The 56234-nt window shown below is 72.5% G+C and carries 50 protein-coding genes and 1 riboswitch (1 of these 51 only partly in view); of the genes, 30 read left to right on the forward strand and 20 right to left on the reverse strand.

The window, feature by feature from the left end; all coding sequences use genetic code 11:
* The first annotated feature begins 168 nt into the window (after positions 1 to 168).
* From ACZ4XX_RS12355 to ACZ4XX_RS12405, 11 genes are all read left to right on the forward strand, one after another.
* A complete protein-coding gene (locus tag ACZ4XX_RS12355; protein ID WP_468507865.1) occupies positions 169 to 1254 on the forward strand; it encodes an LLM class flavin-dependent oxidoreductase in 1086 nt (361 codons plus the stop codon).
* Positions 1251 to 1865, forward strand: coding sequence for an FMN reductase (locus ACZ4XX_RS12360; RefSeq protein WP_468507866.1), 615 nt, complete (start codon positions 1251 to 1253; stop codon positions 1863 to 1865). The genes ACZ4XX_RS12355 and ACZ4XX_RS12360 overlap by 4 nt, the downstream gene beginning before the upstream one ends.
* A 60-nt stretch (positions 1866 to 1925) precedes the next feature.
* Positions 1926 to 4790 carry a helix-turn-helix transcriptional regulator gene (locus tag ACZ4XX_RS12365; protein ID WP_468507867.1) on the forward strand — a complete coding sequence of 955 codons (2865 nt, stop codon included), beginning with the start codon at positions 1926 to 1928 and terminating at the stop codon, positions 4788 to 4790.
* 137 nt (positions 4791 to 4927) lie between these two features.
* Entirely contained in the window at positions 4928 to 6175 is a 1248-nt protein-coding gene (locus ACZ4XX_RS12370) for a PucR family transcriptional regulator (protein WP_468507868.1), read from the forward strand.
* A gap of 138 nt (positions 6176 to 6313) precedes the next feature.
* The gene (locus tag ACZ4XX_RS12375) at positions 6314 to 7165 is read left to right on the forward strand and encodes an alpha/beta fold hydrolase (protein WP_468507869.1); all 852 of its coding nucleotides are present in this window, start codon (positions 6314 to 6316) and stop codon (positions 7163 to 7165) included.
* 149 nt (positions 7166 to 7314) lie between these two features.
* Positions 7315 to 8115 (forward strand): helix-turn-helix domain-containing protein, encoded by an 801-nt coding sequence (locus ACZ4XX_RS12380; protein WP_468507870.1) that lies wholly within the window; start codon positions 7315 to 7317, stop codon positions 8113 to 8115.
* Between the two features lie 168 nt (positions 8116 to 8283).
* The gene (locus ACZ4XX_RS12385) at positions 8284 to 8997 is read left to right on the forward strand and encodes an alpha/beta fold hydrolase (protein ID WP_468507871.1); all 714 of its coding nucleotides are present in this window, start codon (positions 8284 to 8286) and stop codon (positions 8995 to 8997) included.
* A gap of 834 nt (positions 8998 to 9831) precedes the next feature.
* Positions 9832 to 10587 (forward strand): (5-formylfuran-3-yl)methyl phosphate synthase, encoded by a 756-nt coding sequence (locus ACZ4XX_RS12390; protein ID WP_468507872.1) that lies wholly within the window; start codon positions 9832 to 9834, stop codon positions 10585 to 10587.
* A gap of 8 nt (positions 10588 to 10595) precedes the next feature.
* Entirely contained in the window at positions 10596 to 11999 is a 1404-nt protein-coding gene (locus ACZ4XX_RS12395; protein WP_468507873.1) for an aldehyde dehydrogenase family protein, read from the forward strand.
* Positions 12000 to 12001: 2 nt separating this feature from the next.
* Complete coding sequence (locus ACZ4XX_RS12400; protein WP_468507958.1) at positions 12002 to 13108, forward strand: NAD(P)-dependent alcohol dehydrogenase; 1107 nt, start codon at positions 12002 to 12004, stop codon at positions 13106 to 13108.
* A gap of 80 nt (positions 13109 to 13188) precedes the next feature.
* Positions 13189 to 14094 (forward strand): class I SAM-dependent methyltransferase, encoded by a 906-nt coding sequence (locus tag ACZ4XX_RS12405; protein ID WP_468507874.1) that lies wholly within the window; start codon positions 13189 to 13191, stop codon positions 14092 to 14094.
* Positions 14095 to 14355: 261 nt separating this feature from the next.
* On the opposite strand, the gene ACZ4XX_RS12410 is transcribed toward ACZ4XX_RS12405, so the two are convergent.
* The 3 genes from ACZ4XX_RS12410 to ACZ4XX_RS12420 all read right to left on the reverse strand — a co-directional run bounded on the left by ACZ4XX_RS12410 (position 14356) and on the right by ACZ4XX_RS12420 (position 18350).
* The gene (locus ACZ4XX_RS12410) at positions 14356 to 14889 is read right to left on the reverse strand and encodes an EF-hand domain-containing protein (protein WP_468507875.1); all 534 of its coding nucleotides are present in this window, start codon (positions 14887 to 14889) and stop codon (positions 14356 to 14358) included.
* A gap of 552 nt (positions 14890 to 15441) precedes the next feature.
* On the reverse strand, positions 15442 to 16965 hold the full coding sequence (gene exaC, locus ACZ4XX_RS12415) for an acetaldehyde dehydrogenase ExaC (RefSeq protein ID WP_468507876.1): 1524 nt from the start codon (positions 16963 to 16965) through the stop codon (positions 15442 to 15444).
* A 44-nt stretch (positions 16966 to 17009) separates the two neighbouring features.
* Positions 17010 to 18350: a GAF domain-containing protein gene (locus ACZ4XX_RS12420; RefSeq protein WP_468507959.1), complete on the reverse strand. Its 1341-nt coding sequence runs from the start codon at positions 18348 to 18350 to the stop codon at positions 17010 to 17012.
* A 91-nt stretch (positions 18351 to 18441) separates the two neighbouring features.
* Positions 18442 to 18550, forward strand: a riboswitch (ZMP/ZTP riboswitch).
* Positions 18551 to 18578: 28 nt separating this feature from the next.
* Between ACZ4XX_RS12420 and ACZ4XX_RS12425 the strand changes: the two genes are divergently transcribed.
* Positions 18579 to 19433 (forward strand): bifunctional 5,10-methylenetetrahydrofolate dehydrogenase/5,10-methenyltetrahydrofolate cyclohydrolase, encoded by an 855-nt coding sequence (locus ACZ4XX_RS12425; protein ID WP_468507877.1) that lies wholly within the window; start codon positions 18579 to 18581, stop codon positions 19431 to 19433.
* A gap of 522 nt (positions 19434 to 19955) precedes the next feature.
* On the forward strand, positions 19956 to 20720 hold the full coding sequence (locus ACZ4XX_RS12430; RefSeq protein WP_468507878.1) for a hypothetical protein: 765 nt from the start codon (positions 19956 to 19958) through the stop codon (positions 20718 to 20720).
* On the opposite strand, the gene ACZ4XX_RS12435 is transcribed toward ACZ4XX_RS12430, so the two are convergent.
* Both ACZ4XX_RS12435 and ACZ4XX_RS12440 read right to left on the reverse strand, forming a co-directional pair.
* Positions 20701 to 22089 (reverse strand): SWIM zinc finger family protein, encoded by a 1389-nt coding sequence (locus ACZ4XX_RS12435; RefSeq protein ID WP_468507879.1) that lies wholly within the window; start codon positions 22087 to 22089, stop codon positions 20701 to 20703. The two genes, ACZ4XX_RS12430 and ACZ4XX_RS12435, sit on opposite strands and share 20 nt — an antisense overlap.
* The gene (locus ACZ4XX_RS12440; protein WP_468507880.1) at positions 22086 to 25202 is read right to left on the reverse strand and encodes an SNF2-related protein; all 3117 of its coding nucleotides are present in this window, start codon (positions 25200 to 25202) and stop codon (positions 22086 to 22088) included. The genes ACZ4XX_RS12435 and ACZ4XX_RS12440 overlap by 4 nt, the downstream gene beginning before the upstream one ends.
* 563 nt (positions 25203 to 25765) lie before the next feature.
* Here ACZ4XX_RS12440 and ACZ4XX_RS12445 point away from each other — a divergent pair.
* Positions 25766 to 26881: a fatty acid desaturase family protein gene (locus ACZ4XX_RS12445; protein ID WP_468507881.1), complete on the forward strand. Its 1116-nt coding sequence runs from the start codon at positions 25766 to 25768 to the stop codon at positions 26879 to 26881.
* A gap of 87 nt (positions 26882 to 26968) precedes the next feature.
* Positions 26969 to 27514 (forward strand): MOSC domain-containing protein, encoded by a 546-nt coding sequence (locus tag ACZ4XX_RS12450; RefSeq protein WP_468507882.1) that lies wholly within the window; start codon positions 26969 to 26971, stop codon positions 27512 to 27514.
* A 51-nt stretch (positions 27515 to 27565) separates the two neighbouring features.
* Here the strand turns inward: ACZ4XX_RS12450 and ACZ4XX_RS12455 are convergent, their stop codons facing one another.
* From ACZ4XX_RS12455 to ACZ4XX_RS12475, 5 genes are all read right to left on the reverse strand, one after another.
* Positions 27566 to 28960, reverse strand: a complete 1395-nt coding sequence (locus ACZ4XX_RS12455) for a tannase/feruloyl esterase family alpha/beta hydrolase (RefSeq protein ID WP_468507883.1) — start codon at positions 28958 to 28960, stop codon at positions 27566 to 27568.
* 320 nt (positions 28961 to 29280) lie between these two features.
* The gene (locus ACZ4XX_RS12460; protein ID WP_468507884.1) at positions 29281 to 30330 is read right to left on the reverse strand and encodes a hypothetical protein; all 1050 of its coding nucleotides are present in this window, start codon (positions 30328 to 30330) and stop codon (positions 29281 to 29283) included.
* Between the two features lie 218 nt (positions 30331 to 30548).
* Entirely contained in the window at positions 30549 to 30884 is a 336-nt protein-coding gene (locus ACZ4XX_RS12465) for a hypothetical protein (RefSeq protein ID WP_468507885.1), read from the reverse strand.
* A gap of 93 nt (positions 30885 to 30977) precedes the next feature.
* The gene (locus tag ACZ4XX_RS12470) at positions 30978 to 32918 is read right to left on the reverse strand and encodes a bifunctional serine/threonine-protein kinase/glutamate ABC transporter substrate-binding protein (RefSeq protein WP_468507886.1); all 1941 of its coding nucleotides are present in this window, start codon (positions 32916 to 32918) and stop codon (positions 30978 to 30980) included.
* Positions 32919 to 33199: 281 nt separating this feature from the next.
* Positions 33200 to 33808: a class I SAM-dependent methyltransferase gene (locus ACZ4XX_RS12475; protein ID WP_468507887.1), complete on the reverse strand. Its 609-nt coding sequence runs from the start codon at positions 33806 to 33808 to the stop codon at positions 33200 to 33202.
* 177 nt (positions 33809 to 33985) lie between these two features.
* Here ACZ4XX_RS12475 and ACZ4XX_RS12480 point away from each other — a divergent pair, with 177 nt between their 5' ends.
* Genes ACZ4XX_RS12480 through ACZ4XX_RS12500 form a run of 5 tightly spaced genes read left to right on the forward strand, consistent with a single transcriptional unit; the run spans position 33986 to position 39503 of the window.
* Positions 33986 to 34813, forward strand: coding sequence for an MHYT domain-containing protein (locus ACZ4XX_RS12480; RefSeq protein ID WP_468507888.1), 828 nt, complete (start codon positions 33986 to 33988; stop codon positions 34811 to 34813).
* A 59-nt stretch (positions 34814 to 34872) separates the two neighbouring features.
* Entirely contained in the window at positions 34873 to 38031 is a 3159-nt protein-coding gene (locus ACZ4XX_RS12485) for a sensor histidine kinase (RefSeq protein WP_468507889.1), read from the forward strand.
* The gene (locus ACZ4XX_RS12490) at positions 38028 to 38462 is read left to right on the forward strand and encodes a roadblock/LC7 domain-containing protein (RefSeq protein ID WP_468507890.1); all 435 of its coding nucleotides are present in this window, start codon (positions 38028 to 38030) and stop codon (positions 38460 to 38462) included. Before ACZ4XX_RS12485 ends, ACZ4XX_RS12490 begins: the two co-directional genes overlap by 4 nt.
* A gap of 14 nt (positions 38463 to 38476) precedes the next feature.
* On the forward strand, positions 38477 to 38893 hold the full coding sequence (locus ACZ4XX_RS12495; RefSeq protein ID WP_030316908.1) for a DUF742 domain-containing protein: 417 nt from the start codon (positions 38477 to 38479) through the stop codon (positions 38891 to 38893).
* Positions 38874 to 39503, forward strand: a complete 630-nt coding sequence (locus ACZ4XX_RS12500; protein WP_468507891.1) for a GTP-binding protein — start codon at positions 38874 to 38876, stop codon at positions 39501 to 39503. The genes ACZ4XX_RS12495 and ACZ4XX_RS12500 overlap by 20 nt, the downstream gene beginning before the upstream one ends.
* Before the next feature lie 26 nt (positions 39504 to 39529).
* Here ACZ4XX_RS12500 and ACZ4XX_RS12505 read toward each other — a convergent pair whose 3' ends face one another.
* On the reverse strand, positions 39530 to 39955 hold the full coding sequence (locus tag ACZ4XX_RS12505; RefSeq protein ID WP_468507892.1) for a PPOX class F420-dependent oxidoreductase: 426 nt from the start codon (positions 39953 to 39955) through the stop codon (positions 39530 to 39532).
* 152 nt (positions 39956 to 40107) lie between these two features.
* On the opposite strand from ACZ4XX_RS12505, the gene ACZ4XX_RS12510 reads away from it, so the two are divergent.
* The 7 genes from ACZ4XX_RS12510 (at position 40108) to ACZ4XX_RS12540 (ending at position 46357) form a co-directional block, all read left to right on the forward strand.
* On the forward strand, positions 40108 to 40521 hold the full coding sequence (locus ACZ4XX_RS12510) for a roadblock/LC7 domain-containing protein (protein ID WP_468507893.1): 414 nt from the start codon (positions 40108 to 40110) through the stop codon (positions 40519 to 40521).
* A gap of 147 nt (positions 40522 to 40668) precedes the next feature.
* Complete coding sequence (locus tag ACZ4XX_RS12515; protein ID WP_468507894.1) at positions 40669 to 41814, forward strand: DUF6397 family protein; 1146 nt, start codon at positions 40669 to 40671, stop codon at positions 41812 to 41814.
* Positions 41815 to 41863: 49 nt separating this feature from the next.
* On the forward strand, positions 41864 to 43411 hold the full coding sequence (locus ACZ4XX_RS12520; RefSeq protein WP_468507895.1) for an ATP-dependent DNA ligase: 1548 nt from the start codon (positions 41864 to 41866) through the stop codon (positions 43409 to 43411).
* Between the two features lie 118 nt (positions 43412 to 43529).
* On the forward strand, positions 43530 to 43907 hold the full coding sequence (locus tag ACZ4XX_RS12525) for a hypothetical protein (protein ID WP_468507896.1): 378 nt from the start codon (positions 43530 to 43532) through the stop codon (positions 43905 to 43907).
* 193 nt (positions 43908 to 44100) lie between these two features.
* On the forward strand, positions 44101 to 44886 hold the full coding sequence (locus tag ACZ4XX_RS12530; protein ID WP_468507897.1) for a polysaccharide deacetylase family protein: 786 nt from the start codon (positions 44101 to 44103) through the stop codon (positions 44884 to 44886).
* 389 nt (positions 44887 to 45275) lie between these two features.
* On the forward strand, positions 45276 to 45989 hold the full coding sequence (locus ACZ4XX_RS12535) for a hypothetical protein (protein WP_468507898.1): 714 nt from the start codon (positions 45276 to 45278) through the stop codon (positions 45987 to 45989).
* Positions 45986 to 46357, forward strand: coding sequence for a peptidase inhibitor family I36 protein (locus tag ACZ4XX_RS12540; RefSeq protein WP_468507899.1), 372 nt, complete (start codon positions 45986 to 45988; stop codon positions 46355 to 46357). The genes ACZ4XX_RS12535 and ACZ4XX_RS12540 overlap by 4 nt, the downstream gene beginning before the upstream one ends.
* Positions 46358 to 46446: 89 nt before the next feature.
* Here the strand turns inward: ACZ4XX_RS12540 and ACZ4XX_RS12545 are convergent, their stop codons facing one another.
* The 6 genes from ACZ4XX_RS12545 to ACZ4XX_RS12570 all read right to left on the reverse strand — a co-directional run bounded on the left by ACZ4XX_RS12545 (position 46447) and on the right by ACZ4XX_RS12570 (position 50987).
* Entirely contained in the window at positions 46447 to 47634 is a 1188-nt protein-coding gene (locus ACZ4XX_RS12545; RefSeq protein WP_468507900.1) for a globin domain-containing protein, read from the reverse strand.
* 70 nt (positions 47635 to 47704) lie between these two features.
* Positions 47705 to 48148 carry an RrF2 family transcriptional regulator gene (locus ACZ4XX_RS12550; RefSeq protein ID WP_468507901.1) on the reverse strand — a complete coding sequence of 148 codons (444 nt, stop codon included), beginning with the start codon at positions 48146 to 48148 and terminating at the stop codon, positions 47705 to 47707.
* 56 nt (positions 48149 to 48204) lie between these two features.
* Entirely contained in the window at positions 48205 to 49131 is a 927-nt protein-coding gene (locus ACZ4XX_RS12555; protein ID WP_468507902.1) for a hypothetical protein, read from the reverse strand.
* Between the two features lie 36 nt (positions 49132 to 49167).
* Positions 49168 to 49566 (reverse strand): SHOCT domain-containing protein, encoded by a 399-nt coding sequence (locus tag ACZ4XX_RS12560; RefSeq protein ID WP_468507903.1) that lies wholly within the window; start codon positions 49564 to 49566, stop codon positions 49168 to 49170.
* A gap of 212 nt (positions 49567 to 49778) precedes the next feature.
* The gene (locus tag ACZ4XX_RS12565; RefSeq protein WP_389040464.1) at positions 49779 to 50228 is read right to left on the reverse strand and encodes a peroxiredoxin; all 450 of its coding nucleotides are present in this window, start codon (positions 50226 to 50228) and stop codon (positions 49779 to 49781) included.
* A gap of 126 nt (positions 50229 to 50354) precedes the next feature.
* Positions 50355 to 50987 carry a PadR family transcriptional regulator gene (locus ACZ4XX_RS12570; protein ID WP_468507904.1) on the reverse strand — a complete coding sequence of 211 codons (633 nt, stop codon included), beginning with the start codon at positions 50985 to 50987 and terminating at the stop codon, positions 50355 to 50357.
* Between the two features lie 147 nt (positions 50988 to 51134).
* Here ACZ4XX_RS12570 and ACZ4XX_RS12575 point away from each other — a divergent pair, with 147 nt between their 5' ends.
* Positions 51135 to 51620 (forward strand): SRPBCC family protein, encoded by a 486-nt coding sequence (locus tag ACZ4XX_RS12575; protein ID WP_468507905.1) that lies wholly within the window; start codon positions 51135 to 51137, stop codon positions 51618 to 51620.
* Between the two features lie 192 nt (positions 51621 to 51812).
* The gene (locus tag ACZ4XX_RS12580; RefSeq protein WP_468507960.1) at positions 51813 to 53120 is read left to right on the forward strand and encodes a L,D-transpeptidase; all 1308 of its coding nucleotides are present in this window, start codon (positions 51813 to 51815) and stop codon (positions 53118 to 53120) included.
* A 105-nt stretch (positions 53121 to 53225) separates the two neighbouring features.
* Here the strand turns inward: ACZ4XX_RS12580 and ACZ4XX_RS12585 are convergent, their stop codons facing one another.
* On the reverse strand, positions 53226 to 54038 hold the full coding sequence (locus ACZ4XX_RS12585; RefSeq protein ID WP_468507906.1) for a hypothetical protein: 813 nt from the start codon (positions 54036 to 54038) through the stop codon (positions 53226 to 53228).
* Positions 54039 to 55018: 980 nt separating this feature from the next.
* Here ACZ4XX_RS12585 and ACZ4XX_RS12590 point away from each other — a divergent pair.
* The gene (locus ACZ4XX_RS12590; RefSeq protein WP_468507907.1) at positions 55019 to 55537 is read left to right on the forward strand and encodes a tetratricopeptide repeat protein; all 519 of its coding nucleotides are present in this window, start codon (positions 55019 to 55021) and stop codon (positions 55535 to 55537) included.
* A 31-nt stretch (positions 55538 to 55568) separates the two neighbouring features.
* Here the strand turns inward: ACZ4XX_RS12590 and ACZ4XX_RS12595 are convergent, their stop codons facing one another.
* Entirely contained in the window at positions 55569 to 55886 is a 318-nt protein-coding gene (locus tag ACZ4XX_RS12595; protein ID WP_468507908.1) for a cupin domain-containing protein, read from the reverse strand.
* Positions 55883 to 56234 carry the 3' portion of an MFS transporter gene (locus ACZ4XX_RS12600; protein ID WP_468507909.1) on the reverse strand. The gene runs 941 nt beyond the window's last position, so 352 of the gene's 1293 nt are visible here — the last part of the coding sequence; its start codon lies beyond the right edge, outside the window — the gene reads right to left on this strand; it ends in the stop codon at positions 55883 to 55885. The genes ACZ4XX_RS12595 and ACZ4XX_RS12600 overlap by 4 nt, the downstream gene beginning before the upstream one ends.

Consider the following 56234-nt stretch of genomic DNA (forward strand, 5'->3'; position numbering starts at 1 on the left):
GGGGTTTGTGGGGACCCAAAACGGAGGGGGCAACACCCCCCTTTCTCTCCTCTCGGGGGGGTTCCCCCCCCCCCTTCCCCCCCCCGGTCACCCCCCCCCCCCCCCCCCCCCCCCCGGCCCCCGGTTCCCGGCGCGGGAACCGGACGAGCTCAGGAGAGCAGACACCCCATGCAGTTCGGCATATTCACCGTCGGGGACGTGACCCCCGACCCCACCAACGGCCGTACTCCGTCGGAACACGAGCGCATCAAGGCGATGGTCGCCATCGCCCTCAAGGCCGAGGAAGTCGGCCTGGACGTCTTCGCGACAGGCGAGCACCACAACCCGCCGTTCGTCCCGTCGTCGCCGACGACCATGCTCGGCTACATCGCCGCCCGCACCGAGAAGCTGATCCTCTCCACGTCCACGACGCTGATCACCACCAACGACCCGGTGAAGATCGCCGAGGACTACGCGATGCTCCAGCACCTGGCCGACGGCCGGGTCGACCTCATGCTGGGGCGCGGCAACACCGGCCCGGTCTACCCGTGGTTCGGACAGGACATCCGCCAGGGCATCAACCTCGCCAAGGAGAACTACACGCTGCTGCGCCGACTGTGGCGCGAGGACGTCGTGGACTGGGAGGGCACGTTCCGTACGCCGCTCCAGGCCTTCACCTCGACACCCCGGCCCCTGGACGGCGTCCCGCCCTTCGTCTGGCACGGATCCATCAGATCCCCCGAGATCGCGGAGCAGGCCGCCTTCTACGGCGACGGCTTCTTCCACAACAACATCTTCTGGCCGGCCGACCACACCAGGCGCATGGTCCAGCTCTACCGGCGCCGGTACGCCCACCACGGCCACGGCCGGCCGGAGGACGCCGTCGTGGGCCTCGGCGGGCAGGTCTTCATGCGGAAGAACTCCCAGGACGCCGTGCGGGAGTTCCGTCCCTACTTCGACAACGCGCCGGTGTACGGCCACGGCCCGTCGCTCGAGGACTTCACCGAGCAGACCCCGCTGACGGTGGGCTCTCCCCAGCAGGTCATCGACCGGACCCTGTCGTTCCGGGAGACCGTCGGCGACTACCAGCGCCAGCTGTTCCTGATGGACCACGCGGGCCTCCCCCTGAAGACCGTCCTTGAACAACTGGACATCCTCGGGGAAGAGGTCGTGCCCGTCCTGCGGAGGGAGTTCGCGAAGGGACGTCCGGCCGACGTGCCGGAGGCCCCCACGCACGCGTCCCCTCGAGCCGTCCGGGAGGTGTCCGCCGCATGAGACTGATCGTCGTCTCCGCCGGGCTGAGCACCCCCTCCTCCACCCGCCTGCTCGCGGACCGGCTGGCCGAGGCGGCCCGCGACGAACTCGCCGCCCGGGGACAGGCGCCGTCGACCGAGGTCGTGGAGCTGCGGGAACTGGCCGGCGACATCGCCAACCATCTCGTGACAGGCTTTCCGCCGCCGCGACTGAGCGCCGCGATCGACGCAGTCACGGCGGCTGACGGCCTGATCGTGGTGACTCCCGTGTTCGCGGCTTCCTACAGCGGTCTCTTCAAGTCCTTCTTCGACGTGATCGATCCGGACGCCCTCTCCGGGAAGCCGGTCCTGATCGCGGCCACGGGCGGTACCGCCCGCCACTCCCTGGTCCTGGAGCACGCCGTGCGCCCGCTCTTCGCCTACCTTCGCGCCGTCGTCGTCCCCACCGCCCTGTTCGCGGCCTCCGAGGACTGGGGCTCGGGGGGAGACGAGTACACCGACGGCCTTCCCGGCCGCGTCCGCCGGGCGGGCGTCGAGCTCGCCGCGCTCATGGCGGCGCGCCCGGTCGGTGAAGAGCCCGAGGACGACATCACCGTCCTCGAACGGCAACTCGCCGACCTGCGCTTCGACTGAGACGGGCCCCCGGACCGGGCGACGGCGGGGTGGTTCGTATGGTTCATACTGTTCCGCCGTATGAGCATGAACCGAGTGACGACAAGGACCGTGCCCGAGGAACCCGAGGGTGTACGGACGCCCCTCCGCGGCAGGGACGCCGAACTGGCGTTCATCGAGGCGCGGCTCGACGCGCTCGACCGGGGCGAAGGCGGGATCATCCGCGTCGAAGGCCCCGTCGGCATCGGTAGGTCCAGGATCCTCGCGGAGGCCGCGGCAGCCGCGAGGCTGCGCGGGACGAGGGTGTTCGAGGGAGCGGCGGACCCCGACGAACAGTTCGTGCCGCTCGGCCCGCTCCTCGACGGTCTGCTCTCCGGCGAGGAACCGCTGTCGGGCGCCGTCCGCCTCAGGGACCTTGCCACGACACCCGGCCAGCGCTTCTGGCTGCTCCAGGAACTGGGGGACCGCCTGCGGGAGACGGCTCGAAACGGACCGCTGCTCGTCGTCCTCGACGATCTCCAGTGGTGCGACGACCTGACCCTTCTCACCTTCAACACCCTCGCGGCCGGACTCTCGTCGCACGCCATCCTGTGGCTGGTCGCCGTGCGCGGCGGCAGCGTGCCGTCGGGAGTGCGAACGACCCTGGACAGGATCCGGCAGGCAGGCGCACACGAGCTGGTGCTGGGAGCGCTGGACGACCAGGCCACCACACGGATCACCGAGGACGTCCTCGGCGCCGCTCCCGACCCGGACGTCCTCCGCGTCGCCCGCCGCGCCGACGGAGTCCCGCAGCTGCTGGTCGCGCTGCTCGGCTCGCTGCGGGAGGCAGTGACGATCGAGAACGGCACGGCCGGACTGCCGGCCGGACCCCCCGCCCCACGGGAACTCCCCTCTGTCGTGCGCCGCCTCGACCAGCTGTCCGACGAGGCACGGGCGCTGGTGCAGACGGCGGCCGCCGTGGGCGGCCCGGTCACCGTCGCGCTGCTGGCCGAACTGCTCGGCAGGTCCTCGGCGGCGCTCATCGCAGCGGTACGGGAATCCCTCGACGCTGATCTGCTCATCGAAAGCGGCGATCACCTCGCCTTCCGCCACGACCTGGTCCGTGAGGCGGTGGAAGCCGGCCTCCCCCTGCCCCTGCGTCAGGCACTGCGTGGTCAAGCCGCCGAGCTGCTGCCGGGGAGCGCGGCCTCCGCTGTCGAGCATCCCGGGCCGTGGGCCGGTAGAGCGCCGGCAGATGCGGCGGAGGCCGGGAGGGGAGACGCGGCGGAGGCCGACCGGCTGCGCACTACTGCGGCGGAACTCGCGGCCACGGCTCCCGGACCCGCTGCGGAACGCAGCCTCAAGGCCCTGGAACTCACCTCGGCGGACGCTCCGGAGCGGCCGCGGGTCCTCGCCGAGACGATCCCGCTGCTCTGGCAGACGGGCCGGGCCGCCCAGGCGCGTGAACTGGGAGCCACCGCCCTGGCGGCCGGCGGTCTCGGACCCGAGGACGAGGCGCTCATACGCCTGGCCCTGGCACGCCTCGCCGTACAGTTCGACTTCTCCGAGGCGGTCCGGCAGGCCCGAGCCGGGGCGGCACTGCCCGGGATCTCCCTGACCACGAAGGGGCGACTGCTCGCCATGCTCGCCGTCGGCCTGTCGATGTCGGGCGAACACGCGGCGGCCGAGCAGGTCGCCGCGCAGGCGTGGGACACCGCGGCGGCTGCGGGGGACCGCACCGCCGAGGCCACGCTGACGACGGTCCGCTCGGCCGTGAGTTTCCACCGCATGGACCTGACCGAGGCGTTCCGGCAGGCCGAGAGGGCTGCCGCGCTGGCCGACGCACTGGGCGTCAGCACCTCGCTGTGGGTTCCGGAGGCCTTGTGGCACGCTCTCCTGTCGAACACCACCGGACGCGCCGCGGAGGCGCTCGCCGTCGCGGAGGAGGGCATCCGGATCACCAGGGAGCAGGGCCGGACGGCCGCCACCCGCATGTGGCTCATGACCCGCACCCGCATCTATCTGGAGACCGGACGGCTGTCGGACGCCCGGTCCGACGCGGAAGCCGCGTCCCAGGCGACCGACGAACCCGGCCCGGGCAACCTCGCCGATGTCACGCTCCGGTACGTGATGCTGCGCGTCGCCCTCCACACCGGCGACCGGCAGACCGCGGAGGCGTACGCGGCGCAGGCGAGGCGCATGCGGAGCGACGACGCACCCGTCGTCCGGCACTTCGGCACCTGGATGCTGGCGCTGATGGCCGACTTCGAAGGCCGGCCCGATCGTGCCATGGCCGAACTCGACGAGGTGATGACATCGCCCGCCGCGGACCGGCCGGCCTATGCCGGCTTGGTCGACCCCGCCGACGCCCCGGTCCTCGTCCGCCTGGCGCTGCGTGCCGGCGCGCACGAACGAGCCGCGCAGGCAGTGGCCCTGGCCGAGCGACTGGCCGTGCTCAACCCCGACCTCACGTTCCTGGCCGCCGCCGCCGCGCACGCCCGGGGGCTCCTCGACAACGACCTCGCCCCTCTCGTACACGCCGTCCGGCTGTACGAGGACTGCCCTCGGCCGTTGGCCCGGGCGTCGGCACTGGAGGACGCCGGACGCAAGCTTGCGGCCACTCGCACGTCCGAAGCGGTGCCGTACTTCGACACGGCCCTGGCGCTTTACGCGCGAGCGGGCGCCGAGCGGGACGTCGCACGCGTCCGCCGGCGCCTGCGGGCCGCCGGTGTCCGCCGGCGGCCCTCGACGGCCGGACTCTCCGGGGCATGGCCCGAGCTGACGGCCGCGGAGATACGGGTGGTACGGCTCGTGGCCCAGGGGCTGACCAACCAGCAGGTGGCCGAGCACCTCTCCCTCTCGCCGCACACGGTGAGTTCGCACCTGCGCCGGGCCTTCACCAAGCTGGACATCACCTCGCGCGTGGAGCTGACCCGGCTGGTGAAGCATCGTGACAGCAGAGAGTAGTCACTTCGTATCCCCTGCGGGTGTCATGGCAATGGACGATTCGCGTGATGTGCCGACGTCGTCGCTTCCTCAGAATGATCAAGAGCCGCGGAATGGAGAAGTCCGCGGGGAACCGTTGGTCGAGAGAGGAACAGCGCATGACCGTAAGGCTCCAGCGAGCCCGCCCAGGCAGCCCCGAGCTTCAGGCGCTCGTCGACGAGCTCGCGGAGCGGCTCGGCCGGTCCGTCGCCGTCGACGACCCGCTGGTCCGCATGGTCTGTACGAGCCGGCACTTCGGCGACGAGGACCCGGTCCGCATCGGCACCCTGTTGCAGGGCCGCGCCGACAACGCGACCATCCGCTACGTCCTCGCCCAGGGCGTGACCCAGTGGTCCCGAGCCGGATTCATCGACGGCCGTGACGATCTCGGACTGCTGCCCCGTTATGTCGTGCCCCTGCGCGAGCGCGGGCATCTCCTCGGACTGCTCCTGGTGGTCGTGCCCGAGAAGACGCTCGCAGAGCACGAGACGCGTGCCATCGCCCGGGCCGCGGACGCCATGGCCGCCCAGATGCACGGAGAGCACATCGCCACCGACACCCGGAAGGCCGACGAGCGGGACCTCGTCCTCGAACTCGTCGGCACCGACGTCGCCGCCCGTACCACCGCACGGCGGCGAGGCAAGGAACTCGGACTGCTCGGAGCAGCCGAGCACGTCCTGGTCACCATCGTCCAGCTGAGCTGCGCGACCGAGCTCGTGCGGCAGTCCGAGGCGGCCCTGTGGGGGGCGCTGGAGGGGTTCCGGCAGACGCGTTCGGCCCAGGGCCTCATCGCGATCGGCAAGGAGCGGGCGACACTGCTCCAGCTGCGCGACCGCCCACCCGGCCAGGACGAGGTCACCGCACAGTCCGCTCGCATCCTGGACGAACTCCACACCTTTCTGGGCCCGTCGGCGGACGCCGTGATCGGCGTCGGCGGCCGGCACCCCGGCCTGGACGGCGCACGGACGTCGTACGAGCAGGCGCTCGTGGCGGCACGCGCGGCACGCCGACTGCCCACCCTGAAGAGCGCCGGTGACTGGGAGCTGCTCGGGGAGCTCGCAGTGCTGCTCCAGCTCCCCGAGCACGCCCTGAACGCGTCCTTGGTCCCTAAGCCGCTCCGTACCCTGAGCGACACTCATGGCGGCGACCGCCTGCGGGACACCCTGCGCTGCTTCCTCGAACACGCGGGATCGATTCCCCGGACCGCGGACGCGCTGGGAATCCACCGCACCTCGCTCTACTACCGCCTGCGCCAGATTCAGGAGATCACCGGACTGGACCTCGACGACGGCGCCCACCGGCTCACTCTGCACCTCGGCCTCAGGATCGAGGAACTCCTCGCCCCGGGCGGCGACGGGGCCGTCTGACCACGGACTCGCTTCGACAAAGCGAGGAGGATTCACAGCCCGATTCCTACAGCTCGCGGTGGTGCGGGCGGCGGGCTCCATTCGATGATGTTCGTGACGGGCGGGGACGATGTACCGCCTCTGACCAGGGGAGAGGTCATGAAGGAACTGACTACGACGGACGGCGCACGGCTCGCGTACCAGGACACCGGCGGCGAGGGCGTCCCGCTGGTGATGCTGCACGGCTGGGGGCAGACGCAGGCGATGTTCCGCCACCAGATCGAGGGGTTGGCGCCCGGCCGTCGCGTCGTCACCGTCGACCTCCGCGGTCATGGGAAGTCCGGCAAGCCGCGTCACGGCTACCGCATCGCCCGGCTCTCCCGCGATGTGCTCGAACTCGTCGACCATCTCGGTCTCGACCGTTTCGACGCACTGGGCTGGTCCATGGGTGTCTCGGTGTGGTGGAGCTTCATCGACCAGTACGGGACCGGACGGATCCGGCGCTTCGTCGCCGTCGACCAGCCCGCGGCGGTCGCCGCCGTGCCCTGGATGACCGAGCGGGAACAGCGGGACTCCGGTGCCATCTTCGATGTGTCGGGGCTGTTGTACCTGGGCGCGGCTCTCGCGGGTCCGGAGGGCGACACGGTCCGCGCCGACTTCGTGCGCGGCATGTTCTCCGGCGAGCCCGACCCCGAAGTGCTGGCCTTCGTCGGCGAGGAGATCCGGTCGACACCCGCCTACGCCGGCGTACCGCTGCTGTTCGACCACTGCGCGCAGGACTGGCGCGACGTGCTTCCCCGGATCGATGTGCCGACCCTGGTGATCGGCTGCGAGGGAAGCCATGTGCACCCCGATTCGCAGCGCTTCGTCGCCGAGCGGATTCCCGGCGCACGCCTGCACGTCTTCGCCTCCGACGTGGCGAGCTCGCACTTCCCCTTCCTGGAGAACCCGCCGGCCTTCAATGCCGTGGTGGAGAAGTTCCTGGCCGAGGAGCCGGCGAACGGGGCGTGAATCCGCCCTCCGCCCGCACGCACCTATGGCTAGGAATCCCCATGCCCCTCACACTGATGTCGCGTGCGCCCGAACGGGTGCCCCGGCAAGCGCCCGATCCGACCTCGCCCTCCTCCCGCTCGGGGTGGCTGGTCCAGATGCTTTCCGAGATGCCGGAGACGAACGACCGGACCCACGTCTACCTCGGCGTCCACGTCCGTGGGTCCGTCACCGTCGTCCACGAGCGTGCCAAGACCCAGTTGGAGCCGAACGACTTGGTCTTCTGCGACCCGGCCCGACAGCACCTGCTGCAGTTCGGCGAGGACTGTCAGATGATCTTCTTCCGGGTGCCCCGCTGCTATCTGGGCGTCACGGAGTCGGAACTGAACCAGGTGCTCGGCGTACCCGTACGTGGCGGGGAGGGGATCGGGGCGCTGGCGTCCGACTTCCTGACCGCGCTCGCCGCCAAGGAGGAGTTCCGCCGGTCCACGATCGGGGACCGGCGTGCCCGGACGGCCGTACACCTCCTCTCCGTCCTGGTCATGGAGCTCCTCGAAGCGGACACGACGGACGAGGCCGACAACGCGTCCGGCACCGTCAACGAGATGCTGTCCCGTATCCACGGCTACATCGAGGAACATCTGATGGACCCGGACCTCTCACCGGAGTCGATCGCACGTGCCCACCACATCTCCGTCCGGTACCTGCAGAAGCTCTTCCAGAACGACGGCAGCACGGTGAGCCAATGGGTGCGGCAGCGCCGGCTCGAGTTCTGCCGGCTAGAGCTCGGCCGCTCCCACCGGAGGATCACCATGGCCGCGGTGGCACACCGCTGGGGCTTCAGCAGCCCCTCGCACTTCAGCCGCACGTTCCGCGGGGCCTACGGCATGAGCCCCAGCGAATGGCAGGCGCTGGCGACGTCGGCCTTCGCGCCGACGACTGCCGACGCCCAGGACGAGCGAAGGCGCTGAGCCGCGTGTGCGCCGTCATGACAGCGCGGAGGCGCGCACGTACAAGAGGTGCCACTTCCACGGCTCTACCGTGAGCAAGAGTCGCACGGACCTCCTGCCGGGTCCGGGCCGCCCCCAGACCGTCGTGACGACGCCCCCACGTGGCCCGACACCGAGAAGAGAACTCGCATGACCAACCCCACCGTCGTCCTCGTGCACGGTGCCTTCGCAGACGCGACAGGCTGGATAGGCGTCATCTCGGAACTGCGGAGCAGCGGTATCCCGGTGATCGCTCCGCCGAACCCGCTGCGGGGGCTGACATCGGACGCCGCCTACCTCACCTCCGTCCTCGCGCAGGTCGACGGCCCGGCCGTGCTCGTCGGCCATGCCTATGGCGGTGCGCTGATCACTGTGGCCGGCACCGCGGAGAACGTCGTCGCGCTGGTCTACGTCGCCGCCTACGCGCCCAACGAGGGCGAGAGCCTAGGCCGGCTCCAGGCGAGCTTTCCCGAACCCCCCCTGACGGGCAACCTGAAGGAGTGGACGTACCCGCTCCTCGACGGTGACTCGGCGGTCGAGGTCACCATCGAGGAGACGGCCTTTCCCTCCGTCTTTGCGGCGGACCTGCCCGAGGACGTCGCCGGCGTCCTGGCGACGGCCCAACGCCCGCTCGCCACGGCCGCCTTCACCGAGACCGCGTCCGCGGCGGCGTGGCGGACCAAACCGTCCTGGGCCCTGGTGGCCGGGGCGGACCGCACGATCAGCCCCGAGGTCCAGCGCTTCGGCGCCGCACGGGCCGGAGCCGTCGTCGTCGAACTTCCGGACGCCTCCCACGCCGTCGTCCTCTCCGAGCCCACACAGGTCGCCGACCTGATCAGGGACGCGGTACGGGCGGCGAGCTGACCGGCCGACCTCCGCGACGACAGGAGCGGGACCGGCCGACTCCACCGCCGTCCAGGACCAGCCATGGCCGGCTACGACGCCTGCTGTCGGCACGAAGCTGCGGTGGGATCTCGCTGCGGACGAGGCTGGGCAGGAGGCTCTGCTGGGTCTGGCCCCTGGCAGATTGAGCATGACGGCCTGATCGCCTTCTTCTCGGAAGTCTTCGAAGATCAGTGGAAGCGCGCCGAACCGTGGTTGGGGGGTGCCGACAGCACTCCGCCGGTAGGGACTACCACCCCGATGACTGCCTTCGGGCCCGCACATCGGGACTAGCGGGCGGCCCGTCGTTCGGGTCACGACGTGACCGATCTCCAGCGGCTCGCTGCCGTTGTGGCGGCACCGCGACCGTGGAGTCCTCCCGCAGCTGGTGTGCAACCGTGTCAAGGGGCGAGCCGTCCGTGCGAGCAGCACCAGGCCGCACCCGCGCTTCGCCAGGGCGCGGGCGAAGTGCCGCCCGAGCTCGCGGCCGGCCCCGATGATCACGGCGGCCGCCACGGTCATGTTGCCTGGCGGTAGTGGGGGAGGAGGTCCTCGCGCAGCGAGGCGAAGACGCCGATCGCCGCCCTGGCCCTCCTGGGGCACCAGGAACTGGAGCCCCGAGTTCCCGCGCCCGCAGCGTCACGTTTGTCCCCGGTATGTACGGCGCACTGCACGCCGGCGTGAGCGCCCTATGAATACTCTGCGCGCCCTACCGGTGACCGCAGGTGGTGGAAATGATGAGCGCACCGTACATGAACCAGGTGATCCGCACCCCTGTCCCTCGGCCAGGTGGACATGCGACAGAAGGAGCTCAGGGTGTTGCTTCTCATCTCCCCGGACGGCGTCGAGGAAGCCCTCGACTGCGCGAAGGCGGCGGAGCACCTCGACATCGTCGACGTCAAGAAGCCCGACGAGGGCTCGCTCGGCGCCAACTTCCCCTGGGTCATCAGGGAGATCCGCGACGCGGTACCGGCGGACAAGCCCGTGTCCGCCACCGTGGGTGATGTCCCGTACAAGCCCGGCACGGTGGCGCAGGCCGCACTCGGCGCTGTCGTCTCCGGCGCCACGTACATCAAGGTCGGCCTCTACGGATGCACGACGCCCGATCAGGGCATCGAGGTCATGCGCGCGGTCGTCCGAGCGGTGAAGGATCACCGCCCCGACGCGCTCGTCGTCGCCTCCGGCTACGCCGACGCCCACCGCATCGGCTGCGTCAACCCGCTCGCCGTGCCCGACATCGCCGCCCGCTCCGGTGCCGACGCGGCCATGCTCGACACCGCCATCAAGGACGGGACGCGGCTGTTCGACCACGTTCCTCCAGAGGTCTGTGCCGAGTTCGTACGGCTGGCCCACACCTCCGGTCTGCTCGCGGCTCTCGCGGGCAGTGTCACGCAGGCCGACCTCGGTCCGCTGACCCACATGGGTACGGACATCGTGGGCGTGCGGGGAGCGGTCTGCGAGGGCGGCGACCGCAACGCCGGGCGGATTCAGCCGCATCTGGTGGCCGCCTTCCGGGCGGAGATGGACCGGCATGCCCGGGAGCACACCGTCGGCGTTCCCGCCGTGAACTGACGGCCGGCATGCCGACGCCTGAGGCAGGCATCGTCTCCGGACGCAAGGCCGTACGTTTCCCAGTCGTCGACCCGGCCACCGGGGAGACCTTCGACGAGGCCCCCGACCAGCAGCCGGGCGAGCTGGACGACGTGGTCGCCCGCGCCCAGCGAGCCTGGCACGGCTGGCGCGCCGACCCCGCCGCCCGCACCGCCGCGTTGCGCGGCGCGGCCGACGCCGTGGAGACGGCCGGCGACGACCTCGCCCGGTTGCTCACCCGGGAACAGGGCAAGCCCCTGGCCGAGTCGTACGCGGAGGTCGCCCGTGCCGCGGCACGGCTGCGCTACTTCGCCGGCCTGGCCCCCCGGACCCGCCGGATCGACGACGGCCGGCCCGTACACAGCGAGGTCCGCTGGCGCCCACTCGGACCCGTCGCCGCGATCGTGCCGTGGAACTTTCCCCTCCAGCTCGCGGCGGCGAAGCTGGCGCCCGCGCTCGCGGCGGGCAACACCATGGTCCTCAAACCGTCGCCTTTCACTCCGCTCGCCACCCGGATGCTCGGCTCCGTCCTCGCCGCCGCCCTGCCCGAGGACGTGCTGACCGTCGTCACAGGCCGTGAACCCCTCGGTGCCCGCCTCGCGTCCCACCCGGGCATCCGCCACGTCACCTTCACCGGTTCGGTGCCCACCGGGCGGGCCGTCGCCGGAGCGGCGGCGGCCTCGCTCGCCCGGGTCACCCTGGAGCTGGGCGGCAACGACGCCGCAGTCCTGCTGGACGACGTCGACGTGGACCGGATCGCGGACCGGCTGTTCTGGGCGGCGTTCCGCAACTGCGGGCAGGTCTGCATGGCGGTCAAACGCGTCTACGTCCCGGCCCGGCTCCACGCCGAGGTCGTCGAAGCCCTGGCCCAGCGCGCGAAGACCGTCGCCGTCGGGCCCGGCCTCGACCCCGAAACCCGGCTGGGACCGGTCAACAACGCCCCGCAGCTGGCCCGGGTGGAACAGGTCACGGAGCAGGCCCTGGCGGACGGCGCCCGGGCGGCGTGGGGCGGCCACCGGCTGGACGGGCCGGGATACTTCTTCGCTCCCACGATCCTCACCGACGTCCCGCCCGGCAGTCCGGTGGTGACCGAGGAACAGTTCGGACCGGTTCTGCCAGTGCTGCCGTACCGGAACCTCGACGAAGCCGTCGACGCGGCCAACAGCACCGGCTTCGGTCTTGGCGGCTCCGTATGGGGCACCGATCTCGACCAGGCCGAGGCGGTGGCCGACCGACTCGAATGCGGCACGGCCTGGATCAACCACCATGCCGAACTGTCCCTCGCCCAGCCCTTCGCAGGGGTCAAGGACAGCGGAGTCGGCGTCGCGGGCGGACCGTGGGGGCTCTACGGCAACCTCCGGCCGTTCGTCGTCCACCGCCCGCGGGAGGCGTGACGATGAGGTTCCAGGCGGCCGTACTGCACTCGTACGAGGACCCGTTCACGGTCGAGGAGGTGACCCTGCGGACGGAACCCGCCGCCGGCGAGATCCTGGTCGAGATCGCAGGCACCGGGATGTGCGGGACCGATCTCGCGGTCCGGCGATCCGCCGGCCGCAGCCCCCTGCCGGCCGTCCTGGGCCACGAGGGCGCCGGGGTCGTGGTGCGGACGGGCAGCGGCCCTGACAGCACGATCAACGTGGGTGACCACGTGGTGCTGAGCTTCGACTCCTGCGGACACTGCCGGAACTGCCGCGGCGCTGCCCCCGCCTACTGCGACTCCTTCGCCTCCCTCAACCTCTTCGGAGGACGCGAGGAGGAACCGCCGCGGCTCATGGACACGACCGGGAAAGCGCTGGCCCCCCGTTGGTTCGGCCAGTCCTCGTTCGCCGAGTACGCGCTCGTCCCGGCCCGCAACGCCGTCCGGGTCGACCCCGCACTCCCGATCGAACTGCTCGGGCCCCTCGGATGCGGCTTCCTCACCGGCGCCGGAGCCGTGCTGAACACCTTCGGCGCAGGCCCCGGCGACACCCTGACGGTCCTCGGCGCCGGAGCCGTGGGCCTGGCCGCGGTGATGGCGGCCACCGCCGCCGGCGCACTGACCGTGGCCGTCGACCGGCATCCCCAACGGCTCGCCCTGGCCGAACGCTTCGGCGCGATCCCACTGCCCGCCGGAACTGCCGGACTGCCCGAACGAATCCGACGGCTGACCGACGGCGGCGCACAGTACGCCCTGGACACCACTGCCTCGGCCCCGCTCATCAACAACGCGCTCCAAGCACTGCGCCCCACCGGCAGCCTCGGCCTGGTGGCACGCCTCCACACCGCGCTGCCGCTCGAACCCGGCACGCTCGACCGAGGCCGCAGCATCCGCCACATCTGCGAAGGCGACGCCGTACCCGGACTACTGATACCCCGGCTGACCGGGCTCTGGCAGGCCGGCCGCTTCCCCTTCGACCAGCTGATCCGCACCTACCCGCTGGCCGACATCAACGAGGCCGAACGCGACTGCGACGCCGGCCGCGTGGTCAAACCCGTCCTGCTCCCGGAAAGAACAAGCCGATGAGCGAGGCACGCGGCACCGCGGACCCATCCCATCCGACAAGAAGACACCTCGTACTCCCCACTCCCGCCAACGGAGGAAACATGGCCGGCGCGGCGCCGCAGCAGACAGACGTGGAAGGGGTGGACGGAGGTGTGGGCCTGACCGCCCTCCTGGTCGCCGCGGCACGGGCGATCGAGACCTACCGCCACGACAGCCTGGCCCAGGACGTCTTCGCGGAACACTTCGTGCGCGCCGCCCCGGCATGCACGGACTGGCCGGTCCGCATCGAGCAGGTCCCGGACGGGGACGACAACCCACTGTGGGGTCGGTTCGCCCGCTACTTCGGCCTGCGGACCAGGGTCCTCGACGACTTCCTCCTCCGGTCGGTCCGTGCGATCATCCGCCAAGTCGTCCTGCTGGGCGCCGGGTTGGACACACGCGCCTTCCGGCTGGACTGGCCATCCGACGTGGTGGTCTTCGAGATCGACAGAGCGGGCGTGCTGGCCTTCAAGCAGCAGGTGCTCACGGACCTGTCGGCCGCCCCGAAGGCGAAGCGCGTACCCGTGCCGGTCGACCTGCGCGCGGACTGGGTCACCGCGCTGACCACCGTCGGCTTCGACCCGACCGTGCCGAGCGTCTGGCTGGCCGAGGGCCTCCTTTTCTACCTGCCGAGCACAGCCGAGACGAACCTCGTCGACACGGTGGACAGGCTGACCACCGGAGGCAGTGCTCTGGCCTTCGAGGCCAAGCTGGAGAAGGACCTGCTGGCGTACCGCGACAGCCCGATCTATACGGCGACGCGCGAACAGATCGGCATCGACCTGCTCCACCTCTTCGACACCGGCCCACGACCCGACTCCGCGGGCGACCTGGCGGCCAAGGGCTGGTCCACCTCGATGCACACGCCCTTCGACTTCAGCCGCCGGCACCGACGTGGCCCCCTCCCCGCGCCGAACGACGCGCTGGAGGGAAACCGGTGGGTGTTCGCGCACAAGCCCCGGTCATGACGTCCGCAGCGCTCACGACGACGTCCGCACAGGGCCCGGCATTCCGTACCTGGCCAGGGGCTTCGCCGGGGTCGGGAACGACCGCCCGACAGCAGAGGAGTTGAGAGCGGGGCCCTGCCGCAGGCCCCGCTCGGTGGGACACATCCCGGCGGAGGCGACAGCTCGGTTCCGTCGTAGCGATTGCCGCCCGGGCCCGGGACGGCGAGCGGCGCTCCATGATGACGAGCGCCCGCCTCCCCGGACAGCCGCTGACGGGCCGTGTCAGACGGCCTGGGCAGCCACCAGCTGGTCGCCCGGGATCCCGGCCAGGTCCGGCGCGTAGTAGTCCTCGATGCCAGCGGCCCACGTGGCCACGGTGATGCGGTCCTCGGCATCCGGGCCGAAGGCGTCGAAGAGCGCGTGGATGTTCGCCTTCTCGAAGCCGATCGCCGTCATCAGCGATTCGAAGAGCGGGCGCTCGATCAGGCCGTCCTTGTCGGGGTCACCAAGTGCGGCGAGCGCCTCGGCGAACTCGGTGATCGTCGGACCGAAGCGCTCGGGGTCGAGCACGAACGGACGAAACTCGTCGACCGTGATCACACCGTCGCCGTTGGCGTCCAGTTCAGTGGCCAGCGTCGTCCAGTAGCGGCGGAACGCGGCCCGGATCGCGGCCTTGGCGCCGTCGTCCGATGCGACGGCCGCCTCCAGAACACGGCCCGACATGAGGTCGAAGTCGCCGGAGTCGATGACTCCGTTGCCATTGGCGTCGAAGAGGGAGAAGACCAGCTCGACCCGCTTGGCGGCCTCAGTTCGCATTTCCGTCACCTGTCTTCAGCGGCCCGTCGATCCCGGGCCTGGCGCAATGAGTGCTTCTACGTAACCGTGCTGGGAGAGAGGCGTGACGGTGAGGCGGTCTCCGCTACCGGAAGGAGTGAGTTCCCTGACAATCAGTCCGGGTGGGTCGGACCGGACGCCTGCGATCCGGGCGAGGCCGCCCACCTCTCTTTCCCCCCGCGAGTGTCCGGCTCGACGGGCGGACCGCCGGGTCGGACCGGCGGCAGCCCCACCGCGAAACCCTTTGGCGCAGAGCTGGACGTGCCTCCTCGGCGGCCGGCACGGAGGCAGGGGAGCAGGGCGCCGGTGGCCTGCTCCCCATGACACCCAAGGGAACTTCGCGCAGTGATGCCGATCTCGAGATGTGGCTGTGACCGTGCTTCCGTGATGACTTCGACCTTGCCGGTCGTGGGCGCGGACGCCCGGCCATACGGACTCGAAGCCAGGTGTCACAGGCTTTCCTGCCGGCTACGGGGGGCGACGGCGGCCAGCGTCTGCTGGCGTTTGTGCAGGTCAGGTACCATTCTCTGTTACTCAGAAGAAGCCGAGCTTCTTAGGGGAGTAGCTGACCAGCAGGTTCTTCGTCTGCTGGTAGTGGTCCAGCATCATGCGGTGGGTCTCGCGGCCGATGCCCGACTGCTTGTAGCCGCCGAAGGCGGCGTGGGCCGGATAGGCGTGGTAGCAGTTCGTCCAGACGCGGCCCGCCTGGATGGCGCGGCCCGCGCGGTAGGCCGTGTTCGTGTCGCGGGTCCAGACGCCGGCGCCGAGGCCGTACAGGGTGTCGTTCGCCGTGCTGATGGCGTCGTCGAAGTCCGTGAAGGACGTCACCGCCACCACCGGGCCGAAGATCTCCTCCTGGAAGACCCGCATGCGGTTGTCGCCCTCGAAGATCGTCGGCTGGACGTAGTAGCCGCCCGCCAGATCGCCTCCGTGTTCGACGATCTGGCCACCCGTCAGAATGCGGGCGCCTTCCTTCTGGCCGATCTCCAGGTAGGAGACGATCTTCCTCAGCTGCTCCGCCGAGGCCTGCGCGCCGATCATCGTGTCGGTGTCCAGAGGGTGGCCCGGGACGATCTTCTCCGTGCGGGCGATCGCCGCCTCCAGGAACTCGCCGTAGTGGCCTCGCTGGACCAGTGCGCGCGAGGGGCAGGTGCAGACCTCGCCCTGGTTGAGGGCGAACATCGTGAAGCCCTCGAGAGCCTTGTCGCGGAAGTCGTCGTCCGCCGCCCACACGTCGTCGAAGAAGATGTTCGGCGACTTGCCGCCGAGCTCCAGCGTCACCGGCTTCAGGTTCTCGGAGGCGTACCCCATGATCAGCCGGCCGGTCGAGGTCTCGCCGGTGAAGGCGATCTTGGCGACGCGCGGCGAGGACGCGAGGGGCTTCCCGGCCTCCTCGCCGAAGCCGTTGACGATGTTCAGGACGCCCGGCGGAAGCAGATCCGCGACCAGGCCGAGCCAGAAGTGGATCGAGGCCGGGGTCTGTTCGGCCGGCTTGAGGATCACCGCGTTGCCCGCGGCGAGCGCCGGCGCCAGCTTCCAGACCGCCATCAGGATCGGGAAGTTCCACGGGATGATCTGCGCGACCACCCCCAGCGGCTCGTGGAAGTGGTACGCGACGGTGTCGTCGTCGATCTCGCTCAGCGTGCCCTCCTGGGCCCGCAGCGCCCCCGCGAAGTAGCGGAAGTGGTCGATGGCGAGCGGGATGTCGGCGGCCAGTGTCTCCCGGACCGGTTTGCCGTTGTCCCAGCTCTCCGCGACCGCGAGCGCCTCCAGATTGCTCTCCATCCGGTCCGCGATCCGCAGCAGGACGGCCGCGCGGTCGGCCGGCGCCGTCCGCCCCCACGCCGGGGCCGCCGCGTGCGCCGCGTCGAGGGCGCGTTCCACGTCCTCCGCGGTGCCGCGCGCGACCTCCGTGAAGGGGCGGCCGTCGACCGGGCTGGGGTTCTCGAAGTAGCCGCCGAGCGCCGGAGCGACGTACGCGCCGCCGATCCAGTGGTCGTAACGTGCCTCGAACGAGATGAGTGCGCCCTCGGTACCGGGTGCGGCGTAACGGGTCATGGGCCTGGCCTCCCTGGGACGCGCCGGCCGTCCCTGACCGGCGCTCACCGGCGAGTGTGCGGCCCCGGACGTTGCAAGACCGTTGCACCGGCGGACAGTTCCGCCTCCAGTGAGTCGAGGCGCGCGCGTACGGGCGGGAGTCGAGGCGCCGGAACCGCCGCGCACAACGCACGCCAGACCACCAGGTCGTCCTCGCCCCAGCTGCTGTACGCCCAGTCCGCGAGCAGCCCGGGATCACCCCGGTCGACCAGCGCCGCCCGCAGTCGGCCCGTGAGCCGCTCCCTCAGCCGTACGACCCCTGGGGCGAGCGAGGCCGGCAGGAGCGGGCCCGCGTACTCCCCGGCCGCCGCCGCGACGGCCCCCGAGGCGAGCCGCCGGTCCACCGCCTCGAAGTCCGCGTCCACCCCGCACGCCAGCCGGTACGGGCGCGAGCGCAGCGCGTCCGGCCCCAGCAGGGACCGGAGCCGCGACAGCTCCGCCCGCAGGGTCACCGGCGTGACGGACTCGTCCTCGTAGAGCAGGGTGAGGAGCTCATCGCCGCCGATTCCCTCCGGGCGGTGCGCGAGCAGGACCAGGATCTCGCTGTGCCGGCGGCTCAACCGGACCCGCCGGCCGCCGAGCGACAGCAACGCCTCGTCGCGGCCGAGCGCCGCGAGGCTCACCCTGCCCGTCTCCGGTGCGGGCCCGAGCAGCGCGAGCTGCGACTCCGCCGCCCGCGCCACGGCCTGGACGAACCCGAGACTGTGCGGATGCGCGAGCCGCCTCCCGCCCGTGATGTCGACCGCGCCGAGCATCCGCCCGCTGCGCGGGTCGTGCACGGGGGCGGCGGCGCAGGTCCAGGCCCGCACCGGGTGCCGGAAGTGCTCGGCGGCGACCACCTGGACCGGCCGGTCGACCGCGAGGGCGGTGCCCGGCGCGTTCGTCCCGGCCGCCGCCTCCGACCAGCGTGCACCGGCCACGAAGTTCATCCTCCGCGCCTTGCGCAGCGTGGTCGCGTGGCCCTCGACCCACAGCATCCGGCCGGCCGCGTCGCACACCGCGAGGAGATGCTCCCCGTCCGTCGCGTATGCCCCCATCAGTTCACGGATCACCGGCATCGCCTGCGCCAGCGGATGGCCGTCCCGGACGTCGGCGAGTTCGTCCTCGTCCAGCTCCACCCGGGCCGCTCCGTCCGGACTCACGCGCGCGCGTGCGGAACGGCGCCACGACGCGGCGACCAGCGGCCGGACCTGCCGGGAGCCGGCGGCCTCGGCAAGGACGTCGGGCGCCGGCCTCGTCTCCCCGCCGCCGCGGGCCGTCCCGTCCGCCTTCTTCGTCCGTCCGGCCACCCACGCTTCGCTCAACTCGGCCTCCTCGTCGAGGTCGTCCCGGCCCGTCGCGCTCATCGTGATGCGCGACGGCGCGGTCGACAAGCGCCTGGGCGCCGCTCCCGCGCACCCTGTCCGGGACCGGCCCCCGAACGCTCACGTACAGTAGGGCTCGGGCCGTGACTGGCGCTTGAGGTGGATCACCACCGGGGAGCGGCCCGGCGGGGGCGTGCTCGAACGGCGCGACCGTACCGATGCCGTGCGCCTGGGCGAACCACCTGTCTGAGACGACGCCCAGGAGTTGCCATGTCCACCAGCACCGCCACGCTCATGGACGGTACGGCCCTCGCCCGCCGCACGGTCGAGGAGACCGCCGCCCGCGCCGCAGAGATCACCCGTCGCACCGGAGTCACGCCGTGTCTCGCGACCGTCCTGGTGGGTGCGGACCCGGCCTCGGTCACGTACGTGAAGATGAAGCAGAACCGCTGCGCGAAGGCCGGAATCCGCTCCAAGCACGTCGAGCTGCCCGCCACCACGACGACCGAGGAACTCGTCGCGGCCATCACGGCCCTCTCCGAGGATCCCGAGGTCCACGGCATCCTCCTCCAGCACCCCGTCGGCCCGCACATCGACGAGCGTGCCGCCTTCGAGGCCATCGCCCCGGAGAAGGACGTCGACGGCGTCACCATGGCCTCCTTCGCCGCCATGGGCTTCGGCCTGCCGGGCTTCGTCTCCTGCACGCCCGGCGGCATCATGCGCCTCCTCGACGCGTACGACGTGGACATCCGCGGCAAGCGCGCCGTCGTCGTCGGCCGCAGCGCGATCCTCGGCAAGCCGGCCGGACTCCTCCTCCTCGGCCGCGATGCCACCGTCACCTACTGCCACTCCCGCACCGAGGACCTCTCCTCCGTGGTCCGCGAGGCCGACATCCTCGTGGCCGCCGTCGGCAAGCCGAACTTCATCAAGGGCGCGGACATCAAGCCCGGCGCCGTCGTCATCGACGCCGGCTACAACCCGGGCAACGTCGGCGACGTCGACTTCGCCTCGGCCGCCGAGCGCGCCTCCCTCATCACCCCCGTTCCGGGTGGCGTCGGCCCCATGACCATCGCCGTGCTCCTCGCCCAGACCGTCGAGGGCGCGGAGCGCCAGCTCGGCCTGTAGGACCGGTTCGTGACGGGGCGGCGGACGGGGCGGCGGGCGGGATCGCGGTCGGCGATGGTCACGTTTCTGTACAGGCCGCTCCCCGCGCCCCTAAAAAGGTGGCCGCGGAGCCGCCGACCGGCGAATCTTGACCTTGTGCCCCACCCGTCCCACGCCACCCCGTCGCCGGACCGCCGACCGGGCGTACACGACTCGCCCGATGAGCCCAGATCGTTTGAAACATCGGATATGTCTGATGTGTCGAATGTGGCCATCGAGGCGGCCCATGCGGCAGCCGGCCCGCTCGTCCCGTCCTCCGTCTCCGGCGCGTCCGGCGTGTCCGACTCGCTCGGCGAGCCGGGGCCGCGGCACGTCTCCGGTACGAGCCCGGTGAGCTGCTCTGTCCCGGCCGCACGGCCTGGCTTCGATTCCGGTTCCGATTCCGGTTCTGATTCCGGTTCCGACTCCGGGTGGTCGCCCCGCATCGCCCGGCTCGGCGCGCCCCGGCCCGGGCCGGCCGCCCGGGGTGCCCGTCGGTTCGGCGTGCCGCTCGTTCCGCTGCTCGTCGCCGGGCTCGTGGCGACCGCGTTCGTCGCCGCACGGGGCGGGACCGAACAGGGCGGGACCGAGCAGGGCGTGTCCACGGCCGAGCGGCCCGGAAGCGACCAGGTCGGCGCGCCGTCACCCGTCATCTCCGGCGACGACCGTGCCGAGGCCACCCCGCCGGGTGGCGGAGGACCGACGGACACGCGGACGCCCGACGGCGGGGCGACCGGCGCCTCTCCCACCGACACGCCCTCAGCCGCCGTGACCTCGGACGCCACGCCGACACGTACCGCCTCCCCGCACCTGACCGTCGACCCCCGGGAGGTCGCGTCCGCGACGCCCTCCCGGACCGGCGGCGCCAGCGCCACGTCCCGGCCGACCCGCCCCACGACGGGGGGTGGCGGTTCGTCCCGCCCCGTCTCCTTCGAGGCGCTGCGCGTCGGTGACTGCTTCGACATCGACCGTGGCGCGCCCGGCACCGCACTCCGGCGCTCCTGCGACACGCCGCACCACGCCGAACTCGTCACCCGGCTCCGCCTCACCGGTCGCCATGCCACGGACACGGGGATCCGCGAGGCGGCCGCACTGCTCTGCCGCGAACCGCTGCGCCGCAAGGCGGCGCGGCAGCCGCTCGGCACGCGCTGGACCACCTTCGTCCAGTACCCGTACCGGACGAGCTACCTCCTCGGTTCGGACGCTGTCGCCTGCAGCCTGGCCGCCCCCTCCACCGGGGGCGGCACCCTCAGCCGTCGACTCCAGTAGGACCGGCGGCGAAGGCAGTCGCCAGCGCCGTCGCCGGATCTCGGTCCGCAGGTCCGGCGGGGGACCAGCGGGCACCCGACTTCAGGTACGGCCACCAGCGCCCGTCCTCGCCGAGCCGCAGCTGTGCGTCCGCACCCACCACCGTCCACCGCGCGCCGCCGGACCGTCGCACGGTCGGGCGCTCGTCGTCCTCCCAGGCCTCCGTGAGCCGGGTTCCCGCCCACGCGAGCGCCTCGGCGTCCGGCGTCCACTCCTCCTCCAGTACGGCGAGGGCGGCGGCGCCTCCGAAGCCCCACGCGCGCGTGGCGACCTCCATCTCCGCCCGCGTCCGGCCCGAGCCGGCGGCGAGCCGCGCCGTGATCCACGGCACGGGGGAGTCCGACGCCAGCCGCACCGCGTCCTGAGCGACCGTCAGCGGAGCCGTGACAGCCTTCAAAGCTGTCGGAGCCGACGGAGCCACGGGCGCCGGGGCGCTGCCGTGGAGCGACGTTCCGCCGGCCGACGCCCCGACGGAGAGCGCCTCCACCAGCATCCGGTGCGCGCGGCCCGCCGCGTCGGACGCGAGGAACTCCAGGGCCGCCGGGTCCACCCCGGGCTCCGGTTCCGTCTCCGTGTCCAGGGACGGCGACCGCCCCGGCACGTCCTGAGCGGCCGGCGGCACGGGGAGCGGCGGCACGAGGAACCCCGCCGCGTAGGCCTCCTCGGCCGACACGCCCGGCATCCCTCCGGCGCCGTCGACCGTGTCCGCGTCCGGTGTGTCGGCCGAGCCCCGCCCGCCGCGCGCGGCACGCGAGGCGCTGCGCGCCTGCAACTGGTCCAGGAGCATGCGTTCGCCGCGCCCCCGCATGAGGAGCAGGACGAAGGGGTCCTCGTCGAGCAGGCGGGCCACCTGGTAGCAGAGCGCCGACGTGTGTGGACAGTGGTCCCACGCCTCGCAGCCGCACTTCGGGTCGAGATCGCCGATCCCCGGCAGCAGTTCGAGCCCGGCCGCAGCCGCGTCCTCGACCAGGTGCGGCGGCATCTCCCGGTCGAGGAGTGCGGCGATGTGTCCCGCGCTGTCGACGGCGAGGTCCAGGAGCCGCTCCCACTCCTCCTCCGAGAACTCGCGCACCAGGACGTCGCTGCGGTACGACGTGCCGTCGCGGTCCTTCACCACCGCGGTGATGCGACCGGGCCGCACCGACACGGCGCCCACCGCTCCCGCGCGCGCGTGCCGCCGTCCCGCCTTGAGCTGCTGGCCGTCGAGCGCGGTGTCCTCCAGGGCCTTCAGCCACGCCAGGCCCCACCAGGTCCTGGCGAAGGACCCACCCCGCGTGGGCGGCAGCGCCGCGAACGTCCGCTCGTCGCCCTCGTGTCCGTATCCGCTCATCGCGCGTCACCCCGCAGTCGTACGAGCTCCGCCAGCTCGGCATCGGTCAGTTCGGTCAGCTCCGGCGGGGTGTCCCCGCCGGTCCCGAGGACGGTGTCCGCCAGCTCCCGCTTGCGGTCGAGCATGGTCGCGATCCGGTCCTCGATCGTCCCCTCGGCGATGAGCCGGTGCACCTGAACCGGGCGGTCCTGTCCGATCCGGTACGCGCGGTCGGTGGCCTGGGCCTCCACGGCCGGGTTCCACCAGCGGTCGTAGTGCACGACATGTTCGGCGCGAGTGAGATTGAGCCCCGTCCCGGCGGCCTTGAGAGAGAGCAGGAAGACGGGGACCTCGCCGGTCTGGAACCGGGCGACCATCGCCTCGCGCTCGGCGACCGGCGTCCCGCCGTGCAGGAACTGCGTCCGCACGCCCCGCGCCGCGAGATGGGCCTCCAGGATCCTGGCCATCCCCACGTACTGGGTGAAGACCAGGGTGCACGCACCCTCGGCGAGGATCGTGTCGAGGAGTTCGTCGAGCAGCTCCAGCTTGCCCGAGCGGCCCTCGATCCTCGGCCGCTCCTCCTTGAGGTACTGGGCGGGGTGGTTGCAGATCTGCTTGAGCCCGGTCAGCAGCTTGACGACCAGGCCGCGCCGCGCCATGCCGTCGGCCTCGGAGATCGCCGCCAGGGTCTCCCGTACCACCGCCTCGTAGAGACCGGCCTGTTCCGGCGTCAGGGAGACGGTCCGGTCGGTCTCCGTCTTCGGCGGAAGCTCGGGCGCGATGCCGGGATCCGACTTGCGGCGGCGCAGCAGGAACGGGCGGACCAGAGCCGAGAGTCGCGCGGCCGCCGCCGGGTCACGGCCGCCCTCCACGGCGGCTGCGAACCGGGTCCTGAAGGCACCCAGGGTGCCGAGCAGGCCCGGCGTGGTCCAGTCGAGGATCGCCCACAGCTCGGAGAGGTTGTTCTCCACGGGCGTGCCGGACAGCGCCACGCGCGCGCGTGCCCCGATGGTCCGCAGCTGCCTGGCTGTCGCCGAGTACGGGTTCTTGACGTGCTGCGCCTCGTCCGCGACGACGAGTCCCCAGCTCCGCTCGGCGAGTCGCGCCGCGTCGAGCCGCATGGTGCCGTACGTGGTGAGGACGAACCCGCCGTCGGCGAGGTCCTCCAGGTCACGGGTCGCGCCGTGGAAGCGGCTCACCGGCGTGCCGGGGGCGAACTTCTCGATCTCGCGCTGCCAGTTGCCCATGAGGGAGGTCGGACAGACGACGAGGGTGGGACCGGCGGAGGCGGGGTCGGACTGGCGGTGCAGATGCAGCGCGATGACCGTGATGGTCTTGCCGAGACCCATGTCGTCGGCGAGGCAGCCTCCGAGGCCGAGCGAGGTCATCCGGTGCAGCCAGTCGAGGCCGCGCAGCTGGTAGTCGCGCAGGGTCGCGGCGAGTGCCGGGGGCTGGGAGACCTGCGGGTGGTCGTCCTCGGGGTCGGCGAGCCGTTCCCGCAGACGTTCGAGCCAGCCTGTCGCGGCCACCTCGACGGGCCGGCCGTCGATCTCCGTGGTGCCGGTGAGGACGGCCGAGAGGGCGTCCACGGGAGTCACCGCGCGGTCCTGCTGCGTCTGGGCCCGGCGTACTTCGGCCGGGTCGACCAGCACCCAGCGGTCACGCAGACGGACCAGGGGGCGTCCGGCCTCGGCGAGCCGGTCGAGCTCGGCGCGGGTCAGCTCCTGATCGCCGACGGCGAAGCGCCAGTTGAAGCCGAGCAGGGCGTCGGCGGAGAGGAAGGAGGGGAGGGACGAAGTGGAACGTACTTCCTCCGCCGTCTCGTCGGCCCCGAACGCATCGGCACCCGCCCCGAGCCCTGCGGCACCCGCCCTGCTCCCTTCGGCGCCGGACGGGAGCGCTTCAGTACCTTGACCGAGCCCTTCGGCGTCGGACCCGGACCCGTCGGCGGTGCGCTGTCCCTCCGGCAGCTCCCCGCCGACCGGTCCGATCACCGCACTCGCCGTCAGCCGGTCCGCGAGCTCCCGCGGCCAGTGCACCTGGACACCTGTGGTCGCCAGGGCCCGGCCCGCCGTGCCGAGCAGCTCCGCGACCTCCTCGTCGGCGAGTTCGACGGTGTCCGGCACCGCCGCCGTCAGGAGCGGGGCCAGCGGGGGCCAGGCGCGAGCGGCGCGTCGGAGGGCGAGCAGGGCGTCCATCCGGGCCCGGGGGCCGAATGCGGCCGCCGTCCGGCCGGACCCCGCCCACACCTCGGCCGCGTCGGCGACGAGGGTCGGGTCGGCGACGCCGTGCAGCTGCAGGACCGCCCGGAAGTCCGGCGCCTTCTCCGAATCGGCGGTGAAGCCCGGCAGTTCGAGCCGGAGCGACAGCCGGATGCCCGCATCGTGCACCGCCGCCACGTCGGCGGCCCATGCCCGCTGTTCGGGAATCGGCTGCGGCGCGTCGGCGGCGAAGGCGGGGCCACCGGCGGCGAGCGGAGCGGCGGGGGTACGGGGGAGGGTGTCCGCGACGGCGTCGGCGAACGCGCGCAGCAGCGCCTCGGGTTCGGGAAGGAGCAGCGGCTCCTCCGACGAGAGCGGTACGGCGTGGGCCTCGGGAGGCATCGACGCGGCGAGCGTCCGCAGCGCGGCCAGCTCGCCGGGCCCGAGCGGACCGGCGCGCCAGGCGTCGACGTCGCCGGGGGTGAGGCCGGGCAGCAACAGGCCACGTGAGACCAGGTCGAGGGCGAGGAGCGAGGCGGCGCCCCAGAAGGCGCTCGCCGGTGACGTGGTGTCGGAGGAGCGGGCGCGGGCGAGCAGCGGCAGGGCGTCCCGTACGGAGAGGACTCGCGCGGGGACGGTCACCGGCCGGAGGCTCTCCCCGTCGACGACCGTGATGTCGGCGTCAGCGGCACGAGCACCGGCGGTGGCGGTGGTGGTGTCTGTGCCTGTCGCGGGGGAGATGGCCGTGGCGGTCCGGGCTTCCGGCCGGGCGCCGGTCGGGAGGGCGTCCGGGCTCGGCAGGGGGTCCCCGTCGGCGGACCAGAAGGCGATCAGGCCCGCGCGGGGCGGATCGGCGGGGAGGAAGACGGCGGAGTGGCGAGTGAGTTCGCGGGAGGTGTCCCAGGAGAGGTCCTGGGCGGATGCCGGAGGCATCTGAGCGGGTTCGCGGGCGGAATCATCGGGTCCGTGCGACAGCGACAACGCATTCCTCAAATTTGACTACCTGAAGTCCGAGCGGCCGAGGGTACCTCACCGCACCGGCTCGACGAGGCACTCGCCTCGCGTGATCCACGCCACAGTCGCCAGGGGGTGGGGCGAGCCCCACCCCCGGCCCCCGGCGCACCCCCGACCGGGGACGGGTGGTGACGCCATGGCCCCGGACGATCACGGATCCGTAGGTTCTCGGTAGGCGCTGGACGACCGTCACGGACGCCGCCGCGGACACGAACCACCGTCGTCACCGCCACCGCCACAGCCACAGCCACGGCCACCGCCACCTCCGCCCGTACCGACGTCGATGCCGCACGGACGCCGCCGCGGACACGAACCACCGTCGTCACCGCCACAGCCACAGCCACCTCCGCCCGTACCGACATCGACGCCGTCAGAGACGGCGCCACCGTCACAGACGCCCGCCACCGTCACGGACACCGTCACCGCCGCCCGCACAGCCCGTGTCGCCGCCGCATTCCGACCGACAGAAACCGGAGCCCGCCATGTCCCAGGCCACCGTCCTGCCCCCGGCCGCCGCCGCACCCGCCGCCGCACCCGCCGCCGCACCCGCCGCGGCGCCCGCCCGAGCCAGGGGCGGCAGCGAGTTCACCCCGCTCCTGCGGACGGTCAGGTCGCAGGGCCTCCTCGAACACCGCCCCGGCTGGTACGCCCGCGGCATCGCCGTCAACCTCCTCGGTATCGCCGCCGTTGTGGCCGGGCTCGCCCTGATCGGGCCCTCCTGGTGGGCGCTCCTCCTCGCCGTCCCCCTCGCGCTGCTCTCCGCTCGCGCCGCGTTCGTCGGCCACGACGCGGGCCACGCCCAGATCACCGCGAACCGCAAGGTCGGCAGGATCCTCCAGCTCGTCCACGCCAACCTCCTCCTCGGCATGAGCCGGGAGTGGTGGAACGACAAGCACAACCGCCACCACGCCCACCCCAACCACCTCGACAAGGACCCGGACGTCGCCGCCGACATCCTCGTCTTCGCCGAGCACCAGACGGCCGGCCGCACGGGGCTGCGCGGATTCCTCACCCGCCACCAGGCGTGGCTGTTCTTCCCGCTGACGACCCTGGAGGGCATCGCGCTCAAGGTGTACGGAGTCCAGGCGCTGCTCGCCGAGGACGGGCCCTGCCGCTCCCACCGCGAGCGGCTCGTCGAAGGCGCGCTGCTCCTCGCCCACTTCGCCGGCTACACGGCCCTGCTGCTCACCCTTCTCACCCCCGCCCAGGCGCTCGTCTTCGCCCTCGTCCACCAGATGCTGCTCGGTGTCCACCTGGGCATGGCCTTCGCCCCCAACCACAAGGGCATGGAGCGGCCCGACGAGCACGCGGACGGCGACAGCTGGGGGCACCTGCGGCGCCAGGTGCTCACCTCGCGCAACATCCGGGGCGGGGCCCTGACCGACTGGTTCCTCGGCGGTCTCAACTACCAGGTCGAGCACCACCTCTTCCCGAGCATGCCGCGCCCGAACCTGCGTCTCGCCCAGCCTGCCGTCCGGGCCCACTGCGCCGCGCTGGGCGTCCCGTACACGGAGACCGGTTTCGTGGACTCGTACCGCCAGGCCCTCGGCCACCTGCACGACGTGGGCGCGCCGCTGCGGTCCGAGTGGGCCCAGTAGGGTCGCAGGTGATCACGTGCGATGTGATCATCGGTCCGGCGGTCGGGGCTTCGGCCGTCGGAAAGCGGAGAAGGGGAGCTCCTCGCCATGAGCGACGGCACGGTCACCACGGTCAGCAGCAACGGCACGTACACGTTCACCAAGCCGAACCGCGAGGGCATCACCCTCCTTGCCGGGCTCGGCGTGGAGGGCGACGTCCACGCGGGCGTGACGGTCAAGCACCGGTCCCGTGTTGCCCAGGACCCGACCCTGCCGAACCTGCGTCAGGTCCACCTCATCCACGCGGAGCTCTTCGACGACGTCGCCGGAGCCGGCTTCGAGGTCGCTCCCGGCGACCTCGGCGAGAACGTCACCACCCGGGGGATCGACCTCCTCGGCCTGCCCACCGGCACCCGCCTGCACCTCGGTACGGAGGCGGTCGTCGAGATCACGGGACTCCGCAACCCGTGCGCCCAGATCGACAACTTCCGGCACGGACTGCTCAAGCAGGTGCTCGGCCGTGACGAGAACGGTGCGATCGTACGCAAGGCCGGGGTCATGGGCATCGTCCTCACCGGCGGCGAGGTGCGCCCCGGCGATCCGATCCGCGCCGAGCTGCCGGAGGGCCCGCACCGCCCGCTGGAGAAGGTCTGAGCGGCGGGACCTCTCGCCCCACTCCTCCCGCGCGGGACCGGCCCCCGCGGCTCACCCCTCCAGGGCGCAGGAGTCGACCACGTCACCACGTGCGGGCCGGGTGATCGTCCGGTCCGCCGGCGGAGCCGTACCGTCCTCGACCCAGCTCGTCAGCGCGTCGAACGCGGAGCGGTAGCACGGCAGGATCGGGCGCAGACGGTCCGGATGGGTGTCGTACAGGCCGTCGGTGTGCGTTCCGTCCTGCACCGTGTAGAACCGGTGCATCCCGCCCCGGCCCCGCAGATCGATCATCCGTGCGTACACGGCGGAGTCGGTGGCGAGGGGCAGCAGCGTATCGAGGTCGCCGTGGAGGGTGATGAGCGGCTTGCCGATGCGACCGGTGAGCGCGACCTTCGCCACCGCCCGGTGGACGGAAGCGGGCCGGGAGGCGTAGTCGTACGCGGCGTCCGAGGCACAGGGCGCGAAGATCTGCTCCACGGTCCCGCCGGCGGTCGAACCGGGGCAGGCGGGGTCGTACGAGGGGTCGAACTCGGCTCGGAAGATCTTCTGCGTCAGTCCCCAGTAGGCCTTCTCGTGGTACGGCCACAGGAAGCGCGACCCGGGCGCGAAGCCGGCCTCGATCAGATCCTCGTCGGTGGCCTGCCCGAGCGACCTGGCCACCGTCACCGGCAGGCTCGTGAGGAGGTTGGGGCCGCGCGAGGTCCAGAGCACGCCCTCCCAGTCGACCCCGCCGTCGTACAGCTCGGGACGGTTCTCCAGCTGCCAGCGCGTCAGATAGCCGCCGTTGGAGATGCCCGTCATGTACGTGCGCTCCGGGGCGTGGCCGTAACGCTGCCGAACGGCCTTCTTCGCGGCCCGCGTCAGCTCGGTCACACGGCGGTTCCACTCGGCGACCGCGTCGCCGGGACCGCGTCCGTCGGTGAAGAAGTCCGGCCCGGTGTTGCCCTTGTCGGTGGCCGCGTAGGCGAAGCCCCGGGCGAGGACCTGGTCGGAGATGAGCGCGTCCGTGGAGTACTGGCGCCGGGTGCCGGGCGCGCCGGTGACGACCAGGCCACCGTTCCAGCGGTCGGGCAGCCGGATGACGAACTGTGCGTCGTGCGCCCAGCCGTGGGTGGCGTTGAGTCGTGAGTCGTCGGGGAAGTAGCCGTCGATCTGGACGCCGGGAACGCCCGACGGGTGACGGGTCCCCAGGGCGGCGAGCCCGGTCTGGTCCGCCGTGTCGGTGTACGGCGTGCCCGCGAGACCGGCGGTCGTCAGATCCGCCAGGCAGGCGGACTGCTGGTGCTCTGCGCCGGGAACGTGGAGCCGGTCCTGGCGCGCGCAGTGCGCGGTGGTGCCTGCCGCCGGCCGTTCCTCCGCTCCGGCGGGGCCCGCGGGGGCGAGGACGGTGACGGCGGTCAGGAGCGCGGCGAGCAGCGGGCGCGGGCCGCCTGGGAGCGGGCGCATGGAGGCCTCCGGTGGCGAGGGAAAGGGATGCGGCGCCACATCGTGCGGCGCGCCCTCACCACCGGGCCATGGCCCCGGACCACACTTCGGGCCGACGGCCCGTGTGGATCGGCATGACACCCTTGGCAGGCCTCTGCCCGGCAGGAAGCGAGCGGAGATCGATCGAGAGCCGATCGAATCCGCGATTCGGTCCCCGGTTCGGCTCCCGGTTCGGTCCCCGGTTCGGTCCCCGGTTCGGTCCCCGGTTCGGTCCCCGAACGGGAGCCGTTCGAGAGGTGATCGGGGATCGATCGGAGTAGATCGAAGCAGATCGGGGTCGATCAGGAGGGCCGGACGGCCATCGCGTCGAGCCCCTCGAGGAGCGCGGGCAGCCGTGGACCGCGGGCCACCGGCAGGACCTCGCCCGGCAGCTCGTCGAGGAGGACGAAGGCCATGTCGTCCGGACGCGCCGCCAGCGACCAGCCGGGGCCGTCCGCGCGCAACGTCCGTGCGCCTCCGTCCGTACCGGAGTCGGTGGACCGCACCCGCCCGACCGGCGGCGGATTCTCCAGGTAGCCGCGGAGCTCGTCGAGGGCCCGACGGACTCCGGCGTACGGATCGGCGACGGCGTCTGTGTCCGCTGGAGCCGTAGCGGCAGCGGCAGTGGCAGCGTCGGTGGACGGAGCAGCCTTCGCGGGCGGCGCCGCCTTCTTGGGGGAGGGCCTCTCGAACCACGTCGTCGGCCTGGGCTGGGCTTCGGACGATGTCCTGGGCGAGGCGGCGGGCTCGGGCGACGACGCCGCGGTTCCGGACGGCACCGGGGCCCTGGACGGGGCCTCCGTCCCCGCCTCCGCCCCTGCGCCCGCACCCCCGTCGGCCGACGGGGCGTTCGTCACCTGGCTCCGCCAAGCGGCCCAATGGAGTGCCACCTCGTCCGCGCCGAGGCGCCGCTGGGCAGGCCCCCACGCGTCACCGGACGGTGGGATCAACGGTGCCGGATCGCCCTCCTCCGGCTCCGGGTCGTGCGGGGCCGGTACGCCGGGCGCGCGGGTCACCACCTCGAGCGGCCAGCCCGGCAGCCCGGCGACGACCGAGTGCTCGTCGGGAGAGAGGTCGTAGGCCATCCCGCAGTCCCAGGAGGCGATGGCCACCGCGACGAGCGACACGTCGTCGACGACGACCGTCCACCGCGCGCCCAGCCCGTCCTGGCCGAACACGAGCCCGTACCCCTCGGCGTACGGCTGGAGCCCGAGCGCCGCGCAGGCTGCCGGGTAGTCGTCGCCGAGCACGCTCGGGAAACGCGCGGGCGTCAGCAGTGCCGCGGTCAGCACGAACAGCGCGTCGGCAGCGCCGTCGGCCTCGGCCTCGGCGATCGGGTCCGTCCCAGCCACGCATGCCTCCCCATCTGGTTGTCGGCGCACCTTAACCAGTGAGTAGGGAGCCCTGTCCATAGTCCGGCGCCGTGACCTGCATCGCCGTACGGGTGCGGGCCGGGCGGCCGGCCGCGGTGCGGCGGCGTCTCCCGCGCCCGCGCCCGGGCCCGCTCCGCTCCGGCCCAGGACGGACCGCGCCGCCCGCCCCGCCCTGCCCCGCCTCGTCCCCGCGGGTTCTACGCGTCGGCCGCCGGTCGCCGCGCCGGCTCCTCCCGTAGGCCCAGGAGTGAGCGGGCCACGGCTCGCGGCGACTCGTTCCGTTCCCGTGCGAGGGTGAGGAGGGCCCGGCAGGCCAGTTCGTTGACCCCGAACGACAGCATGCCGGGGGAGACCCGACTGGCCGCCTCCTCCGCCCGTGCCGGATCGTCCTCGGCGCACGCGGCCACGTACTCGGCGGCCGCCTCGAAGAGGTTGTGCCCCTGCCGGGGGCGTGGTGGTGCCGGCGCGGCGGCCGCGGTAGCCCGCCGGGCGGACGGAAGGAGCCTGCGCAGTCTTTCGGGTACCCGTGCCACGCCGCACCGCCTTTCCCGGGCACGGCTGCCCGGTACATCCACGGTAGTCAGTGAAGTGCCGGGAAAGAAGGGTGCGTTGGGGTCGCCTGGGCTCTAGGAGCCCCCACCGCTGGTGGACCACTGCTGGACCGGCGGCGCGACGTTCTTCAGGAGCGGGAGGTTTCTTTCGACGGCCTTCTTCCAGGAGCCGTCGTCGATCATCTTCTGGAGTGCCCGCTGAATGGTGCCGCTCGCGTCGGCGCCCTCCGGAACGCCGATGCCGTAGGGCTCGTCGCTGACGCTGAAACCGGCGAGCTTGAACCGGCCCTTGTACGCGTTGTCCGCGGCGTATCCGGCGAGCAGCGTGTTGTCCGTGGTGACGGCGTCGACGGCGCCCGAGGCGAGCTCGTCGATGCAGCGGTTGTAGCTGTCGTGCGTCACGACCTGTGCCTGAGGGGCGAGCTTCGTCCGGATCAGGAGCGCGGTGCTGGAACCCGTGGCCGTGCAGACCTTCCGGCCGTTGAGATCCGTCGGGCGCTTGATCGTGGTGTCGGCCGCGGGCAGCAGGACGTCCTGATGGGCCATGAAGTAGGGACCCACGAAGTCGACCTTCTCGTCCCGGAGGGAGTTGAACGTGTACGTCGCCACGACCAGGTCGACGTCACCGTCGGTGAGGAGCGACTCACGCAGGGAGCTCCGGGCCTCCTTCCACACGATGTCGGCGGGATCGTGCCCGAGTACGCGGGCGACGTAGGTCGCCACGTCCACGTCGAGACCCGTGTACGTGCCGTCGGGGTTCTTGAAGCCGAGTCCGGGCTGGTCGAACTTGATGCCGATGGTGATCCCGGGGCCGTCGCCGGCCGGGGGCGCTCCGGACGTACCTGTGGAGGGGGTGGAGGGTGACGACGGCGAGGAGGATCCCTGGCCGCTCGGCTTGCCCTCGACGCGGTCGCCGTCTCCGTCGTCCTTCGCGCCGCCGAGCGGGAGGAGGTTCCAGACGAGCACACCGCTGAGCACGACGGCCGCCCCCGCGACCGCCGCGTACACCCCGCCGCGCCGCTTGTGTGCCGTGGGAGGACCGGTCGGTACAGGGGGTGCGAGACGGAAGGCGGTGGCGGTGGCGGTGTCCGCGCCGGCGTCGACGGAGGGGCGTCCTTCACGCATGACCGCATGAGGCACCTGATCATGTTGCTGTTGCTGTTGCTGTTGCTGTTGCTGTTGCGGTGACGAGCCCGCTCTGGCTTCTGCCTCCGCTTCGGCCAGCATGCGGTCGAGCGACTCGCCGTCGGGGCGCGCCGCCGGATCCCGTACCAGCACGCTCGTCAGAACCCGCGTCAGCGCCCCGGCCCGTCGGGGCGGCGGCACCTCCTCGCCGAGGACGGCCGCGAGCGTGGCGAGCGTGTTCGCACGGCGCAGCGGATGGCGGCCTTCCACCGCGACGTACAACGTCATGGCCAGCGACCAGAGGTCGGCGGCCGGTCCGCCCTCCTCGCCGCTGACGCGCTCGGGCGCCATGTAGTCGGGCGTGCCGATGATGGACCCGGCAGCGGTGAGGGCGGTGGCCCCGTGGATCGCCGCGATGCCGAAGTCGGTCAGGACGGGCTGCCCGTCGGGCCGCAGCAGGACGTTCGGCGGCTTGATGTCCCGGTGCTGGATGCCCGCCGTGTGGGCCGCCCGCAGCCCCGCGAGGATCCCGCGCCCCAGCGTCGCCGCCTCGCCGACGGCGAGTTCACCGCGGTCGAGGCGGTCCTGGAGCGAACCGCCGGGGACCAGTTCCATGACGAGCCAGGGGTAGGTGCCCTCGCCGCCGTCCACGATGTGATGGATGGTCACGACCTGGGGGTGCGCCACGCGCGCGAGTGCCCGTGCCTCGCGCAGTACCCGGATGCGGAGCTCCCGGGCGGCCTCGGGGTCGTACTCGGCCAGTGCGGGGTCGGGCGGGCGGACCTCCTTGAGGGCCACCTCACGGTGGAGCGCCAGGTCCCGTGCGCGCCACACGGTGCCCATGCCGCCCCCGCCGAGCCGATTCACCAGCTCGAACCGATCGTCGACCACCCGCGTCACTCGAAGCCCCCTCAGCCGCACCGCCGGCCCCGCCCCGACTCTGCCACATCCGGGCGGGGGATCCGGCCGGAAGGAGAACGATGAAGGACGATGAAGGACGGTGAAGGGCAGGGCCATGGGGGCCCGTCGGGTCACGGGGGCGGCCGGCCGGACTCCCGGTGCGCGGATGCCCCGGAATCCCGGTGCCCGGATGCCCGGACTTCCGGTACCCGAATGCCCGGTACCCGGATGACCGGACGTCCATGACGGTGGGGGGCGCGACGGTCCGCGGCTCAGTCCTCCCGTACGGCCATGGCCAGGTAGCGCGTGTCCTCGTCGACGTAACCGACGAGCCGCCAGCCGGCCTCGGCGAGTACGGGGCGCAGCCGGGGTTCGGCGCGCAGGTCGTCCGGGGTGATCTGTCGGCCGTGGCGGGCCGCGAGGGCCGCCCGTCCGATCGGGTGGAAGAGCGCGAGCCGGCCGCCGGGCTTCACGACGCGGGCGAGTTCACGCAGATCGGCGACAGGGTCGGCGAGATGCGAGATGAGCCCCGCCCCGAACACCGCGTCGAGCGCGCCGTCGCGCACCGGCAGGTGTCCGACGTCGGTGAGCAGCAGCGTCGCGGTACCGGCCGTGCCCCCGCGCCCGGCGGCGACGGCCCGCTCGAGCATCTCGGGGGTGAGGTCGGCGCCGAGTACGGTGCCGGACGGGCCGACGGCGGCGCGGAGGGGCGTGAGGGCGCGCCCGGTCCCGCAGCCCGCGTCGAGCACGGCGTCGCCGGGGCGCAGGCCGAGTTCCTTCACCGCGGCCGCGTACGCGGGGGCGTCGTCGGGGAAGCGGCTGTCCCAGCCGGCCGCGCGGGCGCCGAAGAACTCTCGGACGTGTGTGGGGTCATCGCTCATGCGCTCATGATTCCGTACCCGGAGGAGTGACCGTCGAGTGTGAACATTTTGTGTGCATCGTCTGCGTGCATGTTCGAGCCCGGTGTGATCGTTCGGGATCATCTCTCTGTCATATTCCATCAGCTTTCGAAATGCGCCCCTGGTGCGCCCCCTGATGCGCACTAGCGTCCGGGAGCCATGGGACACCTGGACCACGCCACCTTCGGCTGGCTGACACCTGCACTGTCGTACGCGATGGCCTGCGTCGGCGCCGCCCTCGGGCTGCGTTGCACCGTGCGCGCCCTCGACGCGACCGGCCGCTCGCGGCGCAACTGGCTGCTCACGGCGGCCTCCGCGATCGGCACCGGCATCTGGACGATGCACTTCGTGGCGATGCTCGGCTTCGGCGTGACCGGCACCGACATCCGCTACAACGTTCCGCTCACCATGCTCAGCCTCGTCGTCGCGATGGCCGTCGTCGGCGTCGGGGTGTTCGCCGTCGGCTACGGACGCGACCGGGTCCGCTCGCTCCTGATCGGCGGACTCACCACGGGCGTCGGCGTGGCGAGCATGCACTACATGGGCATGGCCGCCCTCCGGCTCCACGGCGAGGTCGGTTTCGACCCGCTGCTCGTCGGGCTCTCCGTGCTCATCGCCGTCGTCGCCGCCACCGCGGCCCTGTGGGCGGCCCTCAACATCCACTCACCCGCCGCCGTGGCCGTCGCCTCGCTCGTGATGGGCGCGGCCGTCAGCAGCATGCACTACACCGGAATGCTCGCCGTGCGGGTGGACGTGGACCCCTCGACCGCCACCCTGCCCGGCGCCACGGTCATGCAGTTCATCTTCCCGCTGGCCGTCGGCCTCGGCTCGTACCTCTTCATCACCTCGGCCTTCGTCGCCCTCTCACCGACGGCCAAGGAGCGTGCGGCATACGCCTCCGCGGGGCGCCTCACCGACGAGCGCGCGGTGGACGTCGCACCTCCCGGTTTCCGGACCGCCGAATCCGCCCGTACGCCCATGAGCTGAGCCGACCCCCCACACACACACCACGCACCAGAGACCGTCGCAGCCGGAACGAGGAGGCCATGCGAACTCCCCGCAGGACCAACGACGCCAAGGCGTCGGCGCCGCCGTCGGCGGCCGCGCGCGGGCGGCGCGCACACGCCGGGCCGCCCGCCGACGAGCCGGGCGAGCCCACCCCCGAGGCCCTCCGCACCACCGGACACCCGACCTCCGGCGGCCATCCGGCCGGCGCGGGACACGCGGCCGGCACCGGTCGCAAGGACACCACCGGTCGTGCGGCCACCACGGGAGACCACGCCGGAGCCCACGGCCCGTCCGCGCCCGGCCCTGCCGCCCACGGCCCGTCCGCGCCCCACGCCGGCGCGGCGCACGGACTCCGCGCCCCGCGCCGCGGCCTCCGTCCCCGCACCGTCCGCGCCAAGATCGTCTCGCTCCTGATGGTCCCGGTCGTGTCGCTCCTCGCGCTGTGGGGCTTCGCCACCGTCACCACGGCCCAGGACGTCGCCCGGCTCCGCCAGCTCCAGCGCGTCGACGCCGAGATCCGCGAGCCCGTGACGGCCGCCCTCACCGCCCTCCAGGACGAACGGCGCGCCGCCGTACGACAGGTCGCCGCCCCCGGCGCCACCCGGGCCGCCGAACTCAAGGACCGGATTCGCCGCACGGACGAAGCCGTCGACCGCCTCCGCCTCGACGGCACGCACACCGTCGGCGACACCGGGGACCTCCCGGGCGACGTCGGGGACCGGGTCAGCGCGTTCGTCGGCAAGGTCGCGGGCCTCGCCCGGCTCCGTACCGCCGCGACCGACGGGCGCGCCGACGCGAACCAGGTGTACGAGGAGTACACCGCGGCGGTCTCCGCCGCCTTCGCCGTCGGCGGCTCCCTCACCGGCATCCAGGACACCCAGCAGGGCTCCGACGCGCGCGTACTCCTGGAATTCGGCCGGGCCGGCGAGATGCTGTCCCGCGAGGACGCCCTTCTCACCGCCGCCCATCTCACCGGCAGGTTCTCGGACGAGGGGCTCCGCGCCTTCTCCGGCGCCGTCGAGACCCGGCGCACCCTCACCGCCTCCGCCACCGCCGACCTGCCCGCCGCCGAACGCGCCGCGTGGGACCGGCTCGCCGCCGGCGGAGACCACGCACGGCTCACCCGGGCCGAGGACCGCATCCGCGCCGAGAGCCCCGGCCGCACGGCCGCCCAGGCGGTCCCCAGCGCCGACTGGGACGACACCCTCGCGGCCGTACGCAGCGGACTCACCACGATCGAGACCGACGCCCGCACCGCCGCGGCCGACCGTTCCGACCCCTTCGCCGGCGGTGTCCTCACCGCGGGCGGCGCGGCGGTGTTCCTCGGCCTCGCGGCCGTCGCCGCCTCCCTCGTCATCTCCGTCCGGATCGGCCGCGGCCTGGTCGTCGAACTCGTCAGCCTCCGCAACACCGCCCTCGGCATCGCGCGCGGCAAACTCCCCGCGGCCATGCGACGGCTGCGCGCCGGCGAGGAGATCGACGTCCAGGCCGAGACCCCGACCGGTCCCGTCTCCCAGGACGAGATCGGCCAGGTCGGCGAGGCCCTCACCACCGTCCACCGCGCGGCGCTCTCCGCCGCCGTCGAACGCGCCGAGCTCGCCAGCGGCATCTCCGGAGTCTTCGTCAACCTCGCACGCCGCAGCCAGGTCCTCGTCCACCGCCAGCTCAACCTCCTGGACAGCATGGAGCGGCGCGCCGACGACCCCAACGAACTCGGCGACCTCTTCCGGCTCGACCACCTCACCACCCGGATGCGACGTCACGCCGAGAGCCTCATCATCCTCTCCGGCGCGGCCCCCGGCCGGGCCTGGCGGATGCCCGTCCCCCTCACCAACGTCGTCCGCGCCGCCGTCTCCGAGATCGAGGACTACGCGCGCGTGGAGGTGCGCAGACTCCCCGAGACGGCCGTCGTCGGCGGCGCCGTCGCCGACCTCACCCACCTCCTGGCCGAACTCATCGAGAACGCGGCACAGTTCTCCCCGCCCCACACCAAGGTCCGGGTCAGCGGCGAGCCCGTCGGCAACGGGTACGCCCTGGAGATCGAGGACCGTGGACTCGGCATGGGCAAGGAGACCCTCGCCGAGGCCAACGCCCGCATCGCCCAGTCCGAGGCCCTCGACCTCTTCGACAGCGACCGCCTCGGCCTCTTCGTGGTCAGCAGGCTCTCCGCCCGCCACGACATCAAGGTCCAGCTGCGGACCTCCCCGTACGGCGGCACCACGGCCGTCGTGCTGCTCCCGACCGATCTCCTCCAGGGCGCCCTGCCTCCGGGCCGGGGCGCGGGGGCGACCGGCCACGGAACCGACACGCCCCACGCCGGAACCCCGCAGGTACGGGACCCCCGTACGCCCGCCCCCGGCCTGGGAGAACCGGGCGCGGACCACCGGCAGAGCACCGACGACCGGACGACGGGCGACCGGTACGGAGCCGACGGGCCCGGTTCCCACCGCCTCGGCTCCGACCGGCGCACGGACGACGCGCGCGCCGCACGTGAGCGCGAGGAGGCGCAGCGCGCCGAGGCCCGTCGCTTCGGCCGTCCCCAGGTGACCCGTCCGCCGGCGCAGGCCGGTCCATCCGCCTCCGTCCCCGCAGGGCCGGTTTCGGGGGCCCACAGGACCGCGCCGCAGCCACCGGGCGGCACACGGCCCGGGATCCTGCCCAGGGAGACGAGCGGCCCCCGGCCGCCGGTCCCGCCGCAGCCTCCCGCGTCCCCGCGCCCGCAGTCCCTGCCGCGCCCGACCGCCGTGCCCGCGCTCGCGGCGCCCACGGAGCCGGGGCCGCCGCCCGCCGGGGTCACCGAACTGCGACGCCGCGGGCCCTCGGTACCGACGCCGATGCGGCCGCAGCAGTCCGGCACGCCCGCGGGTGCCACGGGTCCCGCAGGTGCCGCCCGGCATGCCGGACACGGCGACGACGCAGAGGGCGAGCTGCCTCGCCGGGTGCGGCAGGCGAGCCTGGTCCCGCAGCTGCGCGAAGCGCCCGCCTCGGCACCGGTGTTCGTACCGGCCGAACCCGGCACGGACGCCCGCACCCCGGAAGCCGTACGGGACCGCATGGCGGCCTACCGCGACGGCTGGCAGCGGGGCGGTGGTGCGGCTCCGGGCAGCAGACGCCCCCTGGGCACCGGCAGCGGTCACGACCCCGGCCACGGCACGACCCCCCTCGACGACCCCCGCCCCGAAGGAGACCAGTCATGATCGACCACGAGAGGATCTCCCACCACCGGTCCGGCGAGCTCGACTGGCTCCTCGACGACCTGGTCATGCGGGTCCGGGAGGTCCGCCACACCGTGGTGCTCTCCAACGACGGACTCGCCGTCGGAGCCTCCAACGGGCTCAGCCGCGAGGACGCGGAACACCTGGCCGCCATCGCCTCCGGCTTCAACAGCCTCGCCAAGGGGGCGGGCCGCCAGTTCCACACGGGCGGCGTCCGCCAGACCATGGTCGAGATGGACGACGGCTTCCTCTTCGTCGCCGCGGCGGGAGACGGATCGTGCCTCGCCGTCCTCAGCTCGGTGAGCGCGGACATCGGCCTCATCGCGTACGAGATGGCCCGTCTCGTCAAGCGGGTCGGCGAGCACCTGCACACCCCGCCGCGGCTCACGGTGACCCCGCCGGCCGTCGGCTGACCCGGGGAAGGCCCATGAACGAGGACAGCACCGGCGGCGGCCCGTCCGTGCCGGGCAGTCAGTGGTACGACGCCGACGCCGGACCGCTCGTACGCCCGTACGCGATGACCGGTGGCCGGACCAAACCCGGGCCCAGCAACGTACGGTTCGACCTCATCGCCCTCGTCGTCGTCGACGACGACCCGCCCGGACCCGCCGAGGAATCCCTCCTCGGCCCCGAGCACCGGTCCCTGCTCGCCCTGTGCCGGGCCGAGACCCAGTCGGTCGCGGAGCTCTCCGCCGACGCCGACCTGCCCGTCGGCGTCGTCCGGGTCCTCCTCGGCGACCTCCTCGAATCGGGCTTCGTACGCGTCAGCCGGCCCGTACCGCCCGCACAGCTCCCCGACGAAAGAATCCTGAGGGAAGTAATCGATGGCCTACGAGCGCTCTGAGAGCACCGGTGCGGACGACGGCAGGGACGACGACGTGGACACGACCGCCCTCGCCCTGAAGATCCTGGTCGCCGGCGGGTTCGGCGTGGGCAAGACCACACTCGTCGGCGCGGTCAGCGAGATCCGGCCGCTCCGCACCGAGGAACAGCTCAGCCGAGCGGGGGAGTCGGTCGACGACACCGGGGGAGTCGACCAGAAGACGACCACGACCGTCGCCATGGACTTCGGCCGCATCACCATCCGCTCCGGGCTCTCCCTGTACCTGTTCGGGACGCCGGGTCAGGACCGGTTCTGGTTCCTGTGGGACGAGCTGTCCCAGGGCGCCCTCGGGGCCGTCGTCCTCGCCGACACCCGGCGACTCGAGGACTGCTTCCCGGCCGTCGACTACTTCGAGCACCGGAAGATCCCGTTCGTGGTCGCCGTCAACTGCTTCACGGGCGCGCGTACATACGGCGCGGCCGACGTCTCCCGTGCACTCGACCTGGATCGGGGCACGCCCGTCGTGCTGTGCGACGCGCGCGACCGCGACTCAGGGAAGGAGGTGCTCATCCGGCTCGTCGAGTACGCCGGGCGGATGCACACCGCCCGGCTCCTCGACACGGTCGGCTGAGCCGCCGCACCGCTCCCCGGGACCGGTCAGTCGGCCACGCCGGCCTGGGCGACCACCTTCCGGATGCGCACCCGGACGAGGAGCTCGCCCGGGACCGCGTTGCGCTCCCCGAACTCGTCCGCCCGGTCCTCGCCCATGTAGCGGGCGCCGATGCGGCCGGCCCAGTGGCGCAACTCCGCCGGGTCCTCGACGAGTTCGGCGCGACCGGTCAGCAGGACGAAGGCGAACGGCGGGGTGTCGTCGTCGACGCACAGGGAGACCCGTCCGTCGCGCGCGAGGTTGCGGCCCTTCACCGTGTCCTTGCCCGTGTTGAACACGAACTCGTCCCCGTCCAGGAGGAACCAGATCGGTGCGACGTGCGGACTGCCGTCGTCGCGCACGGTCGCCAGCTTGCCGGTACGGGTTCCCTCGGACACGAAGGTCCGCCACTGATCATCGGTCATCCTCGTCATGTCCCCATCCTGCGGCACGCGCGGGCGTGATGCAGTGCTTGCCCTGTTCACGACAGTGCGTAAGGCTTGCGGCGATACGGCGGACCACTGCGGAACGGGGACCACGGGACAACCGGGTCGCCGGGACGCACCACCCAGGGGGAGGACCACTGATGGCGTTGGACAAGGGACTGGACTGGCTGCTCGACGACCTGACCCAGCGAGTCGGATTCATACAGCACGCGCTCGTGTTGTCGAACGACGGCCTGGTGACGGGCGCGAGCAGCGGACTCGCACGCGAGGACGCCGAACACCTCGCGGCCGTCTCCTCGGGCCTGCACAGCCTGGCCCGGGGCTCGGGCCGGCACTTCAGGGCGGGCCGGGCGCGTCAGACGATGGTCGAGTTCGACGAGGCCCTGCTCTTCGTGACGGCGGCGGGTGAGGGCAGCTGCCTCTGCGTCCTGAGCGCGGCGGAAGCGGATGTCGGCCAGGTGGCGTACGAGATGACGCTGCTGGTCAACCGCGTCGGCGAGCACCTCGGCGTGGCCGCGAGGCAGCCGGGGCGGCCGGACGGCGGCCTGATCTGACGCAGCGGCCACCGGCCTGAGGATGTTGTCCACAGGCAGTTGTCCACAGGTCGTGCGAGGTTCGTCACTCTGCGTTACGTTCTCGGTGGTGGGTCGGAGAGACCCGCGACACGAAGAGAACACGGACGTACGGGGGAGGGCCACGCGATGACGGTGGACGAGGGGACGCGCACGGTGACACCAGGGCGGGCCGCGCAGGAACTGGAGCTGGGGCGCGACGAGTTCCGGCTCGCGGTCCAGCTCGGCCTGGTCAGGACGGTGCAGGCGGGGGAGGGCGGACGGCGGCGGGTCGAGCGGTGCGAGATCGACCGGCTCAGGGCCGCGCCGGACTTTCCCGCCGGCCTGCGCGACCGGGTGCGCGCGGTCGGCACGGCGGAGGCCGCGGCGCTCCTGGAGATCAGCCCGGAGCGCTTCACCAGGCTGGCCCGGACGGGCCACGTCAGTCCCGTGCGGTTCTCCCTGAACCGCTACCGGGCCGTGGTCTGGACGTATCTCGCGGAAGAGGTCGCCGAATTCGGCCTCAGCTGCCCGGCGCTGCTCACCGGACGACTGCCCGTGGAACTCCGCGAACGCCTGGCCGCGCACGAGGACCTGCGACCCAGGAACTGGCGGGCCCGACGGCTCGGCGCGCTTCTCCGCGCCACGGACGACCCCTGGGCGCAGGCCGCCGTCATGGCCTCGATGCTCGACCCGGTCCAGGTGGCCGAGGTCGTCGACGACCCGTACGAGCGCGCCCACCTCGATCGGCTGCGCCCGTCGCCGCCGCCCGGAATGCCGGTGCGGGCGACGGCCCGCGACATCGCCGAGCGGCTCACGCGGGCCGACGACCCGGACGAGATCCTCTGGCACCGGTTGAGCCTGGCCCTGGCGCTCGACGATGCCCGAACAGAGCAGCCCGCGCCCTGCCCGGGTGGTTCGGGCCGTGAGGGTGCGGCCGGAGAACGGCCGGGTGCCGGGATGCTCATGCGGACGCTCAGCGGGCCGGCTCCGGCCGGGGCGCCCGTATCGCCTCTGCCGCCCGTGCCGGCTGTACTGCGCCTGCTGCACGTGGGGCCCGTACCGCCCCTGCCGCCCGTGCCGGCCCCGTCTCCCCTGCCGTCCGCAGGAGAGACGGCTGCGGCCTCGGCTCCGGCTCCCGCTGCTGTTCCGGTTCGAGCGGGGCGGCTGCCCGTGACGGACCCTCCGCCGAGCCGTCCGGCCGCCCGCGCCAGGCTCCTCGACCGGCTGCGACGCCGAAGGGCGGCCGTCGGCGGGCGGGCCGGAGGACGGAGGCGATCCGCGTCCTGGCCCTGACGGCGACGCGCGGCGTGCGGTGCGGGCGCGGTGTGGGGAGGATGGGCTCATGCTGCTCGCCCGTGTTGCGGAGGTGTCCCGGGAGGTCGCCGCCACGTCGGCGCGCTCGCGCAAGATCCGGCTCCTCGCCGAGCTGTTCGCGGAGGCCGAGCCGGAAGAGAGCCCCCTCGTCATCGCGTACCTCTCCGGCCGGCTCCCACAGGGGCGGATCGGGGTCGGCTGGAGCGTTCTCAAGGAGGTGGTCCCACCCGCGGTCCCGCCCGCCGAACGGCCGGGCCTCATGCTCGGGCGCGTCGACGAGGCGATGACGGCACTCGCGGCGGTCTCCGGAGCCGGCTCCCGGGCCGAGCGGACCCGGCTCGTCCACGCCCTGTTCGCCGCGGCCACCGACGACGAACAACACCTCCTGCTGCGGCTGCTCACCGGAGAGGTACGCCAGGGGGCACTCGACGCCGTCGCCCTGGAAGGCGTCGCACAGGCCGCAACGGTGCCCGCCGCCGAACTGCGGCGTGCCGTGATGCTCGAAGGCTCGCTGCCCCCGGTCGCGCAGGCGGTGCTCGCCGAAGGTGCCACCGCGCTCGAACGGTTCACCCTCCGTGTGGGCAACCCCGTACAGCCGATGCTCGCGCACACCGCGGCCTCCGTCACGGAGGCGATCGGTGGTCTGGGACCCTGCGTCGTCGAGGAGAAGCTCGACGGCATCCGCGTCCAGGTCCACCGGCGCGGTGACGAGGTGCGGGTCCACACCCGCTCGCTCGACGACATCACCGGCCGGCTTCCCGAAGTGGTCGCGACCGCACGCGCCGTGCCGGCCGACGGCTTCATCCTGGACGGGGAGGTGATCGCACTCGACCCCGACACCGCACGCCCCGTGGCGTTCCAGTCCATCGCCTCCCGGGTCGGATCCCGCACCGACGTCGCCGGTGCGCACGCCGTCCTTCCCCTCACCGCGGTCTTCTTCGACGTCCTCGCGGTCGACGGCGAGGGACTGATCGACCGGCCTGGCCGGGAACGGCACACGGTCCTCGCCCGACTGCTCCCGGAAGCCCACCGGGTCCGCCGACTCGTCGTGGCCGATCCCGCCGATCCCGCGCAAGTGGAGGCAGCCGAGCGGTTCTTCACCGACACGCTGTCCAGGGGACACGAAGGCGTCCTGGTCAAGGCGCTGGACGCGCCCTACGTGGCCGGACGCAGGGGACGCACCTGGTTGAAGGTGAAGCCGGTCCACACCGTCGACCTCGTCGTCCTCGCCGTCGAGCGGGGTCATGGGCGCAGGACCGGGCTGCTCTCCAATCTCCACCTCGGCGCGCGCACGGCGGACGGCGGATTCGTCATGCTCGGAAAGACCTTCAAAGGACTCTCCGACGACATGCTGCGGTGGCAGACAGAGCGGCTCGGTGAACTCGCCGTGGAGGACGACGGATTCACCGTGCGGGTTCGGCCCGAACTCGTCGTCGAGATCGCCTACGACGGGCTCCAGGCCTCGACGCGCTATCCGGGCGGTGTCACCCTCCGCTTCGCCCGCGTCCTGCGCCACCGCCCCGACAAGAGGGCCTCCGAGGCCGACACCGTCGAGGACATCATCGGCCGCACCTGAGCGGAGGGGCTGCGGACCTCGCGGGACGACGCCCCGCGAGGGATGCTGGAGACGTGGCACGACGAGTGCCGGCACGACGAGCGCGAGGCGCCACGAGCGACCGGCCGGCCGCGAGGAGATGAGCGACGTGTACGACTTGCACATCGACACCGACGTGACCGTGCAGCTCAGTGGCTGCAGCCGGGAGGACGCGCAGGCCGTCTTCGGCGTCCTCGGCGGTTTCTACGAGCTGGAGGACATGACGGCCCCGGGTCCCCAGGCGGCCGCCGGACCTTCCCCCACCGTGTGGACGGCCACCTTCGACACGGCGGGCGGACGCCATCAGGAGGTGCGTCCCACCCATGTGACCTCCCCGGTCGGCGCCACGCTCAGTGGTGGCTACCACGCCGTGAACGAGGTCGAGAAGGTACTCGCCGCCGGCTTCGACATCCAGTCCCAGCAGTCGGTCTCCGGTGACCAGGAGACCGAGGCCCGGCTGCTGCTCGCCTCCCGCTGAGCCTGAGGCGCGAACTCCCCGGACGGAGCGGACGGGCGCCGTCCGGGGTTCACGTGTGCCCGCGTGCGTGAAGGACCCCCCTGTCTTCCCCGGTATACACCGTGTGTAGAGTTCTCCGTCTGCCGTGAGTGCCGCCCTGACCAGGTGGTTTCCGGCCTTGACGAAGACATCACCGGGGAAAGCGGGTACCACCATGTTCCGATCCAGGCTGGGCCGACGCAGGGGGACGGCCACTGCCCTGATCGCGGCGGCGTCATTGATGCTGACGCTCGGCGGCTGCGGAGTCGACCCCGTCACTCCGCAGGACGCCAGAGGAGAGGGCGGAACCGACGACAAGGCGGGCACCGCGGCCCGTCGCGTCGACTGCGCGAAGGTCAAGTGCATCGCGTTGACCTTCGACGCGGGGCCGGGCAAGGACACCCCCCGACTCCTGGACATTCTCAAGGAGAAGCAGGTCCCCGCGACCTTCTTCCTGCTCGGCAGCAAGCACGTCGACCGGTATCCGAAGGTGGTCGAGCGAATAGCCGCCGAGGGCCACGAGGTCGCCAACCACACCTGGACCCATCGGATCCTCACCGATCTCGACGAGTCGGAGGTCCGCGACGAGCTGTCCCGCACCCAGGACGCCGTCGAGAAGATCACCGGCCGGAGGCCCACCCTCATGCGGCCGCCGCAGGGCCGTACCGACGGAGCCGTGTCCGACGTCAGCCGGGAACTCGGGCTCGCCCAGATCCTGTGGAGCATCACCGCCAAGGACTACTCCACCACCGACTCCGCCCTCATACGGCAGCGCGTGCTCGATCAGGCGCACGGCGACGGGATCATCCTGCTCCACGACATCTACGACGGCACCGTGCCGGCCGTGCCGTCCATCATCGACGAGCTCAAGAGGCGGGGCTTCACCTTCGTGACCGTGCCCGAGCTGCTGGCCCCGGGCAAGGCCGAACCGGGCGTCGTGTACCGCCCCGAGCGGGACTGACGAGACCACCCGAAAACCGGGTGAGGTGACTCACACCGCCCACAGGGGCAGGCTCGGAACATTCGGGAAACGTCCACCGTTCTTACCTATGTGACACCGAAGGGGCCCGGTCCCCAAGGTCCCCCCCCTGTGGTGACCGCTCTTCGCGTCACGGCAGATCGGCCCCGGTTGGAATCCCCCGTCCAACCGGGGCACTGTCGTTTCCGGCCACCCTTCTGCACGGCACGGCACGGCACGACAGCGGCGCGTGAGCGGCGCACACCCCGGCGCGTTCGACCCGTTCGAGTGAGCCCCGGCATGGTGGCTCCGCCCCCGGGCAGTGATCATCCCGAGCGCCGAGTCGATCACTCGTCGGCCGCTCGGACCAGGGACGATCGAAGGGGGACCTCATGTTCCGCACCACCCCGCTCACCCGCTGCGCGCTCCTGACCGCGGCCGCCGCGCTCCTGCTGTCGGGCTGCACCTCCGTCGGGCCCGGGGCCTCCACGACTGCCGGCGTCCCCTCCGGCAAGGCGGCCCAGGATGCGCTCCTCAAGGCCGCCGAGCACCGGCTCGTCGTGGACTGCCTGAGCGGCCGGGGCCTGTCGCCGGCGTCCAGGCCCCGTGCCCCGGACGAGGAGCGCAGGCTCCAGGCGGCGCTGTTCGGCACCGGTCCCCGGGAGCTCACCGTCACCCTTGCCACGGGTGCCACCGTCACCGCCCACGAGGACGGCTGCGTCGCCGGTGCCCGACAGCGGCTCTACGGCGATCAGCGCCGCTGGTTCCGGGCGCAGGTCGTCGTCGACAACCTCCGCGCCGAGGCCCAGGCGCGGATGCGTGCCGACCCCGCTCACCGAGCGGCACTCGCCCGGTGGACCCGTTGCGCGACACCACCGGGCAGCCCCCGCCCCGACCGACCCGATCCGGCCGTCGCCACCCGCTGCTCCCGCGAGAGCGGACTCGACGAGGTCCGCGAGCGGCTGGAGGCCGCCGAGCTCGCCGCAGTGCGCGCACTGCGCCACGACGAGCTCACCACGTACCGGCAGCTGCGCGACCGCGCACTGCGGCAGGCAGTCGAACTGCCCGCGCCCACCCACCCGCAGAAAGGCATCACCCTCTCGTGAAGCGACTTCTCGTCACCACCGCCGCGGCCCTGTTCGCCGCCACCGCCGGGCTCGCACTCGCGACCTCCGCCGGCGCGGCCGAATGCCCCAGCGGTGAGTTCTGCGTCTGGCAGGACTCCAACTTCGGTGGCCAGCGCGCCAACTGGAGCGGGGACGACGGCTGGTGGGAGAGCTGGATCTCCGACACCGACTCCTCCTGGGCCAACCACGGCATCTCCGGCCCCGGCATCAAGGACCACGTCAAGGTCTACGAGAGCGCCTGGCAGGGCGGCAGCATGACCATCTGTCTGGCCCCGGGCCAGGAGGTCGGCTACAACGGCGCGGCCAACGACCGGGGTGACTCCCACATCTGGTCGATGGGCTGCTGACCCACTCCACGCGCCTCCCCGCGTCGTGGCGCGGCCGTCCGCGCCCCTCGCCGTCGTTCATCGGACGGGGAGGGGCGCGGCGCGGCCCGTCAGTTCTCGTCGCCCAGCCACAGGTCGGGGCCGAAGACCTCGTAGTGGATGTCCGCTGCCGCGACACCCCGGCCGACGAGGTCCCCACGGACCGTGCGGAGGAAGGGCAGCGGCCCACAGAGGTACGCCGTGGTGCCGACCGGCAGGTCGAACGCGGTGACGTCCGCGCGGCCCGCGCGGACTCCGGAGTCGCCCGGCTCCTCGTACCAGAGGTGCAGCGATCCCTGCGGCAGCCCGTCCACGAGGCGGCGCAGTTCGGCGGCGTGTGCGTGGGAGGCGGGCGTGCGGTCGGCGTGGACGACGACGACCTGACGCGTCGAACCCGTGGCCGCCAGGTGGTCGAGCATCGCCAGCATCGGAGTGCTGCCGATCCCCGCGGAGGCGAGCAGCAGCGGGCTCTCGCCCTCCGGCAGGACCAGGTCGCCGAACGGGGCGGAGACCTCCACCGTGTCGCCCGCGCGTGCGTGGGCGTGGAGCCAGGAGGAGACCTCGCCGGCCGGGTCGCCGGCGACCCGCTTGACGGTGATCCGCCACTGCGGGTGACCGGGCGCGGCGGACAGGCTGTACTGGCGGATCTGGCGGGCGCCGTCGGGCAGGGTGACCTGGACGCTCACGTACTGGCCCGGCCGGAACGCCGTCGTAGGCGTCCCGTCGGTGTGCCGCAGGAGGAAGGAGACGGTGTCGGAGGTCTCCTCCCTTCGCTCGGAGATCTCCATCGACCGCCAGACCTGGCCCTCGGCGACGCCGGCCTGCTGGTAGAGACGGGTCTCCACCGCGATCAGCGCGTTGGCCATCAGCCAGTACACCTCGTCCCAGGCCAGCGCGACCTCGGGCGTGACCGCGTCGCCGAGGACCTCGACGATCGCGGCGAAGAGGTGCTCGTGCACCGTCTTGTACTGCGCGGAGGTGACGCCGAGCGAGGCGTGCTTGTGGGCGATCCGCGAGAGCATCACGTCGGGACGCTCGTCCGGCCGCTCGAGCAGGGCGACGGCGAAGGCGGCTATGGAGCCCGCGAGGGCCTGCCGCTGCTCGCCACTGGCCTGGTTGCCCCGGTTGAACAGGTCGCGCAGGAGCTCGGGGTGGGCGGCGAAGAGGCGGCCGTAGAACCGCTCGGTGATCCGGTCGAGCGCACCGCCGACGGCGGGCAGGGTGGCGCGGACGACCGGGACGGCCTGCTCGGACAGCATGGGAACTCGCAATCTGGTAGATGATCTACGTATTTAAAGGTGTGCGTGCGCGCCGTCCGGCGCGTACGGCTCAGGGACCGGGGCGTGGAGTGAGGGAGAGGAGCAGGGGGCCGGTCGGGGAGGCGACGAGCTCCGCCACGGTCAGCGGGTCCAGCGCGCGGTAGAACGCCTCCTGCGCCTCGCGCAGTGCCCCGCGCAGCCGGCAGGCGGTCCGCAGTGGGCACGGGGGATCGCCTTCGCAGGCGACGACCTCCTCCTCGCCCTCCAGGGTGCGGGCCAGCCAGCCCACCGAGGAGTGGCGACCCCGGTCCGTGAGGGCCAGGCCCCCGCCGCGCCCGCGCCGCGCCTCGACCACGCCGAGGTGCTGGAGCCGGGTCACCACCTTCGCCATATGGGCGTAGGGCACATCCATCGAGTCCGCCACCTCGCGGGTGGTGACGGATTCCTCCGGTGCGGTGACCGCCAGGCGCATCACGGCGCGGAGTGCCAGGTCGGTGAACTTCGTCAGCCTCACGCCATGACCGTATCAAACCGGTATCCGGCATACGTATTAAGGGTCCGGTGTACGGGTCAGGAACGTCGTCGGTAGTGCCGCCACAGCCACCAGCCGCCCGAGAACAGGCAACTGCTCGTGAGGACGATCCCCACGACCGGCCACCGCCCGTCCGCGATGCGGATGTCCGTGACGACCACCAGGAAGAGGGCGACCGTCGGCAGCAGGACGGAACCGACGGCCTTCAGGCCCGCGCGTGCCATGACGGGGTCGAGACGGTTGCCGCGCGAGGAGCGCGGGTCGGGGGAGCCGACGTAGAAGACGGTGGCGCGATGGGTCATGTTCGTGGTGCCTCGGTAGTACCCGGAGGCCATGTACGGGAGCCAGACCAGCGGTGCCACCAGGCCGACCAGGAACACGGCGCCGAGGAGCGCCCATCTGCCGACGCGGACCCACCGGCCGGCTCCGTCGCCCGGTGTCACGAGGCCGAGGAGCCGCGCCATCCGGGCGATCAGGTTCCGGAACGCCGCCGCGCGCCCCCGGTCGTCTCTGCTCCCCGGCCGGGTTCCGGCCGGGTCGAGCGCGGCCCGCGCGGTCGCGGTGTCCCCGTACACCCCTTGCAGGACGAGGAGTTCGGCACCGCGCTCCGGGTCCGTGGTGTCGTGCCCCTGGACGGCCGCGATCTCGAGCACCGTGCGCACCTGGGTGAGGAGGGCGCCGCAGAAGGCCAGGGGGATGAGCAGCAGGAAGGGACCACCGACGAACGCGCCCTCCGCCGTCACCGCCCGTCGTCCGCGGGTCACGATCAGGGCGCGCAGCGCGGCCTGGTCGGCCTCGGGGTGGGCTTCGCGGAGACGGGCGACGCTCGGACCGGCCCCCGGGCCCAGATGGCGCAGAGCGAAGGACGCGAGCGACTCCGGAAGCCTGCCGGGCTCCGCCAGGACCTCCTTCAGCAGGGATCCGGCGAGCCCGGCGGCCGGTGCCGCCCGCGTCCTCTTCCGCACGTCCGCGTGCGCCTTCCTCTTGTGCGCCGCCCGGGCTCAGGCCAGGACCTTGGCCTTCGCCTTCTCGAACTCCTCGGGCGTGATCGCGCCCTTGTCCTTCAGCTCCGCGAGCCGGGCCAGCTCGTGGGCGGCACCGCCACCGCCCTCCTGGGGACCGGCGGTCTTGCGGATGTAGTCCTGGAACGCGGCCTCGCTCTCCTTGGCCCGCTTGACGTCACGCTCGCCCATGCTCTTGCCCCGGGCGATGACGTAGACCAGCACGCCGAGATACGGGAGCACGATGCAGAAGATCAGCCAGCCCGCCTTGGCCCAGCCGTTCAGGGAGTGATCCCGGAAGATGTCGGTGATCACCTTGAAGAGCAGGAACAGCCACATGATCCAGAGGAAGAACCACAGCATGGTCCAGAAGAGGTTGAGGAGAGGATAGTCGTCCATTCCGGCGCACTCCGTTCCCGCACCGGCCGGGGAAGCCGGGCATGCAGCGAGTTTCACCCAGCCAGGTCACCTCCGCATGTCGTGGCGGCTCCACACGCGGGCCCCCGGTGACCGTGTTCGGATGGAGGTCGCCCACGGCGGCATGAACGGCCGTTCGTGCACTCCTCGGACTCCTTGCTCTCCTCGGACCCTTCTGAACTCGGGGCCGTGCCTCAGGCGTCGCGCAGCGCGGCGAGAGCGCGGTCGGCGTGGGCGCTCATGCGCAGCTCGCTGCGTACGACCTCCCGCACGCGCCGGTCCTGGCCGATCACGAAGGTCACCCGCTTCGTCGGCGCGAGCGAGAACCCGCGCTTCACGCCGAACCGGTCGCGCACGGCGCCGTCCGGGTCCGACAGCAGGGGATAGCCGAGGGAGTGCCGCTCGGCGAACTCCTGCTGTCGCTCCACCGGGTCCGTGCTGATGCCGACGGGCAGCGCGCCGACGGCGCGGAACTCGGCCGCGAGATCCCGGAAGTGGCAGGCCTCGGCGGTGCAGCCGGGGGTGAGTGCCGCGGGGTAGAAGAAGAGGACGACCGGCCCTTCGGCCAGCAGGCCGCTCAGGGAGCGTGCGGCCCCCGTCTCGTCCGGCAGGCTGAAGTCCTCGACGAGGTCACCGACGTTCATAGAGGCCCGTCCCCGATCCGTACGTGCTCCGCCACCGGCGCCTCCGGTGGCCGGCCGGTGACGTTACCGCACGGTAGGACGCGCCGTCACCCTTCCGGCTGTCCGGTCGAGCCCCGTCATGCCCGGTCAGGCTCGGTGCGCCGCAGTCGCAGTCGCAGTGGCCGTGGACGGCGCCGCGGTCGTCGCAGTCGCCGTGCCGCTCCCGGCCGTGGCGCGCCGGTCGAGCACGGCGAGGGTGCGCTCGCCCCAGCGCAGGTTCTCCTCCTCGAAGAACCGGCCGCGCATCAGTGTGAGGTACGGGCCGACCCGCTCCGCCTCGTCGAGGTACGTCTCCTCGTCCCGTCCGGCGAGCATCCACTCCCGCAGCCGGTCGTAGCGGGCCAGCTTGGCCCGCGACGCCTCCATCCGCTGCGCCACGAACCCGCGGACGGCCGCCGTGTCCCCTCCGTCGCAGGCCTGGACCTGCACCAGCAGCTCGTCCCGTACGGCGCTGGGGCGCGGCGGCGTCGCGGTGTAGGCGGCGAGATCCCGCATTCCCGGCTCGGTGAGGCTGAACATCCGCTTGTTGGGACGCCGTTCCTGCTCCACCACACGCGCCGTGATCAGGCCGGCCTCGGCGAGCTTGTCGAGCTCGCGGTAGAGCTGCTGCGGAGTGGCGGCCCAGAAGTTGGCGACGGACACGTCGAAGATCTTGGCAAGGTCGTATCCGGATGCCTCGCCCTCCAGGAGAGCTGCGAGGACGGCGTGCTTGAGGGACATCCCGACACGCTAGCAGCCCGTTGAATAGTTTCCTTCGCACCTATTCAACCGGCGATCCCCAGGCCGGACGGGGGTCCTACGCTGGCACGTCCGTCCGGCGCCTGCCTAGGCTGGAGGGAGGGGACGGCAGATCCGAGGGGCAGCGCGATGGACAGCCACACGTTTGTCTATACCACCTACATCCGGACCACCCCCGACGAGCTCTGGAAGGCGCTCACGGACCCGGTTTTCACCCGCCGGTACTGGGGGGTGGCCTTCGAGAGCGAGTGGATCCCCGGCGCCCCCATGGTCTGGGACGAGGTCGGCCGCCGGACCGCCGACCCCGAGCAGGTCGTCCTCGAGGCCGAGCCCGGCCGCCTCCTCTCGTACACCTGGCACACCTTCACGCCGGCCTGGGCGGACGCCGTGCGGCTCGACCGGGACGTGTACGAACGGCTCGCCCGGGAGCCCCGGTCCAAGGTGACCTTCCTGATCGAGCCTTCGGGCGACACGGTCAAGCTCACGGTCACCCACGGCGACCTGGACCCCGACGGCCTGATGAAGGGGATGATCGGCGAGGGCTGGCCCGCGCTGATCTCGAGTCTCAAGTCCCTGCTGGAGACCGGCGAGGAGCTTCCGGAGCCGCCCCGCTGACCCATTCGAGTCGTCTCGGTCGCCACTCCGCCGCCACGCCCGCTCCGTTGATCATCGGTTTCTCGTTTCATCCGATTTGATGCTTGGGCCGGCATCGTCTGCCGGTGTCCTCGTCCTCGTCGTCGTCGGAAAGGGGAGGGTGTGTCGGACGCGTCGTCACGCAGATACGTACGGGGGTGGGGAGCGCTCTCCCTGGCCGTCGGAGCCGTTCTCGTCAGTACTGCGGCCCAGTCACCCGCCGACCCCGACCCGCGTTCCTCCGCGGTCCCCGAACCCACCGCTCTCGTCACGGTGGACGGCTGCTTCTCCGGCGGCGTCCTCTGCTCCGAACCCCGCCGCACCGTCGCACTCCGCGGCGGACCCGTTCTGACGGGGGAGGCGTTCACCCTCGGCGGCCAGGTCTCCGGACCCGTGGAACTCGCACTGCGCACCCCCGGCGTACTCGCCGACGTCACCGTCACCGATCAGCGCGGCCGACGCGTCGCAGGGACGCCGAGCGCCGACGGCACCCGCTGGACCAGCACCGCGTCGCTCCCCGCGGGCGCCCGGTACGCGGCCCGCCTCGTGGTCGAGCGGTCCGGGGCCCGAGGCCCCGACCGCCGCCTCGCCCGCCTGGACTTCCGTACGACGGCCGCCCCCGCCGGAGAACGGCTCACCGTCACCTTCGGCCCCGACGACGGCGGCACGTACGGCGTGGGACAACCGGTCACCGCCGAACTCAGCCACCCCGTACCGGCGGACGAACCCCAGGCCCGCCGAGTCGTCGAACGCGCCCTCCTCGTGCGGAGCGAACCCCATGTCGCGGGCGCCTGGTACTGGGTCGACTCCGACACCCTCCACTACCGGCCCCGCACGTACTGGCCGGCCCGCACCACGGTCCGGGTACGCAGCGGCCTCGACGGGGCCAGGGTCATCGGCGGCCTGTACGGGGGCCGCTCACGGCCCGTCACCTTCACCACCGGGGCCCGGATCGAGGCTGTCACCGACATCGCCGCGCTCCGGATGACCGTGTTCCGCGACGGAGAACCCCTCCGGACCCTGCCGGTCACCACCGGCAGGGCCGGCTACCGCACCCGGGGCGGCATCAAGGTCGTCCTCGGCAAGGAGCCGCTCGTCCGGATGCGCGGCGACTCCATCGGCATCGCCCGCGGCAACGCCGACTACTTCGACCTGAAGGTCCGCTGGGCCACCCGGGTGACCTGGAGCGGTGAGTACCTGCACGCCGCTCCCTGGTCGCTCGACGCGCAGGGCAGCGAGAACGTCAGCCACGGCTGCACCGGCATGAGCACCGAGGACGCCGCATGGCTGTTCTCCACCGTGCGCGAGGGAGATCTCGTCCGCGTGGTCAACGGCTACGGCGAACCCATGCCCCCCTTCGGCAACGGCTTCGGCGACTGGAACCTCAGCTGGCCCGAGTGGCGACGGGGCAGCGCCTTCGCCGTGGGCGCCGCGTCCCCACACGCCGGAAACGCCGCGGGCGCCCTGCGCCCGGGACTGTGATTCCTCCGCCCGGCAGTGCGACCCCTGCGGCCGACGCTGTGGCGCCTTCGGCCGGGGCGAAGTCCCACTCGCCCGCCCCGGCCGTCGGGACCACCGCCGGCCGTTCTACCGGTACTCGACCGTCAGCGTCACCGGCGCCGCCTGGTTCACGAACAGGTACGCGGTCCCGGTCGGCGCCGACGAGAAACCGAGCCGGAACTGCGTGACCCCGCCACGGTTCAGCGCCGCGAGCGCCTCCGCCGAGAAGTCCGTCGACACTGCGCTCCCCGAGGCGAAGGCGTCGACGCGTGCCGCGCCCGCCAGCGTCGGAGCCGCCGACCAGTCCGCCGGCTCGACCGCGCAGCCGCCGAAGCACCCCGTGCGCAGGTCCACCTGCAGCCGGTTGCCCGCCGGTGACGCCCACGGATCACCCGAGCCGCTCGACCTGGTGACGGTCAGCCAGGCCCGGGTGACCTCCTTGCCGGCCGGAATCCGGGACGTGTCGAAGGAGACCACCGACCGGTTCACCTTGCCGTCCGTACCCCGCCCCAGCGCGAGCCCGTACACGTCCTCCAGGGTGCCGACCGCCGCGCCCGTACCGTCCGCCGCCGCCTTCACGTACCCGTCCTGGGCGTCCGTGCTCGACAGGACCGTCCGGTCGCCCGTGGGCGGGGGAGTGCCGGTGCCCCGCAGTGCCCGCACCATGCCCATGATCGCCTCGATCTGCTTCCCGCCGTGCCGGGCGTAGGCCGCGTCACCGAGGTAGCCCCACCAGTTCCAGCAGCCGTTCGGGTTCTCCAGGGTCGCCGTCGGCGCCGCCTGGGGGTACAGCACGATCATGTCGTTGGTGTCCGCGTACTCGTTCAGGTACGCGTTCTCGACGAACCGGGTTCCGAAGCCCTGGTACGCGTAGCCCTGCTTGCAGCCGTGCAGCGCCACGAGCAGCTTGCAGCGCGCCCCCTGCGCACACGAGGCAGGGACGGACGTACGCGAAGCCCTCCGCGCCCATCGACAGGGCCGCCGCCGAGCCGCCCGGCGCGTACGTGTTCTGGTCGAAGCGGATCAGCGAGCCGCCGGTGCCCGAACCGGGCGCCGCGACCGTGCCGAAGAGGTGCCCGAGCAGCGCCCCCTCCGCGTCGATCCCGCAGTTGTTCAGGAACGGGGTCTGCGTCACCGTGCAGGAGTTGGGGCCGAGCGGAGTGATCCAGGCGTGCCCCGCGGCCGTCGACCGGTTGTACTGGACGCGGGCGCCGAAACGGCCGTAGTAGTCGGCGAGCGCGTCCGCCACCGGCCGCTTCACCGTGGTGTCGCCCGAGCCGCTGAACACGTACACCGGGTCACCGGCCAGGTTCGCCACCGGGTCGACCTGGCCCTGCGCCGACCGGTCGCGCGTGGCCTGCTCCAGGGCGGCGAGCTGAAGGTTCTGCGTGGTGTCCATGCAGGCGTTGAGCGCTGTGGCGAGCTGGCCGCGCGCGCAGTCGTACGGCCCCGACGCGAACGCCGCCGAGCCCTCGAACGTACCCGAGTACGCCACGTGCAGCTGGGTGGCCATGTATCCGCCGGACGACACACCGGCACTGAACACGGAGCCGATGTCATAGCCCTGCAGCGTGCCGGGCACGGGCGGGGGTGCGGCGGCCCCGGCGGGGGACGCGGTGGGAAACAGGGTCGCGGCCACGGACAGCAGCAGCGCCGCGAGGCGGCGTGGCCCGCGGCCACGGGTGGGGCGGGTGGGACGGGGTGAATGCATGGGGTCTCCCTGGCGGCTCGTTCCTGACGGAGGGTCGGCCGGGAGGTTATGGCTGGTCCGGGGCCCGCCTCCATGGGCGAGGACGCCACAATCCGGCCACTCCGGTATGGCGGCCCGTCACCTGGCAGCCGTCGTGGGTCCGCCCGGGGCGAGCTGCGAGGATGCGGTCATGGAACACCACGAGAACAGGGACGGCCGGTTGGCCGAGGCGGTCGCACTGCGAGGGCGGGGCCGACGGGAAGAGGCCCGCGAGCGGCTCGTCGCCCTCGCCGCACGGCACCCGGAGGACGCGGAGATCGCCTACCAGACGGCCTGGGCGCACGACGTCCTCGGTCTGGAGAAGGAGGCCGTGCCGTACTACGAACGCGCCCTCGCGGGCGGGCGGACCACCGGCACCGGGCTCACCGCCGAGGACCGGCGCGGGGCGCTCCTCGGACTCGGCAGCACCTACCGCGTCCTCGGCCGCCACGAGGACTCCGTCGCCCTCCTGACCGGCGCCGTGGAGGAGTTCCCCGAGGACGGCTCCCTGCGGACCTTCCTCGCGATGGCCCTCTACAACACCGGCCGGCACCACGAGTCCACCCGGCTCCTCCTCCGCCTGCTGGCCGCCACCAGCGAGGACCCGTCCGTACGGGAGTACCGCGCGGCCATCGAGCACTACGCAGAGGACCTCGACGCGATCGGGTGAGGCGGAGACGAGTGAGGCGGGGACAGGCGAGTCAGTCGTTCACCGCCGTCAGGAGCACCACCGCGTCGTCCAGTGCGGTCAGCCCGTGCCGTTCCCTGAGCACCCGCAGCGTGCCCGTCGGCAGCTCTTCCGCCCGGCCCGCCATCGTCAGGTTCACCCGGCCCCGCAACACCTGGATGCTCGCCGCCGGCGGCGCATTGTGCTCGTCGAGGGACGTGCCCGCCGTCAGGGCGATGACGGACTGCCGGAGCACCCCGTCGTGCATGATCAGATGGGCGCTGCGCCCGTGCGGCGCGGTGCGGGCCGCGGCCATGTGCTCGTCGGCGAGGGCGGTGAGGTCCAGCTTCATGACTCTCCCTGCGGGATGCGCGGGCGGATACCCCCAGCCTCCCGTGTGCCGTCCGGGACGCAACTCGGGGCCGCCTGTCCGGAACGCACCCCCGCGATCCCGCCCACGGCGACGAACACCCCGGCGGCGAGCAGCGCCGCGGACCAGCCGTGCTCCGCGTACAGCCAGGACCCGGCGAGCGAGCCGAGGGCGCCGCCGCCGAAGGTGGTCAGCATGAAGACGGTGTTGACCCGCGCGGCCACCTCACGGCCGATCGCGAAGATCCTCGCCTGGTTGGCCACCTGACAGGAGCTGACCCCCGCCACCAGCAGGTTCGCCCCCGCGACCAGACCCACGGGGGAGTACGGA

This window comes from Streptomyces sp. NPDC029956 (assembly GCF_055574655.1).

What these genes read in the sequence shown, in the direction of transcription:
- ACZ4XX_RS12385 (WP_468507871.1), top strand. Translation starts at nt 8,284, where the DNA reads ATGACCAACCCCACCGTCGTCCTCGTGCACGGTGCCTTCGCAGACGCG.
- ACZ4XX_RS12530 (WP_468507897.1), top strand. Translation starts at nt 44,101, where the DNA reads ATGTTCCGATCCAGGCTGGGCCGACGCAGGGGGACGGCCACTGCCCTG.
- ACZ4XX_RS12440 (WP_468507880.1), bottom strand. Translation starts at nt 25,202, where the DNA reads ATGCCTCCGGCATCCGCCCAGGACCTCTCCTGGGACACCTCCCGCGAA.
- ACZ4XX_RS12450 (WP_468507882.1), top strand. Translation starts at nt 26,969, where the DNA reads ATGAGCGACGGCACGGTCACCACGGTCAGCAGCAACGGCACGTACACG.
- ACZ4XX_RS12485 (WP_468507889.1), top strand. Translation starts at nt 34,873, where the DNA reads ATGCGAACTCCCCGCAGGACCAACGACGCCAAGGCGTCGGCGCCGCCG.
- exaC (WP_468507876.1), bottom strand. Translation starts at nt 16,965, where the DNA reads ATGACCCGTTACGCCGCACCCGGTACCGAGGGCGCACTCATCTCGTTC.
- ACZ4XX_RS12515 (WP_468507894.1), top strand. Translation starts at nt 40,669, where the DNA reads ATGACGGTGGACGAGGGGACGCGCACGGTGACACCAGGGCGGGCCGCG.
- ACZ4XX_RS12365 (WP_468507867.1), top strand. Translation starts at nt 1,926, where the DNA reads ATGAGCATGAACCGAGTGACGACAAGGACCGTGCCCGAGGAACCCGAG.
- ACZ4XX_RS12500 (WP_468507891.1), top strand. Translation starts at nt 38,874, where the DNA reads ATGGCCTACGAGCGCTCTGAGAGCACCGGTGCGGACGACGGCAGGGAC.
- ACZ4XX_RS12445 (WP_468507881.1), top strand. Translation starts at nt 25,766, where the DNA reads ATGTCCCAGGCCACCGTCCTGCCCCCGGCCGCCGCCGCACCCGCCGCC.
- ACZ4XX_RS12505 (WP_468507892.1), bottom strand. Translation starts at nt 39,955, where the DNA reads ATGACGAGGATGACCGATGATCAGTGGCGGACCTTCGTGTCCGAGGGA.
- ACZ4XX_RS12475 (WP_468507887.1), bottom strand. Translation starts at nt 33,808, where the DNA reads ATGAGCGATGACCCCACACACGTCCGAGAGTTCTTCGGCGCCCGCGCG.
- ACZ4XX_RS12370 (WP_468507868.1), top strand. Translation starts at nt 4,928, where the DNA reads ATGACCGTAAGGCTCCAGCGAGCCCGCCCAGGCAGCCCCGAGCTTCAG.
- ACZ4XX_RS12375 (WP_468507869.1), top strand. Translation starts at nt 6,314, where the DNA reads ATGAAGGAACTGACTACGACGGACGGCGCACGGCTCGCGTACCAGGAC.
- ACZ4XX_RS12575 (WP_468507905.1), top strand. Translation starts at nt 51,135, where the DNA reads ATGGACAGCCACACGTTTGTCTATACCACCTACATCCGGACCACCCCC.
- ACZ4XX_RS12355 (WP_468507865.1), top strand. Translation starts at nt 169, where the DNA reads ATGCAGTTCGGCATATTCACCGTCGGGGACGTGACCCCCGACCCCACC.
- ACZ4XX_RS12570 (WP_468507904.1), bottom strand. Translation starts at nt 50,987, where the DNA reads ATGTCCCTCAAGCACGCCGTCCTCGCAGCTCTCCTGGAGGGCGAGGCA.
- ACZ4XX_RS12495 (WP_030316908.1), top strand. Translation starts at nt 38,477, where the DNA reads ATGAACGAGGACAGCACCGGCGGCGGCCCGTCCGTGCCGGGCAGTCAG.
- ACZ4XX_RS12480 (WP_468507888.1), top strand. Translation starts at nt 33,986, where the DNA reads ATGGGACACCTGGACCACGCCACCTTCGGCTGGCTGACACCTGCACTG.
- ACZ4XX_RS12590 (WP_468507907.1), top strand. Translation starts at nt 55,019, where the DNA reads ATGGAACACCACGAGAACAGGGACGGCCGGTTGGCCGAGGCGGTCGCA.
- ACZ4XX_RS12395 (WP_468507873.1), top strand. Translation starts at nt 10,596, where the DNA reads ATGCCGACGCCTGAGGCAGGCATCGTCTCCGGACGCAAGGCCGTACGT.
- ACZ4XX_RS12360 (WP_468507866.1), top strand. Translation starts at nt 1,251, where the DNA reads ATGAGACTGATCGTCGTCTCCGCCGGGCTGAGCACCCCCTCCTCCACC.
- ACZ4XX_RS12410 (WP_468507875.1), bottom strand. Translation starts at nt 14,889, where the DNA reads ATGCGAACTGAGGCCGCCAAGCGGGTCGAGCTGGTCTTCTCCCTCTTC.
- ACZ4XX_RS12490 (WP_468507890.1), top strand. Translation starts at nt 38,028, where the DNA reads ATGATCGACCACGAGAGGATCTCCCACCACCGGTCCGGCGAGCTCGAC.
- ACZ4XX_RS12400 (WP_468507958.1), top strand. Translation starts at nt 12,002, where the DNA reads ATGAGGTTCCAGGCGGCCGTACTGCACTCGTACGAGGACCCGTTCACG.
- ACZ4XX_RS12560 (WP_468507903.1), bottom strand. Translation starts at nt 49,566, where the DNA reads ATGGACGACTATCCTCTCCTCAACCTCTTCTGGACCATGCTGTGGTTC.
- ACZ4XX_RS12520 (WP_468507895.1), top strand. Translation starts at nt 41,864, where the DNA reads ATGCTGCTCGCCCGTGTTGCGGAGGTGTCCCGGGAGGTCGCCGCCACG.
- ACZ4XX_RS12565 (WP_389040464.1), bottom strand. Translation starts at nt 50,228, where the DNA reads ATGAACGTCGGTGACCTCGTCGAGGACTTCAGCCTGCCGGACGAGACG.
- ACZ4XX_RS12535 (WP_468507898.1), top strand. Translation starts at nt 45,276, where the DNA reads ATGTTCCGCACCACCCCGCTCACCCGCTGCGCGCTCCTGACCGCGGCC.
- ACZ4XX_RS12380 (WP_468507870.1), top strand. Translation starts at nt 7,315, where the DNA reads ATGCCGGAGACGAACGACCGGACCCACGTCTACCTCGGCGTCCACGTC.
- ACZ4XX_RS12545 (WP_468507900.1), bottom strand. Translation starts at nt 47,634, where the DNA reads ATGCTGTCCGAGCAGGCCGTCCCGGTCGTCCGCGCCACCCTGCCCGCC.
- ACZ4XX_RS12435 (WP_468507879.1), bottom strand. Translation starts at nt 22,089, where the DNA reads ATGAGCGGATACGGACACGAGGGCGACGAGCGGACGTTCGCGGCGCTG.
- ACZ4XX_RS12425 (WP_468507877.1), top strand. Translation starts at nt 18,579, where the DNA reads ATGTCCACCAGCACCGCCACGCTCATGGACGGTACGGCCCTCGCCCGC.
- ACZ4XX_RS12525 (WP_468507896.1), top strand. Translation starts at nt 43,530, where the DNA reads ATGAGCGACGTGTACGACTTGCACATCGACACCGACGTGACCGTGCAG.
- ACZ4XX_RS12595 (WP_468507908.1), bottom strand. Translation starts at nt 55,886, where the DNA reads ATGAAGCTGGACCTCACCGCCCTCGCCGACGAGCACATGGCCGCGGCC.
- ACZ4XX_RS12420 (WP_468507959.1), bottom strand. Translation starts at nt 18,350, where the DNA reads ATGAGCGCGACGGGCCGGGACGACCTCGACGAGGAGGCCGAGTTGAGC.
- ACZ4XX_RS12405 (WP_468507874.1), top strand. Translation starts at nt 13,189, where the DNA reads ATGGCCGGCGCGGCGCCGCAGCAGACAGACGTGGAAGGGGTGGACGGA.
- ACZ4XX_RS12510 (WP_468507893.1), top strand. Translation starts at nt 40,108, where the DNA reads ATGGCGTTGGACAAGGGACTGGACTGGCTGCTCGACGACCTGACCCAG.
- ACZ4XX_RS12455 (WP_468507883.1), bottom strand. Translation starts at nt 28,960, where the DNA reads ATGCGCCCGCTCCCAGGCGGCCCGCGCCCGCTGCTCGCCGCGCTCCTG.